Below are 55784 nucleotides of genomic sequence, written 5' to 3'. Positions count from 1 at the left end.
CAACGGCACGGGCTCCAGGCCTGCGCCGCGCTACCGCCTGCAGCTCAGCACCGCCGAGCGCGTGCAGACGGCGCTGGTCGACATCACGACGCAGCGCGCCCAGGACGCGACCGTGGTGACGGACGTGACCTGGACGCTGCTGCCGATCGAGGGCGGCCCGCCGGTCGCCAAGGGCACGACCACGAGCTTCGCCACCTACGACCGCTCGTCCCAGCGCTTCGCCAACATCCGCGCGGCGCGCGACGCCGAGATCCGCGACGCCAAGGTCCTGGCCGACCAGCTCACGACGCAGATCGCCGCGAAGATCGGGGGCCTGCGGGCCGCGCCCTGACGTCGCAGCCCCGGCGGCCTCCGCCGGCGCGCGTTGTGCTCCCGACGCCGCCGGGAGCCGAGCCATGTCCGAGACCGCCAAGAAGACCGACCCGAAGCTCTGGGAGAAGGTGAAGGAGGAGGTCACCGAGGGCGACAAGGGCGGCAAGCCCGGCCAATGGTCCGCCCGCAAGGCCCAGATGGCCGTGCAGGAATACAAGCACGAGGGCGGCGGCTACGAGGGGAAGAAGTCGGAGGACAACCACCTCGTCCAGTGGGGCGAGGAGGACTGGGGCACGAAGTCCGGCAAGAAGAGCGGCGACACGGGCGAGCGCTACCTGCCCCAGGAGGCGCGCGACAAGCTCACGGACGCCGAATACGAGCGCACCTCCGACAAGAAGCGCCGCGACACGAAGAAGGGCCGGCAGCACTCGGCCCAGCCGAAGGACGTCGCCGAGAAGACCGCCGAAGCGCGCCACCACGACAGCCATCACGGCGGTGGCGGCGAGGACAGCAAGGCCGACCTCTACAGGCGCGCTCAGGAGCGGGACATCCCCGGCCGCTCCAAGATGAACAAGGAGCAGCTCAAGGAAGCGCTGGAGGATCGATGATCCTTTCCGCGCGCTGACCGGGACTCTACGGCTTCCGGGACAGGCACGGTCGCACCCGGTCTGCTCCCTCCACCACGTCCCCCTTCTCCCGCGAGGGGAGAAGGGGGGACACCTGCCGGCCGTCGAGACGCGTGGATACGGTCGGGCGAAGCGGGGAAGAGGGACCGTGCAGGTCGAACCCCCCGCTCGAAGAGTGCGTGACCGCCCCGGCGGTGCGGCTCAGACGAGCCGCCCCGCCGCGTGGGCCAGGAGCACGTAGACCTTGCCCGTCGCCGAGTCGACGATGCCGCGCACCCGCGCCGCGCCCGCGTCGCCCTCGCCGGCACCCCGCAGCAGCCGCTCGAACTCGCCGAGGTAGCGGTCCACGGTCTCGCGGAAGGCCGCATCCGCGTCGTAGCGGCGGCGGATCTCGGCGAAGCTCGCCTGGCCGGCCGGCGTGTAGAGCCGCTCCGTGAAGGCGCCGCGCTCGCCCCGCGCGTGGCGGTCCCAGGCGTCCATCAGGGCGCCGTCGGACATCAGCCGCCCGATGTCGCTCGCCACGCTGTCGAGCGCCGCGAGCGCGCCCGCGGTGCCGCCGCTCCCGCCGGCCAGCACCGGGGGAGCCGCCGGGACCGTCCCGGGCAGCGCCGCCTCCGCCCGCGTGGCCGCGTCGGCCGCGTCGTCGCGGTCGACCTTGGCGAGGAGGTCGGACAGCCAGCCGCCGCGCTTGCCGCCCTTCGGCGCCGGGGCGGGCGCCGCGGGGGCCGGCAGCGCCGGGGCGGGCGCGGGCAGGGCCGGCGCCGCGGGCCGCTCGCGCGGCACTTCGGCGACCGCCTCGCCGTCGCCCACGTGGGCGATCAGCGCCGTGAGGGCTTCCAGCGCCTCGACCTGCTGGCCGATGACGCGGCGGACCTCCGCGGCCTGCTCGGCCGTCTCGCGCGGCAGCTCGATCGTGGCGCGCTGGAGGTCGTCGCGGGCTTCCTCGAAGCGGCGGGCGATGTCGGCCGCCATGGCCTGCACCTCGCCGGCCGAGCCGCGGAACCGCTCGACCGCCTCCGAGAACAGGCGCTCCATGTCGCGCACCGCGCCGGCATAGGCCTCCTCCAGGGCGGCGGCGGCCTTGTCGCCCTCGCGGCCCGCGGCGGAGCGCACCTCGTCGAAGTGGTCGCCCACCGCGCCCGCGGCCGCCTGGGCGGCCTCGGCCAGGTAGGCGCCGAGGTCGCGCGCGCGGCTTTCCGCGGCGCCCAGCGTCTCGTCGATCACGGCGGTGAAGTGGCCCATGGCGGCGTCGAGGTCGCCCGTGCGGTCGCCGATGCTCGACGCCAGAGCGTCGAGCGCGATGCGGCGGCGCTCGATCTCGGACTCCACCGCGTCGTGGGTGGCGCGCAGCTCGTCGGCCGAGGCCGCCAGGGCGCGGTGGTGCTCCTCCAGCGCGCCCGCGACCGAGCCCGCGTCGTCGAGCGTCGTGCCGGCGGTGGAGCGCAGCGCCTCGACCTGCCGGCCGACGCCCTCCAGCATGGCGCCGAAGGCCGCCAGCCGCTCCGCGAGCGCGCCCTCGACCGCGCCGAGGCCGGAGTTCGCCCGCTCGACCAGCCCCGACAGGGCGCTGTTGGCGGCGTCGAGCCGGGTGACCAGCCCCATGAGGCCGCGCCGCAGGTCGTCGCCCGTGCCGGCCACCGCCGCGAGCGAGCGGTCGGCGGCCTCGTCCAGCGCGCCGCGCAGCCCGTCGCCGGCCCGCGCCACCGCGGCCGCGACCTCCGCGCCCTTCTCGTCGAAGCCGGCCACGCGCCCGTCGAGGTCGACGAGGCGCGCGTCGAGGCCCGCCAGGAGGTGGGACGCGCGCTCGTCGATGGTGGCCGCCACCGTTTCGCCGGCGCCGGCCATCGCCTGGGCGACGTCGCCGCCGCGCGCCGACAGGAGGTCGACCAGCAGCGCGCCTTCCCGGTCGAACAGCTCGCGCAGCTCGCCCGAGCGCTCGGCCAGGGACGCCGTGAGGCCGCGGCCCCGCGCGTCGAGCGCCGCCGCCGCGTCGTCCATGCGGGCCGCGACCGAGGCCAGCACGGCCTCGATGCGGGACTGCAGCGCCGTGCCGGCCTCGGTGCCGCGCGCCGCGACAGCGCCGTCGAGGTCGCGCAGGGCCGTGTCGAGCGCGCCCTTCAGCGCGTCGAGGTTCGACGTCAGCGCCGCCTCGATGCCGTGGCGGCGGCCGTCGAGCGCTTCGGCGATCTCCCCGGCCCGCGCGCCCAGCATGCCGTCGAGCCGCTCCAGCGACGCCTCGACGTCGCGGCCGAAGCCGTCCGCGTGGGCCTGCACGGCCGTCTCGACCGCGGCGGCGCGCTCGGCGAGCGCCCGGTCGAGCTCGCCCGTGCGGGCGCCGAGGCTGCCGTCGATGCGCCGCGCGGCGCCGTCGAGCAGCATCTGCAGGCCGGCCGCGTGGGTCTTCAGCGTGGCGTTGAGGTCCTCCGAGCCGGCCGCCAGGGCGTCCTTGACGGCGTCGGCGCGGGTGCCCAGCGCGCCGTCGATGTCGCGCTGCGCCGCGTCGAGCATGCGCTGCAGCGCGGCCGCCTGCGAGGCGATGCCGGCGTCCATGTCGCCGACGCGGTCGGCCAGCACGCCGTGGATCTCGTTGGCGCGGGCCGCCAGCGCCCCGTCGACCGCGTGGACGGCGCCGTCGAGCAGGTCGCGCAGGGCCGACATCTGCCCCCGCACCGCCGCGTCGATGTCCCGGCCGGTGCCGGCCAGCGCCTCGTTGACGCCGGTGGCGTGGGTGCCGAGCGCGGCGTCGAGCCCGCCCACGGCCTCCTCCAGCGTGCGGCGCAGGGCGGCGAGGTGCACGGCGAAGTGCCGCGACAGCTCGCGCGCGCCGCCCGTCACGGCGTCGCCGATCTCGGTCGCGCGGCCGCCGAGCGTGGCCCCGATCTCGCCGAGTGCCGCGTCGAGCGCCCCGCGCAGGGCCGCCACCTGGGCGCCGAGCGCGGCGTCGAGCGCCGCCGAGCCGTGCGCGAGGTGGTCGCCGATCTCGGCCGTGCGGGCGTCGAGCGCCGCGGTCAGGCCGTCGACGCGGCGGCCCACCGTGGCGGCGTGGTCCGCCAAGGCGCCGTCGAGGGTCTCGACGGAGCGGTCGAGCGTCGAGCGCAGCGCGCCGATCTGGCCCGTCAGCGCGGCGCCGGCCGCGCCGACCTCCGCGCCGAGCCCGTCCTGGGCCTCGCGCAGCGCGGCGGCGCCGGCGTCGGCCGCCGCGCGCACGGCCTCGACGTGCTCCGCCACGGCGCCTTCGGCGCGCCGGGCGCCCTCGCCCAGCGCCGTGCCGAGGCGGTCGTTGGCGGAGTCGAACGCGGTCTCGACCTCGTCGAGGCGGCCACCCAGCGCGTCGCGCATCCAGGCGGTGCGGTCTTCCAGCGCCGCGGCCGTGGCGGCCGTGGCATCGGCGAAGGCGCGGCGGACGCTCTCCACGCGGTGGTCGAGCAGCTCCGTCACGCGAGCCGCCGAGCCGTCGAGCGCATGGCCGAAGCCCTGCGTGCCCTCGGCGGCGACGCGCTGGATCTCGCCCACGCGGGCGGCCAGGCGATCGTCGACGCGGTTCGCGCCGGCGTCGAGCTCCGCCGCCAGCGCGCCGAGGCGCTCGGCCGCGGCCGCGACCTCGCCCTGCCGCTCGGCCAACGCCGCCTGGAGGGCGGCGGTGCGCTCGGCCAGGAGGTCCGCGAGGCCGCGCGTGCGGGCCGCGAAGGCCTCGTCGATCTCGCCGGTGCGGCCCTCGAGCGCGCCGGTCAGGGCGCGGCTGCCCGCGTCGAGCACCTGCGTGAGTTCGAGGGCGCGCAGCGCCAGCGCCTCGTCCAGCGCGCGGCGGCGGCCGTCGAGCCCGGCCTCGACCTGCCCGAAGAGCTGCTCCACGGCCTGCCGCAGCCCGTCCGCGCGGGTCTCGACCCGCTCGCCGAAGGTCGCGACCTGGCGGTCGAAGGTGTCGCCCGCGCCGCGGACGTGGTCGCCGAGGCGGTCCGCCAGCGCGCCGCCCTTGTCGCCGATCACGGCGTCGAGCGCGCCGAGGTGGCGGTCGATCGACAGCGTCAGCTCGTCGACGTGGCGGGCCACGCCGTCGTTGTAGGCTGTCGCGTGGTCGGCGAAGGCCGCCTCGATGCGGGTGCCGCCCGCGTCGAGCTCGGCGGCCAGGCGGTCGGCCTGCGCCGCGATGGCCTCGGCCAGGGCGCCGCCGGGCTCGATCACGGCGCGCTCGAACTGCGCGATGCGGTCCGCCACGCTGGCGTTGAGGCGGTCGCCGTGGGTTCCGAAGGCCGCGATGGCCTCGCCGGCCGTCTCGCCGAAGCGGCGGTGCAGCGTGCCGGCCGTGCGGCCGAGGCCCGACAGGGCCGTCTCGGTGGCGTCGACGAAGCTGTCGCGCAAGGTGTCGACGTGCTGGGCCAGCACGCCGCGCACCGTCTCCTCGCGGCCCTCGAAGACGCGGCGGAGGTCGACCACGGTCCCGTCGAGGGCCTCGCGGGCCGCGGCGACGCGGACCTCGATGGCGGCGGCGATGCCGTCGCCCGTGGCGGCCAGGGCGTCGCGGTGGCCGCTCAACGTGCGGTCGAGCGCGCCGCCGGAGGCCTCGATCAGCCGGCCGGCCTCCTCGGTGCGCGCGGCGATCAGGGCGGCCAGGCGCTCGGCGTCCTCGTTCAGGCGCCCTTCGCGCTCCGCCAGGATGCGGCGCAGGCCGTCGCCCGAGGCCGCGAGCGCGTCGCGGGCCGCGGCGGTGCGCTCCTCGACCAGGATCGCGGCCTCGGCGGCGGCGGCGCCGAGCGCGGCGCGGCGGTCGGCGAACAGCCGCTCGAAGGCGCCCTCGGCCTCGCCGATGACGCCGCGGGTGGCCGCCACGTGGTCGTCGAGGCGGCGCGACAGGGTCTCGTTGAAGCCGCCGAGGTCGGCGCCGCGGCCGGCCGCCATCTCGGCCAGCGCGTCGCCGGACTGGGCCAGGGCGGCGCGCGCCGCCTCGGTCCGCTCGTCGAGCGTGGCGAGCAGGTGGTCGCCGGCGGCGAGCAGGCGCGCCTCGCCCTCGTCGAGGTTGCGGCCGAGGGCCTCGCCGGCGTCGTTCAGCGACGCGTGGAGCTGCCCGGTGCGGGCCTCGACGGCATGGAGCAGCTCGTCGCCCGCGGCGACGAGCCGGAGGCGGTGCGCGTCGAGCGCGGCGTCGAGCGCCTCGCCCGAGGCCGCGAGGGCGTCGCGGGCCGCGGCGGTGCGGTCGTCCACGAGGGCGGCGAAGTGGTCGCCGAGGCCGACGATCTCGTCGTGCCGGACCCCCACGGTGTCGCGCAGCGCGTCGGCCGAGGCTTCGAGCGCGTCGCGGGCGGAGGCGGTGCGGGCCTCGATGTCGGCCAGCATGCGGTCGCCCGCCGCGGCGATGCGGCTCTCGCCCTCGGCGAGGGCGCGCTCGACGGAGGCGGACAGGCCCGACAGGCCGTCGCGGGCCGCGGCGGTGCGCTCGGCCACGAGCGCCGCGAAGCCGTCGCCGGCCTCCCGCAGCCGCGCGTGGTGGGCGTCGAACGTGTGAGCCACGGCGTCGCCGGAGCCAGCCAGGGCCTCGTGGGCCTCGGCGGCGCCGGCCGCGATGGCGGCGGCCAGCGCTTCGCCGGCCTCGACGAAGCGGGCGCGATGGGCGTCGAGCGCGCGCTCCAGCGCCTCGGCGGCCTCGGCCGTGGCGGCCCCGGCCGCGGCGGCGCGCTCGGCCACCAGGGCGGCGACGCGGTCGCCGGCGCCGACGATCTCGTCGTGGCGCATCCCCACGGCGTCGCGCATCGCCTCGGCCGAGGCTTCGAGCGCGTCGCGGGCCGCCGCGGTGCGGCTCTCGATGTCGGCCACGAGGCGGTCGCCCACGGCGGCGATGCGGCTCTCGCCCTCGGTCAGGACGCGCTCGACGGAGGCGGACAGGCCCGACAGGGCGTCGCCGGCCTCCCGCAGCCGCGCGTGGTGGGCGTCGAACGTGTGGGCCACGGCGTCGCCGGAGCCGGCCAGGGCCTCGTGGGCCTCGGCGGCGCCGGCCGCGATGGCGGCGGCCAGCGCTTCGCCGGCCTCGACGAAGCGGGCGCGGTGCGCGTCGAGCGCCCGCTCCAACGCGTCCGCGGCCTCGGCCGCGGCGGCCTCGGCGGTGGCGGACCGGTCCGCCACCAGGGCGGCGTGCCGCTCGACGGCGGCGACGATGCCGGCGCGGTCCTGGTCCATGGCGCGGCGGGCGCCGTCGACCGCGTCGCGCGTGGCGGCGAGGCGCGCGTCGAGCCCGGCCGCGAGGCCGTCGCCGGACGCGCCCAGGCCGTCGATGGCCGCGGTCGCGGTCTCGACCGTGGCGGCGAGCGCCGCCTGACGCGCCAGCAGGGCGGCGTCGAGCGCCTCGGCGGCGCCGTCCACCGCGGCGCAGATCTGGGCCGCGTGGCCGTCGAGCAGCGTTTCCAGCCGGTCGGTCGAGCCGCCGATGTCGCCGCCGCGGGCGTCGAGCAGGGAGGCCAGCCGGTCGCCGGTGGCGTCGAGCTCGGCGTGCAGCGCCACGGCACGGGTGTCGACGGCGGCGAGCAGGCGGTCGCCGGCCTCCGCCACGGCGGCGGCGAAGCGGTCGCCGGACTCGGCGACGTCGCGCCCGCGCTCGGCCAGCAGCCCGTCGAAGGAGGTGCCGGCGTCCTCGATGAGGCCGCGGGCGGTGCCGAGGTGGTGCTCGACGAGCTCGCCGAGGCGGTCCGTGGCGAGCTGCAGCTCGGCGCGTCGCGCGTCGAGCGCGGCGTCCAGCGCCGCGCCGGAGCCGTCGACGACCTCGCGGGTGGCGGCGACGTGGCCGTCGAGCAGGGCCGCGACGTTGTCCGACACGGCGCCGAGGTCGTCGCGGTGCGCGTCGATGGCGGCGTGGAGGTGGCCCAGCGCGTCTTGGACAGCGGCGAGGCGCTCGCCCAGCGTCGCGGCGAGGCCGTCGGCCAGCGCGGTCGTGCGGGTCTGGCCGTCGGCGAACAGCCGGTCGAGGTCGGCGTTGGCGGCTTCCGACACCTCGCGGGTGCCGACGAGGTGGCTTTCGAGCAGGCCCGACAGGCGGTCGCCGGTGGCGGCGAGGTCGGCCCGGTGGGCGTCGATGGCCTGGGCCAGGGTCGCGGTCGAGCGGTCGAGGTCGTCGCGGTAGTCGGCGCCGCCGACCAGGGCTGCGAGGCGGTCGCCCGCGGCGGCGATCTGGGCTTCGCGCTCCGCGAAGGCCCGGTCCATGTTGTCGTTCGACGCGTCGAGGGCGGCGCGCAGCTCGGCCGCGTGGTCGCCGAGGCGGCCGGCCAGGTGCTCGCGGGCGGCGTCGAGGTCGGAATGGTGGCGCGTCAGGATGGCGTCGAGCTCCGCCGCGGCGGCCTCGATGCCGTCGCGCGCCTCGGCGGTGCGGGCCGCGATGGCGGCGGCGGCGCGCTCGGCCGTCGCGGCGATCTGCGCTTCGCGGTCCTCGATGGTGATCTGCAGGTCGGCGGCGGCCGACTGGAAGGCCGCGCGGGACGCGGCGGCGCGCTCGTCGATCGAGCGGATCACGCCCTTGCCGAAGCCCGACAGGTCCTCGAGGCGCGTTTCGAAGATCGCGGCGAGGTCGCCCTGCGCGGCGTCGAAGGCGGCCTGCGCGGCGGCAGTGCGGTCGTGGAACAGGGCGGCGAGCTGCTCGGCCGAGGCGGCGAGCTCGGCGCGGCGGATGTCGAACAGCGAGGCGATGTTCTCGCTGGCGGTCTCGAACTCCGCCGCCACGCCCTCGGCGCGCTCGCCGATGCGGGCCGCGATGCGCTCGCCGGTCGCGGCGAGCGTGCCGTCGAGCGCGGTGCCGTAGGTGGTGACCACCTCGCGCAGCTCGCCCTGGATGCGGGTCAGGCGCTCGGCCAGCGCGTCGCCGCGGGCCGACACGTCGTCGCCGATGCGGGTGGCGAGCAGGTCCACGCGCTCCGCCACGGCGTCGCCGCGGGTGGCGAGGTGGGCCGCGAGGTCGTCGCCGGTCTGGCGCAGGCGCTCGTCCACGGCGGCCACCTGGTCGGCCACGTCGCGCGACACGCGGCCCGTGGCCTCGTCGAGCCGCTGCGACACGTCGTCGGCCGCGGCGTGCAGCCGTTCGGCGATGTCGGCGCCGTGCTGGCCGATGGCGGCCGCCGTGGCGTCGCCGACGAGCGCCATGGACTCGGTGATCTCGCGGCCCTTGCCTTCGAGCGCGTCCGTGACGCGGGCGCCGGCCTCGGCGACGCTGGCGGACAGCTGGTCCGACACGGAATCGAGGTCGCGCGCCAGCCCCTCGTGCGCGCCCGCGATGGCGCCGCGCACGCGGTCGGCGTTGGCCACGATGGCTTCGCGCTCCACCGTCAGCTCGTCGATCATCGAGCGGATGCGGCGCTCGTTGTCGGTGTAGGAGCGCTCGAGGTTGGCGACCTCGTTGCGCACGATGGTTTCGAGCTCGCCGGCGCGGGCGAGAGCGCGCTCCAGCCCGTCGCCCATGGAGGCGACCTCGCGGCGGATGGCCTGCGACAGGCTCATCACCTGCTCGGTCGCGATGGTTTCGGGCTCGGCCAGCCGCACCGCGATGGCCGCCATGGAGCGCGTGGTGAGGCGCATCTCCTCCGTGCGGCGCGCGAGCCCGGCCAGGATGAAGAAGAACAGGATCGGGCCGACGACCGCGCCGATGCCCGCGACCGCGTCCGGCCGGGCGAGGCCGGCCACCGACAGGCCGCCGCCGAACGTGCCCGCGGCGTAGAGCACGTAGCCGCAGGCGAGCGCCCAGGCGACCGACCCCGCGAGCGCCAGCGCGAAGGGCGCGCCGCTCGGGCGCGTCTGCAGGGCGGCGAGGAGCTGGCCCACCGAGCGCCGGTCGTCGTTGGCGTGGAGGCTCGCGGTCGACAGGCCGCCGCTCGCCGGCAGGGTCCCGGCCGCCGGCAGGCCGTTCGGCGCGCGCGCCGCCGCGCGGCTGCCGCCCTGGGCGGGGCCGATCGCGGGGGCGTCGGGGCCGCTCGGCGCGGCCCGCTCGGCCGTCACCCGCGGCGAGGGGCCGTTGGGCGTCCGCTCGATCCCCCCGAGCGGCGGGGCCGGCGGGGGCGCTTCCGCGGCGGCCGGCTCTGCGGGGTCCGCCTTGACGAGGTTGAGGGCTTCCTCGATGGCCAGGAGCGCGGCGGCGGCCGGATCCTTGGCTTCGTTCTGTGCGGCCATACTCGCCTCGCCCACCCTGGGAACTCACGCGGTCAAGAACAACGCATCGACATTCAACCCGCGCCGGCGGAAGCGGGACAATCCATCGAATGCGAAACATTAACCAAATGCCAGTCTACTCGGGACGTCCGGGGATTGAAACCACCCCCAAACGGCATCGGGCAACGTCGTTAACGGCTTGTTCACCTCCGAAACCTCATGCCCCGCGCCCCCGACTGGGCCCTGCCGACAGGCGGGATTGGGGCCAGGACGAACCAGGAGTCGCGCATGAGATCCGCCCTTTCCCCCGAGGCTCCCGCCGCCGAGCGTTCCAGCGGCGAGCGGCCGGTCGACCTCGTGCACCTCACCCGCCAGTGCTTCGGCGACAAGCGGCTCGAAACCGAGCTGCTGCGCCTGTTCATGCGCCAGGCGCGGCAGATCCAGGGCGGGCTCGACGCCGAGGTGGGCGACGACTCGGTGGCGAGCCTGCCGGCCGGCGACCTCCTGCACACGCTGGTCGGCTCGGCGCGCGTGGTGGGCGCGCACCGCGTCGCGAGCCTCGCCGAAGCCTACGAGGCGTCGCTGCGCGGGCGCGACCGCGCCGCGCTGAGCGCCCAGGACCGCGCCGACATGCGGGCCGCCGTGGACGAGGCCTGCGGCTACATCGGCGGCCTGCTCGACGCGGCCTGAGCCGGCCGGCCGCAGGGGCGCGCCCGATCGAGCCGCGCGGGCCGCGCGGCCTCGCCAAGGCGCCGGTTCTGCCCTAGAACCGCGCCAGCGGTCGAGCACCGCGGCGCGGAGCGGGTCAGTCGAAGCTATGGTCAAGATCACCTTCATCGATTCCGCCGGCCAGTCCCGAACGATCGACGCCGAGGTCGGCGCCACGGTGATGGAGACGGCCGTCCGCAACGGCGTGCCCGAGATCGAGGCCGAATGCGGCGGCGCCTGCGCCTGCGCGACCTGCCACGTCTACGTCGACCCCGCCTGGGTCGAGGCCACGGGCAAGCCCGAGCCGATGGAGGAGGACATGCTGGACTTCGCCTTCGAGGTTCAGCCCACCTCGCGCCTGTCCTGCCAGATCAAGGTCAAGGCGCCGCTCGACGGCCTCGTGGTCCGCACGCCGTCCCGCCAGGGCTGAGGCCCGGTCGCGGGGCCGTTCGCCGCACGAAGGCCGCGCCGCGTCGATTGTGGCGCGGCGCCGACCGCCTTACCATGTCCCGAGGCGATGTCCCGGGCGCCGATGAAGCCGCCGGCCCCGGGCGCGCGGGCGTGGGTTGGGGGCGGACCGGGATGGGTGAGATCATCAAGACCGACGTGCTGATCGTCGGGGCGGGGCCGGTGGGGCTCTTCGCGATCTTCGAGCTCGGGCTGCTCGACCTGCGCGCCCACCTCGTCGACATCCTGTCCATGCCGGGCGGCCAATGCGCCGAACTCTACCCGGAGAAGCCCATCTACGACATCCCCGGCTTCCCCATCGTCACGGGCCAGGCGCTCGTCGACAACCTGCTCGAACAGGCGAAGCCCTTCTCGCCGCAGTTCCACTTCGGCGAGATGGTGGCGGCGCTGGAGCCGGTCGGCACGCCCGAGGCCCCGCTGTTCCGCGTGGCGACGGACGCCGGCACGCAGTTCGAGGCGAAGACGGTGGTGATCGCGGCCGGCGGCGGCTCGTTCCAGCCGAAGAAGCCGCCCATCGCCGGCATCGAGGCCTACGAGAACGCCTCCGTGTTCTACGCGGTCCGCCGGATCGACCAGTTCGCCGGCCGCCGCGTGCTGATCGTGGGGGGCGGCGATTCCGCGCTCGACTGGGCCCTGAACCTCCAGCCCGTGGCGAGCCGCGTCACCGTGCTCCACCGCCGCGACGCGTTCCGGGCCGCCCCCCACTCAGTCAACGCCATGCGGGCCCACGTCGCGGAAGGGCGGATGGACCTGCAGATCGGGCAGGTGACGGCGCTGCACGGCGGCGACGGCACCCTGTCGGGCGTGACGGTGCGCCACGAGGACGGCTCGACCACGGAGGTCGCCTGCGACGCCATGCTGCCCTTCTTCGGCCTGACCATGAAGCTCGGGCCGGTGGCGGACTGGGGCCTGAACCTCCACGAGAACCTGATCCCGGTCGACACCGAGAAGTTCGAGACCAGCGTGCCGGGCATCTTCGCCATCGGCGACATCAACACCTATCCGGGCAAGCTGAAGCTCATCCTGTCCGGCTTCCACGAGGCCGCGTTGGCGGCCCAGAAGGTCCACCGCTACGTGTTCCCCGACAAGCGCCTGACCTTCCAGTACACAACTTCCTCGACCAACCTGCAGAAGAAGCTCGGCGTGGCCTGAAGCCGGGCCGAGGTTCGGGGGCCGCCGACGAGCGGGTGAGGGCCGACGGGACCTCGCCGGAGCCCGGCGCGCGGCCGGGCCGCCGGAATGCGGCGGGCGCGTCGCCGGACCTCGACCGGTCTCCGAACTGCGTGTGCCATGCGTCCGTCGCTCGCGGGCGTGAGGCGGTGGGCGCACGCCGGCCGGTGCCGCGCCGCGACCCCTCCGCCGCCGAGCTTGGCCAGCGATCGCAAGATCAGCCTTCCGATTTAAGCGATCGTTCACCCTGAATGATCGGCCATGGCCGCATCTGTGCGGTGAGAACACTGTATCGCTATGGCGAATAGGCTTGATGAACGAAGTGTAAACGGCTGCATTTGAGTCGATACGACTGACGACGACTTTGCCAGATTGCGGACATATTTGCTCGAACGCCCCACGTTAGGGTAAACACTGGACATCGGGACGAGGCGGAGTGGATCAGGACTCCACGTCCTCGGCGAGTTCAGCGTGGTTCGGAGTTCAGTGATGAAGCATCTGTTGTCGGCCGTCGTGGCGATGTCGGCCGTGCTGGGCGGTTCGGCCCTGTCCGGCGCGTCCGCCGCCGATCTGCCGCGCCGCGCCCCGGCCTACGTGCCGCCGGCCTACACGCCCATCTTCACCTGGACGGGCGCCTATGCGGGCTTCAACGCCGGCTACGGCGGCGGCGACTCGAAGGGCACCGGCAACGGCCTCGCCGGCAGCCTCGGCGGCGCGCTCGCGGGCGGCACGGTCGGCTACAACTACCAGTACCAGCAGCTCGTGGTCGGCCTGGAGGCCGACGCCGACTTCGCCAGCATCGGCAACAGCCAGACCGGCGCAGGCCCGCTGACGACCAAGAGCAACCTCAACTTCGCCACCACGGTGCGGGCCCGCGCCGGCTACGCGGTCAACCGCTTCCTCGTGTATGTGACCGGCGGCTACGCGGGCGGCAACCTGCACTCGACGATCTACGACACGCCGCGCAACGTGTACCTGTCGAACACCAACTTCCTCAACGGCTACGCGGTCGGCGCCGGCGTGGAATATGCCTTCATGCCGAACCTGTCGGCCAAGGCCGAGTACCTCTACACGGACCTCGGCCAAGCCTACAACTACGCCTACACGCCCGACGTGACGCGCATCGGCCTCGGCACCTCCGCGGTCAAGGTCGGCGTGAACTACCACTTCTAGGATCCGGCGCGCCGGATCGACGGGAAGCCCGGCGCGCGCCGGGCCTTCTCGCGTTCAGGCGGGCTTGACGCGAGTGGCCTCGAAGGCCGGCACCGCCGCGGCGAAGCCGTCGAGCCAAGCCACGAGCCGCGGGTGCCCGCCGCGCCAGCGGCCGTCGAAGCGCAGGTCGAGGTAGCCCAGCGCGCAGGCCAGCGCGATCGACCCGACCGTGATCGCCCCCGCCGGCGGCTCCGCCTCCAGCGCGGCGAGCGCGCGCTCGACCTTGCCGGCCTGATGCTCGACCCAGGCGGCCTCGCGCTTCTCGGCCGCGCGCCAGCGCCCCTCGTAGACCTGCAGCAGCGCGGCGTCGCCGAGCCCGTCGGCCAGGGATTCGAGCCGCAGCGCCGCGAAGCGTGGGCCGAGCTCGGCGGGGATCAGGCGGTTGCCGCCCGCCACGGCGTCGAGGTAGGCGACGATCACCGCAGAATCGAAGAGCGTGGTGCCGTCCTCGAGGATCAGCGTCGGGATCTTGCCGAGCGGGTTCTCGCGGCGGAGCGAGTCGGTCGGGGACGCCGTGTCGGCCTCCACCACCGACACGGACAGGCCGAGCAGGGCCGCGGCGATCTTGACCTTGCGGCCGAACGGCGAGGCGGGGGCGGAGCGGAGGATCATGGGCGGCTTCCTGTGCGGGGACGCCGCGGCTTAACAGCTCGGACCGGGGCGGGCCAGCGCCGGCCCGCCCCGGCCCCACGCTCACCACTGGTCGGACAGCGAGGCGATGATGCGGCAGCCGTCGCGGTATGGCTTCGGCGGCGACCGGCGCCTCAGCGGACGCGACCGCGGCGCTGCAGCGGCTCCTCCGAACGCCGCGAGGCCAGGGGCACCGGCGGAGACGCTTCGGACGCGGGGCGGGCGACGGCCCGAGCCTTTCACGGCCGGGGCGCGCCCCGCGCCCGAGTGTCGCCGGGTCGCCGGCGGCACACATTCGCGTTCCGCCCCGTTTCTCCCTAGACTGATGGCGGGTGCGCTGAAACGGGAGTGCGGCCGTGGCGGACGCAGGTGAGAAACGTCGGGCGCTGGACCGGCCCCTCGCGCGGGCGCGGGCCGTGCTCGTCTTCGAACGGCTGTGGCCCGCCGCCGTGGCGGTGCTGGCGCTCGCCGGGCTGTTCCTGGCCGTGTCGTGGTTCGGCCTGTGGGTGGCGCTGCCGCGCGCGCTGCGCGCCGTGGGCGTGCTCGCCTTCGCGGCCGCCCTGGCGGCCGTGCTCTGGACGGCGGCCCGCGGCCGTCTGCCCGGCCGGCGGGACGCGCTGGCGCGCCTCGACCGCGACTCCGGCCTGCCGCATCGCCCGATCTCCTCCGCCGAGGACGCCCTCGCGGACCCGGACGCCGACGCCACCACGCGCGCGCTCTGGGCGCTGCACCAGCGCCGGCTCGAGGCCGCGCTCACGGCCCTGCGGGTCCGCGCGCCCTCGCCGCGCCTCGTGGACCGCGACCGCTACGCCCTGCGGGCCGGCGCGCTGCTGCTCGCCGCGGCCGGCGCCTTCGCGGCCGGCCCCGACCGGGACGGGCGCCTCGCCGCCGCCTTCGACTGGTTCGGCGCCGGCGCGCCCGCGGCGGGCTTCCGGCTCGACAGCTGGATCGATCCGCCCGCCTATACGGGCCGGCCGCCGGTGGTCCTGTCCGGGGCCGGCGCGCCCCCGGCGTCGGCGGACGGCGCCCCCGCCGTTGTCGCGGCCCCGGTGGGATCCACCGTGGTGGTCCGGGCGGCGGGCGCGGGGAAGGTCGAGGTCGCGGCCGAGGGGGGCGTCACCGCCGCGCCCGGCCCCGACGCCGCCCCCGACAAGCCGGCCCCGCAGGCGGGCGCCGACGCCGCGACCGAGCGGCGCTTCAAGCTCGGCGGCGACGGGCGGGTCACGGTGAAACGCGACGGCGCGGCCCTGGCCTCCTACGACCTCCGCGCCATCCCGGACCTGCCGCCCACGATCGCGCTCGACGGCCGGCCGGTCCGCAACGCCCGGGGTTCGATGACGCTGCGCTACACGGTGGGCGACGACTACGGCGTCGTGTCCGCCGAGGCGCTGCTGTCCGACCCGATCGTGAACGGCACGCCCGTGACCGGCCGCACGCTGGTGCCGCCGCCGAAGCTGCCGTTGGCGCTGCCGGCGGCGGCCCGCGGGCTCGGCAAGGGCGAGACCACCGCCGACCTCGCCGACAGCCCCTGGGCGGGCGCGACGGTGACCATGGTGCTCGCCGCCCACGACGAGGGCGGCAACACCGGCCGCAGCGCGCCGACCAGCGTGGTGCTGCCGGCGCGCGGCTTCAGCCAGCCGCTGGCGCGCGCCCTGGTCGAGCAGCGGCGGAACCTCGTGCTCGACCCCGACCACCGCGACGGCCTCGACACCGCGCTCGACGCGCTGACGCTGGCGCCGGACGTGTTCGACATCCCCCCGCCGGTGTTCCTCGGCCTGCGCACCGCCAAGACGCGGCTCGACGAGGCCCGGACCGACGAGGACCTGATCGGCGTCGCCGACCTCCTGTGGGCCATGGCGCTGCAGATCGAGGACGGCGACCTGTCGAAGACCGAGGCGGACCTGAAGGCGCTCCAGGCGGAGCTGAAGGACGCGCTCGCCCGCAACGCGCCGCCCGAGGAGATCAAGCGCCTGACCGACGCGCTCCGCAAGCAGCTCGACAAATACCTGGCCGAGATGGCCCGGAAGGCGGAGTCGCAGCAGCGCGCGGACCGCCAGGATCCCAACGCGCGCACCCGCACGGTCACGCCCGACCAGCTCCAGCGCATGATCGACCGCATGGAGCAGGCGATGAAGGACGGCGACGTCGCGGAAGCGCAGCGCATGCTCGACCAGCTCCGCGGCGTGCTCGACAACCTGAAGACCGCGAAGCGGCGCTCGAATGCCCAGCAGCAGGCGCAGCGCCAGATGGACCAGTCGATGCGCGACCTCGACCGGATGACGCGCGACCAGCAGGCCCTGCGCGACGACACCTTCAAGAAGGGGCGCGAGGACCGCAAGGCGCAGGGCGACGGCGACGACGGGGACGCGCAGGACAACGGCGACCAGCCCGATGCGGGCCAGCAGGGCGACGGCAAGCAGGCGGACGGGCAGGGGGGCGCCGACGGCGCGCCGCAGGACGGGGCCGGGCAGCAGGGTGGCCAGATGCCGGGCGGCCAGGGCCAGAAGGGCGGCGCCGGCTCGGGCGGGCAGGGCGGCGACCTCGGAGGCCGCCAGAACGCGCTGCGCCAGAGGCTCGGACAGCTTCAGAAGCAGATGCGGGACCTCGGGCTCGAAGGCGAGAAGGGCTTCGACGCCGCCGGCAAGGCCATGAAGGAGGCCGAGAGCGCGCTCGGCGAGGGGCAGGGCGGCACCGACCGCGCGGTGGAAGCGCAGGGCCGCGCGCTGCGCGGCCTGCAGCAGGGCGCGCAGGGCCTGCAGAAGCAGATGGCGCAGCAGGGCCAGGGCCAGCAGAACGCGCAGGACGGCGAGGGCGACGACGACGGCACCGGCGGCCCGAACGGCCAGCGGACGGACCCGCTCGGCCGCCCCCGCCGCGGGCAGGCCGACATGGGCGGAAACTCCAACGACCCCGACGGCCGGACGGTCGGCGCCAGCCCCGGCGCCCGCGCCCAGCAGGTGCTGGAGGAGCTGCGCCGCCGCCTCGGCGACCCGTCGCGCCCGCAGGCCGAGCAGGACTACCTGGAGCGGCTGCTGCGCCGGTATTGAGCGGGGCGCGGGGCCGGCGCGGGCCCCCCGCCCGAATTTCCGGACCCCGTGCCGATCCCGCACACCTTTCCGCGCGTTGTGCGGTGCGGTCGGCCGCGGGACGCTGTAGTGGCGTCGGCTCGACGCTTCGAGCCGAGGACGCGCGCATGACGGCCCACTTCCACCAGTTCCCCTGCCGATCCGACAATTACGGCGTGCTGGTGCACGATTCCGCGACGGGCGCCACGGCCGCCATCGACGCGCCGGAGGCCGGCGCGGTGCTCAAGGCGCTGGCCGAGACGGGCTGGACCCTGACCGACATCCTGGTGACGCATCACCACGCCGACCACACCGACGGCATCCCGGCCCTGAAGGCGAAGTTCCCCAAGCTGCGGGTGGTCGGCCCCGCCGCCGAGGCGGCCAAGATCGGCGGCGTCGACCTCGGCGTGAAGGAGGGCGACGAGGTGCTGGTGGGGCACCTCGAGGCCGCGGTGCTGGCGACGCCGGGCCACACGGCCGGTCACGTCGTCTACTGGTTCGAGGAGGCGGGCGCGCTCTTCGCCGGCGACACGCTGTTCTCGCTCGGCTGCGGCCGGGTGATGGAGACCCCCATGGCGACCATGTGGGACTCGCTGCTCAAGCTGTCGCAGCTCCCCGGCGAAACGCAGGTCTACGCGGGCCACGAATACACGGTGTCGAACGCGAAGTTCGCCCTGTCGGTGGAGCCCGACAACGCCGTGCTGAAGGAGCGCGCCGGCGAGGTCGAGCGGCTGCGCGCCGCCGGTCACCCGACCCTGCCCACCACCCTGTCGCTGGAGCTCGCCGCGAACCTCTTCCTGCGCTGCGCCGTGCCGGCCGTGCAGGCCGCGGCGGGGCTGCCGGGCGGCGATCCGGCCGAGGTCTTCGCCGTTCTGCGCGAGCGGAAGAACCGCGCGTGAGCGGCCTCGCCGCCCTGTCGGCCCGCGAGGTCGTCCGCCTGCTCGACCTCGCGCCGCACCCGGAGGGGGGGCACTACCGCGAAACCTTCCGCGACCCGGCCTCGGGCGCCGACGGTCGGCCGCGCTCGACCGCCATCCTGTTCCTGCTGGCCGGGGACGAGGTGTCGGAATGGCACCGCGTGGACGCCGCCGAGGTGTGGCACTGGCACGCCGGCGCGCCGCTGGTCATCACCCTGTCGCCGAACGGCCACGACGCCGCGGCGCACCGGCTCGGGCCGGACCTCCGCGCCGCGCAGAGCCTCCAGCTCGCCGTGCCGGCGCACTGCTGGCAGACGGCGGCGAGCCTCGGGGCCTGGACCCTGGTGGGCTGCACGGTGGCGCCGGGCTTCCGCTTCGAGGGGTTCGAGCTGGCGCCGCCGAACTGGCGGCCGATGCCCCGTCCATAGCGTCGCGAGGGGAAACATCATGGTGGACCTCTACGGGCGGCCGTCGTCGCGCCTCGACCTCGCGCGCCGCACCGGCAGCCTCGCGGCCTTCGCGGGCGTGCGTCTGGTGACGCTCGGCGACGGCGTCGAGCGCGGCGTCAGGGTGCTGGAGTTCCGCACCGGCACCGGCCTCGCCTTCGACGTGCTGGTGGACCGCGGGCTCGACATCGGCGCCTGCGAGCACAGCGGCCGCGCGGTCGGCTGGCAGTCGCCGACCGGCTTCCGCCACCCCGGCCTCCACGAGACCGAGGGCGAGGGCGGGCTCGGCTTCCTCCGGAGCTTCTCGGGCCTGCTCGTCACCTGCGGGCTCGACCACGTCGGCTTCAACGCCGAGGAGCCCGCGCCGCAGTACCACTACGGCCCGCGCTCCACCGTGAGGCACACGATCCACGGGCGCGTCGGCACCGTGCCGGCGCGGCTCGGCGGCTACGGCGAGCGCTGGGACGGGGACCGCTGCACGCTCTGGTGCGAAGGGCTCGTGCGCCAGTCCGCGGTGTTCGGCGAGGACCTGCACCTCCACCGCCGCATCGAGGCCGAGGTCGGCTCGGACGAGATCCGGATCCGCGACCGCGTGGTCAACCACGGCTTCTATCGCACGCCGCACATGCTGCTCTACCACCTCAACGTGGGCTACCCGGTGCTCGACGAGGGCGCGCGCTTCCTTGCTCCCGTGGCGGACGTCGTGATGGCGTCCCACGCCGGGGACGCCTACCGCCGGCAGGGCGTCGGCTACCGGACCATGCCGGCGCCGCGGGACGGGGTCTCGGAGCAGGTGTGGGAGCACGACCTCCGCGCCGACGCGGCCGGCCGCGTGCCCTACGCGGTCGTCAACGACGCGCTGGGGATCGGCCTCGCCGTCGAGGTCGTCAAGGCGCAGCTGCCCTGCTTCACCGAGTGGCAGCACTTCCAGGCCGGCGCCTACGCGCTCGGGATCGAGCCGGGGACCAACCACGTTCCGGGCCACGCCTTCGCGCGCGAGCGGGGCGAGCTCGCCATGCTCGAACACGGCGAGGAGCGGCGCTACGACCTGACGCTGCGCGTGCTCGACGGCGCCGGGGCGATCGCGGCGGCCGAGGCGCGGATCAGGGCGGTGGGCGGGCAGCCGGAGGAGGATTATCCGGAGCCGTCGGGGGTGTTCGCCGCGCTGCGGTGAGGGGTGCCTTCGCGGAGCGACAGTCGATCTGCATCTCAGCCACGGAGTCAAAGTCTCGCCCACCTGAAAGCCGCAGCGGCGATCGCGACGACCAGAATGATTGTCGACAGCCAGAAGATCGGCATTCACCAGAGCTCGATGCCCGGATGAACATGCCCCGTGGCGACGAACTCCGTATGCATCCGGCTGGCATCGTCCAGGTATATCAGCACCGGGACCAAGAGCACGATCCTGAGGGCGAGGAGAGTCGGATTCAGCGCCGCGAGAGCAGCAAGGACGACGAGCCCGCCGTTGACGACGTCGAAGCGGCCCACGTCGGATGGGTGGCAGGCCCCCACCAGCAGGGCCCATCTGACCGCGTCCCACAGGCCCCCGCATGCCTTGCCTGCCGTCTCTCCGACGAGGTAGTCGGCCCGCGCGATGGCCAGGATGATCGCGAGGCCGACGGCTGCGGATGCTACGGTGTAGCCGCGCCCTCGACGGACAGTCGCACCGGGGCGCGGTCCTGGACGGCTCGCTCGGCCTCGACCAGTCATTCTCGGGACGCCCCGCACCCGGCCAGCCCCTCGATGATCGGGCAGTCCGGCCGCCCGTCCCCGGCGCAGCCGTCGGCGAGCCGGTGCAGCGTCGCCACCATGTCGCGCAGACCGGCGATCCGCTCCTCCAGCTCGGCGACGTGGTCGAGCGCGATGCGCTTCACCTCGGCGCTCGTGCGGCCGCGGTCGCCCCACAGGGCCAGGAGGTCGCGGATGCGGTCGATCGAGAAGCCGAGGTCGCGGGCGCGGCGCACGAACTTCAGCCGCTCGACGTCGTCGGCCGAATAGTCGCGGTAGTTGCTGTCCCGCCGCTCCGCCGGCGCGACGAGGCCGATCGCCTCGTAGTGGCGGATCATCTTAGCCGAAGCGCCCGAGGCCCGCGCGGCCTGCCCGATCTGCATCCCCGCATCCCCGCGAAAGCCCCTTGACCCTCCCATGATGGGAAGGTCCAGGCTCCGCGGCAAGGATGACATCCATGACTCACGAGCATCACCACGACCACGGGGCGGGCTGCGGCTGCGGTTCCGCACCGGCCGCGCCGACGGCCGCCAAGGACCCGGTCTGCGGCATGACGGTGGACCCTTTGACGACGCCCCACCACGCCGAGCACGCGGGCGCGACCTACCACTCCTGCTGCGCCGGCTGCCGGACCAAGTTCGAGGCCGACCCGGACAAGTATCTCGCCCCGAAGGCGAAGGACCCCGTCTGCGGCATGACGGTGGACCCTTCGACGACGCCCCACCATGCCGAGCACGCCGGCGTGACCTATCACTTCTGCTGTGCCGGCTGCCGGACCAAGTTCGAGGCTGACCCGGACAAATATCTCGCCCCGAAGGCGAAGGACCCCGTCTGCGGCATGGTGGTGGACCCTTTGACGACGCCCCACCACGCCGAGCACGCGGGCACAGCCTACCACTTCTGCTCGGCCGGCTGCCGCACCAGGTTCGAGGCCGACCCGGACAAATATCTGTCGCCGGCGCCGCGCGCGGAGGCGCCGGCGCGCCCCGGCACAGTCTACATCTGCCCGATGGACCCCGAGGTGCGCCAGGACCATCCCGGCGCCTGCCCGATCTGCGGCATGGCGCTGGAGCCCGAGGAGGTGTCCGCCGAGGCCGGCCCCAACCCCGAGCTCCTCGACATGCGCCGCCGCGCCTGGCTCGCCGCCGCGGGCGCGGCGCCCGTCGTGGCCCTCGCCATGGGCGAGGACCTCCTCGGCGCCCGTTTCCCGGTCGGCGGCCAGCTGTCGAGCGCGATCCAGCTCGTGCTGGCGAGCCTCGTCGTGTTCGGGGCCGGCTGGCCCTTCCTCCAGCGCGGGTGGGCGTCGCTGCGTACGCGCCGCCTCAACATGTTCACGCTGGTGATGATCGGCACGCTCGGGGCCTGGGCCTACAGCGCGGTCGCGACGCTGGCGCCCGGCCTGTTCCCGCCCGCCTTCCGCGGGCCCGACGGCGCCGTGGGCGTTTATTTCGAGGCGGCGGCCGTCATCACCCTGCTGGTGCTGGTCGGGCAGGTGCTGGAGCTGAAGGCGCGCGACAGCACCTCGACGGCCATCCGCGGGCTCCTCGACCTCGCGCCGAAGACCGCCCGCCGCATCGCGCCGGGCGGCGCCGAGGCCGACGTCGCGCTCGACGCGGTCCGGGTCGGCGACCGCCTGCGCGTCCGCCCCGGCGAGGCCGTGCCGGTCGACGGCACGGTCGAGAGCGGCGAGGCGAGCCTCGACCGGTCGAGCGTCACCGGCGAATCGATGCCCGTGACGGTGCGGGCCGGCGACGCGGTGATCGGCGGCACGCTGTGCCGGGGCGGCGGCCTCGTGATCCGCGCCGACAGGGTCGGGCGCGACACGCTGCTCAGCCGTGTCGTGCAACTCGTCGCCCAGGCGCAGCGCTCCCGCGCGCCGATCCAGCGCCTAGCCGATCGGGTGTCGGGCTGGTTCGTGCCGGCCGTGCTGCTGGCCGCCGCGGCGGCCTTCGCGGCCTGGATGGCGCTCGGTCCCGAGCCGCGCTTCGCCCACGCCGTGGTGGCGGCCGTGTCGGTGCTCATCATCGCCTGCCCGTGCGCGCTGGGCCTCGCCACCCCCATGTCGGTCACCGTGGGGATGGGGCGTGGCGCCCGCGCCGGCGTGCTGATCCGCGACGCGGAAGCGCTGGAGCGGCTGGAGAAGGTCGACACGGTGGTGCTCGACAAGACCGGCACGCTGACCACGGGCGCGCCCGTGGTGTCCGGCATCGCCGCGGCGGACGGCGTTTCGGAGGACGAGGTGCTGCGGCTCGCCGCCGCGGCGGAGCGCGCGAGCGAGCATCCCCTGGCGCGGGCGATCGTCGACGCCGCCGCGGAGCGCGGGCTCGACGGGCCGGCGGCCGAGGGCTTCGAGGCGCCGGCCGGCCGCGGCGTCGCGGCGCGCGTCGCCGGCCGGGCCGTGGTGGTCGGCTCGGAGCGCTTCCTCGCCGAGCGCGGCGTTGAGGTGCGGGACCTGGCCGCGGCGGCCGAGGCCTTCCGGGCGCGCGGCGCCACCGCCGTGCTGGTGGCGGTCGACGGGCGGCTCGCGGGCGCGCTCGGCGTCGCCGACGCGGTCCGGCCCGACAGCGCCGCCGTGGTGGCCGCGCTCAAGGCCGAGGGCCTGCGCGTGGTGATGCTGACGGGCGACAGCCTCGCCACAGCGCGGGCCGTCGCGGGGCCGCTCGGCATCGACGAGGTCCGGGCCGACGTGCTGCCCGACGCCAAGGCGGCCGTCGTGGAGGCCCTGAAGCGCGAGGGACGCTCGGTCGCCATGGTGGGCGACGGCGTCAACGACGCCCCGGCCCTGGCGCTGGCGGACGTCGGCGTCGCCATGGGCACGGGCGCCGACATCGCGATCGAGAGCGCGGGCGTGACGCTGCTCGGCGGCGACCTCGCGGGGATCCTGCGCGCGCGGCGCCTGTCGCGCGCCACGCTCGGCAACGTCCGCCAGAACCTCGCCTTCGCGTTCCTCTACAACGGCATCGGCGTGCCGGTGGCGGCCGGGGTGCTGTACCCCGCCTTCGGCCTGCTGCTGTCCCCCATGATCGCCGCCGCCGCCATGGCGCTGTCTTCCGTCAGCGTCATCGGCAACGCGCTGCGCCTCCGCTCCGCCGACCTCGGCTGAGCCCACACCCAGGAAAGCCCTCACCCATGACCAGGACGACCGTCCTCGCCGTCGCCATCCTGTGCGGATCCGCCGGCGCCGCCCGCGCCGCCGAGCCGATGGCGATGGACCACGGCGCCATGAAGCCAGCCGCCGCGGCCCCGCCCGCGGGGGCGCAGACCCCGGCCGGCAAGGCCTACGCGGCCGCCAACGACGCCATGATGAGGAACATGGACGTGAAGCCCTCGGGCGACGCCGACCGCGACTTCGCGGCCATGATGCTGCCCCACCACCAGGGCGCGATCGACATGGCGAAGGTGGAGCTGCGCTACGGCCGCGACCCCGTGCTGCGCAGGCTCGCCGCCGACATCGTCGCCGCGCAGGAGAAGGAGATCGCCGAGATGCGCGGCTGGCAGGAGAAGCACGCCGGGTCGCGTTGACGGGGCCTCGGGCGGAGCGCCGCGGCGGTCAGGCTCCGGGATCGACGCTCGGCGCCGCGCCGCGCCCCCGCTCGCGCCCGAGCAGGTAGAGCCCCGAGCCCGTCACGATCGCGGCGCCCGCCGCGGTCCAGCCGTCCGGCAGGGCGCCGAAGACGAGCCAGCCCAGCGCCGCCGCGCCGAGCAGCTGGGCGTAGAAGAAGGGCGCCAGCGTCGAAGCCGGCGCGCGGCGGTGGGCGAGGATCATCAGCCAGTGGCCGAGCGCGCCGAACAGGCCGAGGCCGAGCAGCACCGGCCACACCCGCGCGTCAGCCGGCGCGCGCCACACGAGGGGCAGGGCGGGCGCCGTGGCGGTGGCGCCGACCGCCCCCGTCCAGAACAGCGTCGTCAGCGGGGGATCGCGCGGCGCCAGCATGCGGGTCGCCAGCGCGTAGCCGCTGTTGAACAGCGCCGTGAGCCCGGCGAGCAGCATGGCGGCGTCGAGCGCGCCCGACCACGGCCGCGTGATCACCAGAACGCCGGCGAAGCCCACCGCCACCGCCGCGAGCCTGTGGCGGCCCGGCCATTCGCCGAGCAGCGGGCCGGCCAGCAGGGCGGTGAACAGCGGGGCCGCGAAGGTGATGGCGGTCGCCTGGGTGAGCGGCAGGCGCCGCAGCGCGAAGAAGGAGGTGAGGGTCGCGGCCACGACCAGGAGCCCGCGCGCGACCTGCAGCGCCGGGCTGCGGCTCCTCCCCACGCGGCGCGGCGAGCCCGCCGGCTTCCAGGGCCCGCAGGCGGCCGCCACGAAGGCGAAGGACACGAGGTAGCGCATCGCCGCGGTCTGCACGGGATCGCCGCCGGTCCCGTTCACCCACTTGGCCGAGGCGTCGAGGCAGGCGAAGCAGCCGACGGCGCCGAGCAGCAGCAGGATGCCCGTGCCGACCTCCTCGCCTCCCGCCGAGGGAGCTGCCGCCGGCCTGTTCAACGGGTCGCGATCGGCGTAATCACGGCTCGAGCCCACCCCACCCCCCATCGCGTTTGGTGCCATGAACCGCTACGAGCGCCGCCCCGTCGCCGCCACCGAGGCCGAGCTGGAATACGGCGACGGCGAGTTCCGCGTCATCCGGCCCGGCTCCTTCGTGCGCTGCGGCGTCACCGGCGTGCCGATCCCCCTCGACGACCTGCGCTACTGGAACGTCGCCGCCCAGGAGGCCTACGCGTCGCCGCAGGCCAAGCTGGCGCGGCTGGGGATCAAGCTCGGGGGCTGAAGCGCCCCTCACGCGCCCACGAGCCGGCCCAGCATGTCGGCCAGCGTTTCGGGGTCGTCGAAGGCGAGGCGGATCGGCAGCGCCGCGGCGGGGAAGTCGGCGGGCAGGCGCACGCGGTCCTTCTCGGTCGTGACGAGCGCGGCGCCCGCCGCCGCGGCGGCCGCGAGGAGCGCGTCCCGCTCCGCCGCCGTGAAGGCGTGGTGGTCCGGGAAGGCCCGCGTCCCCGCGACCTCGAGCCCCGCCTCGGCCAGCGTGTCGAAGAACTTCTCCGGCCGGCCGATCCCCGCGAAGGCGAACAGGCGCCGGCCGGCGAGCGCGCCGAGCGCCCGCGCGTCGGGCTCGACCGCGGCGCGCAGCACCGGCAGGCGCCGCAGGCCCGCCTCGGCCGCGACCGCCCGGCCCGGCTCGCCCGCGCCCACCACGACCACGAGGTCGACCGTGCCCCATTGCCGGGCCATCGGGGCCCGGAGCGGCCCCGCCGGCAGGCAGAGCCCGTTGCCGGTCCCCACCGCGCCATCCACGACCGCGATCCGCAGGTCCTTGGCGAGCGACGGGTTCTGCAGCCCGTCGTCCATCACCAGCACCGTGGCGCCGGCCGCGAGTGCGGCGCGGGCCGCGGCGGGGCGGTCCGCGCCGACGTAGCAGGGCGCGACGCGCGCGAGCAGCAGCGGCTCGTCGCCGACCGCGCCCGCGCCGTGCCGGGCCGGGTCGACGCGCACCGGCGCCGCGGCGCCCGCGCCGCCGTAGCCGCGCGACAGCACGGCGGGCTCGTGGCCGGCGGCGACGAGCTGGCGCAGGATCTCGGCCGCGACCGGCGTCTTGCCGGCGCCGCCGGCCGTGAAGTTGCCGACGCAGACCACGGGCACGCCGGCCCGCTCCCCGGCCCGCGCCATGCGCCGGGCCGCCACGGCGCCGAGGATCGCGCCGACCGGGGCGAGCGCCCGCGCCGCGAGGCCGGGCCGCGCCCGCCACCAGAAGCCCGGCGCCCTCATGCCCGCACGCCCGCGGGCACGGCCGGCAGGTAGGGCGACAGCGCCGCCATCGTGCGCGCCGTGGCGCCGCAGCGCGCTTCCACGGTCTCGGCGGCGGCGCGCGCCATCAGGCGGAGCTGAGCGGGGTCGCCGAGCAGGGTCGCGACCGCCTCGGCGAGGTGCGCGGCGTCGCCGACTTCGGCCGCGCCGCCGGCCGCGTCGAGCGCCGGATAGACGTCGGAGAAGTTCGCCGTGCGGGGCCCGTGCAGCAGCGCGCAGCCGAGCCGCGCCGGCTCGATCGGGTTCTGGCCGCCGCCGGGGAGGCACAGCGAGTTGCCGACGAAGACCAGCCCGGCGGCGCGGTACCACAGGCCGAGCTCGCCCAGCGTGTCGGCCACGTAGAGCGCGGTGGCGGCGCCCGGCGCCTGCCCTCGCGAGCGCGCCGCGCAGGCGATGCCGCGCCGCTGCGCGTCCGCCAGCAGCGCCGGTCCGCGGCGCGGCTGGCGCGGCGCGATCACGGTCAGGGCCTCCGGCACGTCGCGGCGGAGCAGCGCGTGGGCGTCGAGCAGGGCCGCCTCCTCGCCCTCGTGGGTCGAGGCCGCGACCCAGAGCGGGCGCGGGCCCACCGCCGCCGCGAAGGCCGCGAGCGCCTCGGCGTCGGCGGCCGGCGGCGGCACGTCGTATTTGAGGAGGCCCGTCACGGCGACGCGGCCGGCCCCGAGCGCGCGGAAGCGTTCGGCGTCCGCCTCGGTCTGGCACAGGCAGAGCGCGGTGCGCTCCAGCAGAGCGCCGATGAAGCCCGGCGCCCTCGTCCAGCGCCGCGCCGAGCGCTCCGACATGCGGGCGTTGACGAGGGCGAGCGGCACGGCCGCGCGGTGCAGCGCTTCGACGAGGTTCGGCCAAAGCTCGGATTCGGCCAGCACGGCGAGGTCCGGGCGCCAATGGGCGACGAAGCGCCGGACCGCGCCCGGCAGGTCGAGCGGCACGAACTGGTGCAGGGCGCCCGCCGGCAGGCGCGGCGCCAGCACCCGCGCGGAATTCACGGTGCCGGTGGTCACCAGCACGCCGAAGCCCCGCGCCAGCAGCGCGTCGACGAGCGGCAGCAGCGACACGCCCTCGCCGACGCTGGCGCCGTGCAGCCACACGAGCGGCCCCGCGGGCCGGGGGCGCGAGGCGCGGCCGAGCCGCTCGCCGATCCGCGCCGCGTCCTCCTTGCCGGCGCGGAGGCGCCAGCCGAGGAAGGGCCGGCCCGCGGGCTCGACGGCCGCCGTGAGGCCGCGGTAGGCGGCGAAGAGGGCCGAGGCCGTCACGCGGCGATCCGAGGGGCGCCCGGGTCCCGCGAGCCGACGAGCGCGTAGGCGCGGGCGTGGACGGCGTCGAGGCCGCGCTCGACGGCGAGGCGTGCCGCTTCGAGCGCGCCCTCGTCGGCGTCGCGCGCGACGCGCACCGGCTCGCCCAACACCATGGCGCCGCGGCCGAAGGGTTTGCCCATGCTGGCGCGGTCCCAGGAGCGGAAGTCGAATCTGCGGCTCGTCACCACCGCGATGGGGTAGATGGGGCGGCCCGTCATGCGGGCCAGCGCCACGATGCCGGGGCCGCAGCGGCGCGACACCTTGGGCACGTCCGCCGTCATGCAGACCGTGCTGCCGGCGTGGAGCGCCCGCGCCATGGCGCGCAGCGCCGCAGCGCCGCCATGGCTGCGAATCTTGTGCGCCGCGTGGCCGCCCGAGCCGCGGATCGGCTCGACGCCGAGGCGCCGCAGGATCGTGGCGTTGATCTCGCCGTCCTCGTGGCGCGAGATCAGCGCCGCGATCCGGGCCCCCTTCGGCCAGGCGTAGTGCACCATGAAGTGCTGGCCGTGCCACATGGCCACGATGGCGGGCAGCTCGGGCGCGATGCGGGCGACGAAGTCCTCCGGCTCCTGCACGAAGCCGACCGTGCGCCGCACGAGGCCGAGATAGGCGCTGCCGACCGCGCCCGCGGCCGCGATGAGGGGCCTCGCGCGGCCGATCCGCTTGACGGCGAGCGGCGTCCTCAGGGCTGCGCCGCCGGGGCGGCGCCGGCGGGCGCGGCCGGGTCGAGGAAGCGGTGCAGGTGCACCACGAAGTAGCGCATGTTGGCGTTGTCGACGCTCCCCTGCGCCTTGGCCCGCCAGGCCGAGACCGCGGAAGCGTAGTTCGGGAAGATGCCGACGATGTCGAGCTTCGCGGGGTCGCGGAACTCGGTGCCGCCGATGTCGACGAGCTCGCCGCCGAACACGAGGTGGAGCAGCTGCTTGTTCTGCGGTTCCATGTCTTCAGCTCCTCGGCCCTTCGGGCCGTCTTGCGCCTTGGTCGGCGTGGGTTGAACGGCGTCAGCCGCCGGCGCCGAGCGTGCGCCGCCCGGCCGCGAGGAGGGCGCCGTGGAGGTTCGGCCCGGCGGCGTAGAGCGTGCGGTGGCGCGGCACCCGCGCGTTGTAGGTGATCGGCCGCCCGTCGACGGCGGTGAGGCGCGCGCCGGCCTCGTGCAGCACGATGTCGACGCCGGCGAGGTCCCAGTCGTGCGCGTCGGGCGAGGCGATCGCGGCGTCGAGCGCGCCCGACGCCACCGCGGCGAAGCGGCAGGCGAGCGACGGGATGCGGGGCACGAGCGCGACCGGCACGGCGCGGGCGAGCGGCTTGATGAAGCCCGCCGGCGCGGACAGGCGCGCCCCGTCGAGCTCCGCGCGGGACGTGACGGCGGCCGGGCGGCCGTTGAGCCGCGCGCCGGAGCCCAGCGCCGCCGCGTAGGTCTGTTCCAGCGCCGGGGCGTGGACCACGCCCGCGACGGGCCGGCCGTAGCTCACCAGCGCCACCGACACGGCCCAGTGCGGGTCGCCGGCCGCGAAGGAGCGGGTGCCGTCGATCGGGTCGACCACGAGGACGTGGTCGTTGAGCAGCCGGTCGAGGTCGTCGGCGGTCTCCTCGCTGAGCCAGGACGCTTCCGGCACGGCCGCGCGCAGGCGGTCGTGGAGGTAGCGGTCCACCGCGAGGTCGGCTTCCGTGACGGGCGAGCCGCCGGCCTTGAACTCGACGCGCGCCGCCGTCTCGGCGCCGGGGCGGAAGAACCGCATCGCCGTGTCGCCGGCGACCTCGGCCGCGTCGAGGAGGAGGGCGAGCACCGCGCGCGTGTCGGAGGGGGAGATGGGAGCCACGGCGCCGATCGCGTGCGGGGAGGGGAGGGGCCGATCGGCCGTGTCCGACGCTTAAACGCGCGGGGCGGGGCGCGCAAGCGCGGGGGACGCCGGGCCGCGATGGCGCGGATGCGAACCGTCGCGGCGACGGTTTCGACACCATGCGCGGCGACAGATCGGTATCGGCGCCGTTTCATCGAAGCTTAAGCACGCCCGTTAGCGCTTTCGGCCCGAACATGAACCTAAGTTGACTGCAACGGAGGGCGATGACCCACCCAAGAGCCAGTAAGGCGACAACAACGGTCCGGTAACGCTGTCGCGGAACCTCGGATCGGAGCGTCAGGGCCGTGCAGCCGGCCGGAACAGTTCAGAGGCGTCACCCCATGTCCAATGCTCTCGCCGCCGGCCTCTTCGACCGCATCGCCGACCGGGTCGGCGCCGCCCCCATCCAGGCCGCGGACGGCCGCGCCGACGACCGCCGCCGCTCCGTGCTGCTGTCCCGCGAGCGGGTCACCATCGACCGCAGCTACCGCGGCATCGCGATGCGGCTGTCCGTGCCGGTGTCGGCCTACCGGGGCGTCTGCGTGGCCGTGCGGGCGGGCGAGAACGGCGGCTTCGTCTACGAGCTCAGCCTGTCGCACCGCGACCCCGACCTGTCGGTGCTGCTCAGCGAGAACCGGGACGAGAGCCGCATCTGGGCGGACTGGCGCGCCTCGGCGGGCTTCTTCGGCCTGCCGGCCCTGGTCGAGCGCAACGACGGGCCGGAGGTGTGGGGCGCGCTGCCGGGCGCGGGGCAGGCCCCCGGCGGCGCCTGCGACCGCCGCGTCAAGCGCCGCCGCCGCCCCGGCATCGTGGCGCGCCGCGCCGTGCGGCCCGAAGCGCTCGGCACCGTGCACCGCGAGGACGAGATCATCGCGCGGGACTGAGGGCGCTCACCGCCGCCCGAACAGCCGCTCGACGTCCGCGAGCTTGAGCTCGATCCAGGTCGGGCGGCCGTGGTTGCACTGGCCGGAGCCCGGCGTGCGCTCCATCTCGCGCAAGAGCGCGTTCATCTCGTCCGGCTGCAGCCGCCGCCCGGCCCGCACCGAATGGTGGCAGGCCATGGTCGCGAGGTAGTGGTCGAGCCGCCGCTCCAGCGGCACCGTGCCCCCCTCGGCCTTGATGACCTCGGCGAGGTCGCGCACGAGCCGGGCCGTGTCGCCGTTGCCGAGCGCGGCGGGCACCTCCGTCACCGCCACGGCGCCGCGCCCGAAGGCCTCGACGCCGAGCCCGAGCCCCGACAGAGCCTCCGCCTCGTCGAGCAGCGCCGCCGCGTCGTCGGGCGGCATCTCCACCACCGCGGGGATCAGCATCATCTGCCGGCCGATGCCGCCCGAAGCGCGCGCTTGCTTCAGGCGCTCGTAGACGAGGCGCTCGTGGGCGGCGTGCTGGTCGACGATGATGACCCCGTCGCGCGTCTGCGCCAGGATGTAGGTCTCGTGGAACTGGGCGCGGGCGGCGCCGAGCGGCGCGTCCTCGTCGGCCACGGCCACCTCGGCCTCCGGATCCGCTGCGCGAACCGGGGCGGCGGGGGGCGCCGAGGGCTCCACCGCGAAGCTCGCCTGCGGGCCCTCTTCGAGGCCCCGCGAGGGCGCGAAGCCGCGCGGCGCGCCGTAGCCCCGCGGGTCCGCCGGCGCGCCGAAGGTGCGGCGCGGCTCGGCGGGTGCGCCGGGGGAGCGGCTCGCGTCCCAGCCGCCCGCGGGCCGCGCCGGCGCCTCGTGGCTCATCGCGGACGCGCGCGCTGCCAGCGCCTCGACGGTGCGGGCGCCGCCCGTGGTCGAGGCGCGGTGGAGCGCGCCCGACAGCGCGTCGCGCACCGCGGACACGACGAGGCCGCGCACGAGGTTCGAATCGCGGAACCGCACCTCGGCCTTGGCGGGATGGACGTTGACGTCGACGGCGCGGGGCCCGCAGCGGAGGTCGAGCGCCACCACGGGGAAGCGGTCGCGCGGCACGTAGTCCATGTAGCCGGCGTAGAGCGCCGAGGTGAGCAGCTTGTCGCGCACCGGGCGGCCGTTGACGAAGAGGTACTGGCCGTCGCGCGTGCCGCGGTGGAAGGTCGGCAGGCCGACGAAGCCCGAAAGCTCCACGCCCTCGCCGTCCGGCGAAGCGCGGGAGGCCCGCACCGGCAGGGCGTTCAGCGCGAAGTCGTCGCCGACGATCTGGCAGATGCGGGTGAGCCGCCCCTCGTCGTCGTCGGCGCAGGCGAGGTAGTCGAAGCCGACCGTGGGGGTGCCCTCGAGGCTGAGGTGCACGGCGGGGTTCGCCATGGCGAGGCGGCGCAGCGCGTCGGACACCGCGGTGGCCTCCGCGCGGTCGCTCTTCAGGAACTTCAGCCGCGCCGGCGTGGCGCCGAACAGGTCGCGCACCTCGACCGTCGTGCCGGGGGAGCGCGAGGCCGGCCGGACCTGCGACACCGCGCCGGCGTCCACCGTCACGGCGTGGGCGAGGCTCGAAGCCGCGGTGCGGCTCACGATGTCGAGTCGCGCCACGGATCCGATGGAGGGCAGGGCCTCGCCGCGGAAGCCCAAGGTGGAGATGTCGAGGAGGTCGCCGTCCGGCAGCTTCGAAGTGGCGTGGCGCTCGATCGCGAGGGCGAGGTCGGCGGCGTCCATGCCGGAGCCGTCGTCGGTGACGCGGATCAGGGCGCGGCCGGCCGATTCGATCCGGACCGCGATGCGGCGTGCGCCGGCGTCGAGCGCGTTCTCGACGAGCTCCTTGATGGCCGAGGCCGGCCGCTCCACCACCTCGCCGGCGGCGATGCGGTCGATCAGGATCGGGTCGAGGCGGCGCACCGGCATGGGCGAGATGTCGGACGGCGCCGGAGAGGCGTCAAGGCTCGAGAGACCCTTCTCCCGTGGAACGGGAGAAGGGAGCCGCGCATCACCCGAGCTTCGCCAGCATCTCCTTCACGATGCCGCTGGCCTGGCCGAAGTCGATCCGCCCGGCATGCTTGGTCTTCACGGCGGCGATCACCTTGCCCATGTCCTTCGGACCGGCGGCGCCGACCTCGGCGATGGCTTCGGCGATGGCGGCGCGCGTGCCCGCCTCGTCCATCATCTGCGGCAGGAACTCGCTCAGCACCGCCACCTCGTCGCGCTCCTGCGCGGCGAGCTCGTCGCGGCCCGCCGCCTCGTAGGCCACGATGGAGTCCTGGCGCTGCTTCACCATCTTGCGCAGCACGGCCTGCTCGTCCTCCTCGGTCATCTCGCGCCCCGCGCCGCGCGCCTCGATCTCGCGGTCCTTCATGGCGGCCCCGATCAGGCGGATCGCGCCGAGGCGCTTCTTGTCGCCGGCCTTCATGGCCTCCTTCATGAGGGTGGGGAGCTGTTCGCGCATGGGAGCCTCCTTCGGGGCGCCGCCGCCGGCCGCGCGCGATTGACCCTCGGGAGGGCTGCCTCTAACGATGCGGCGCATAGCGACATTGTGACGAGGGCGGGAGCGAGGACGGCGCCGGCGGATCGAACCGCCGGACGCCGGCGTCGACCGCCGGAACGCGGGGTGTGACACGGCGATGAGCGACGGACAAGACGCGTTGACCGGCTGGGCCGACCCCGTGCCGACCGCCCTGCTGGTGCTGGCCGACGGCACGGTGCTGGAAGGCTCAGGCTTCGGGGCCACGGGCGCGGCCGAGGCCGAGGTCTGCTTCAACACCGCCATGACGGGCTACGAGGAGATCCTCACCGACCCGTCCTATTCGGGCCAGATCGTCACCTTCACCTTCCCCCACATCGGCAACGTCGGGGTGAACGACCAGGACGAGGAGACGCTGGGCGCGACCGAGAACGGCGTGCGCGGCGTGGTGCTCCACGCCGCCATCACGGCGCCCTCGAACCACCGCGCCAAGGCGGCGCTCGGCGACTGGCTCGCGGCGCGGGGCATCATCGGCATCGGCGGGATCGACACCCGCGCGCTCACCGCGGTGATCCGCGAGTCCGGCATGCCCAACGCCGTGATCGCCCACGACCCGCAGGGGCGCTTCGACCGCGAGGCGCTGAAGGCGCGGGCGGCGGCGTTCCGGGGCATGCAGGGCACCGACCTCGTGCCCGACGTGACCTCGGCCGAGCGCTCCGACTGGGACGAGACGGTGTGGAGCCTCGCGTCCGGCTTCGGCCGCCAGGACGCGCCGAAGCACCGCGTCGTCGCCATCGACTACGGGATCAAGCGCAACATCCTGCGCCTGCTCGCCGACGCGGGCTGCGCCGTCACGGTCGTGCCGGCCTCGGCCTCGGCCGAAGACATCATGGCGCTGGAGCCCGACGGCGTGTTCCTGTCGAACGGCCCCGGCGACCCCGCCGAGACGGCGCGCTACGCCGGCACGGTGATCCGGGAGATCGTCGACCGCCGCGTCCCGACCTTCGGCATCTGCCTCGGCCACCAGCTCCTGGCGCTGTCGCTCGGCGCCAAGACCGTGAAGATGCACCAGGGCCACCACGGGGCGAACCACCCGGTGAAGGACCAGGAGACGGGCCGCGTCGAGATCGTGTCGATGAACCACGGCTTCGCGGTCGACCCCGGCACGCTGCCGCCCGAGGCGGTGGAGACCCACGTGTCGCTGTTCGACGGCACCAACTGCGGGATCAGCCTGTCGGACCGCCCGGCCTTCTCGGTGCAGTACCATCCCGAGGCCTCGCCCGGCCCGCACGACAGCCACGGGCTGTTCCGGCGCTTCGTCGGGATGATCGAGGCCGACAAGGCGAGCGGCAAGCTGCGCGGCGCCCGCTGAGGGGGCGAATCGCCGCCGCCTCCGGGCGGCGGGCGAGGCGCTGAAGCGCGGCTGAACGGCGCGCTCAGGGCGGGTTCAAGGTGGGGCGCGCAGCCTTCCCGGGTCCGAAAGGATACAGGGAAGAAGGTTGAGAAGATGTCAAAGCACATCGCGTTTCTGAGTGCCGCCCTCCTGGCGGGCTCCGTCCTGCCCGCCGCCGCCGCCGACTATTACGGCGGCTACGACGGTGGCGACCGCCCGCTGAGCTACCACAGCCGGGACGACGTCTACCTCGACGGCGGCCGCGCCCGCATCGAGCACCGGCAGGACCTGGGCCCCGCCGAGGGCTACCGCCGCGCCCCCGGCCCGGTCGTCTTCGACGAGCGCGGGCCCGAGCGGCGCTTCGACGGCTACGGCTACGGCGGGCCGGGGTTCCGCCGGCCGGTCGCGGCCGAGGGCTTCGGCTACGGCCGCCCTCCCGCGTTCATCCCCCGCGCCGACCGGCCCATCGGCGGCGCCTTCGGCTACGGCGGCGGCTACCGCCCCGCCGCGGTGGCGGTCGGGCCCGTCGAGGGGGAGGGCTACGGCGCGGGCTACGGCGGCCCCGACGAGGGCTGCACGGTCGAGCGGGCGCGCTCGATCACCCCGGCCGGCTGGGAGAAGACCGTCACCCACCGCACCTGCTACCGGCGCTGAGGCGCGCCAAAGCTCGCACAAAGGTTTGAACGGCCATACCGGCCGCGGAATGCGGGCTCGACGCTGAACGTCCCCCTTCCCCTGCAGGGGGAAGGTGTCTCGGCCGCAGGCCGAGACGGATGGGGGTAGGCGGCGCGCACCGCCTCCCGCGCGACGCCGTCCACCCCACCCGGCGCCCTTCGGGCTCCACCCTCCCCTTGCAGGGGAGGGACTCGGGCAGGGTCAGGCCGAGCGCCGGCTCACAGCCGGCTCAAAAATCCCCCGAAGGTCATCAGCCCCTCGGGCCAGGGGCCGTGGCCCGACTCCACGTTGATGTGGCCGGCGTTGCCGGCGTCGACGAAGGCCGAGCCCCAGGCGGCCGACAGCGTCGCGGTCTCCTCGATGGTGGAATAAGGGTCGTCGTGGCTGCCGACGAGGAGGCTGCGGCAGGTCAGCGGGTCGGTCGGGTAGGGGCGGAAGGCGGGGTCCACCTCCGCGATGCCGATCAGCGTGGTCTCGCTCGGCGGGGCCACCAGGAAGGCGCCGGCGATCCGCTCGCCGCCGGTGAGCGCCAGGGCGCGCACGAAGGCGATCACGCCGAGGCTGTGGGCGACCGCCACCACGGGCCGCTCGCAGCGCGCGACCGCCTCGGCGATGCGCGCCTCCCAGTCGGCCGCGACGGGCCGGTCCCAGTCGGCCTGCTCAACCCGCACGGCGTTGGGCAGCTTCGCCCCCCAACGGCTCTGCCAGTGGTCGGGGCCGGAGCCGCCGAGGCCCGGGATGATGAGGAGGTCGGCGTCGCGGCTGCGCATGGAGGGCCTTGGGGTCCGTTGTGATCGGGTGGAGCGGCACGACCTTGCCGCGCCGTGCCCCCGCGTGTCGAGGCGCGACGCTCGCGCCCGCCCCTGCGGAAACAGGGATGGAACCCGGGCGTTCCACCGATCCGGAGCCGCCCGAAGGATCCCGCCCATGAGACCCGTCGCCCTCGCCCTGGCCTGCCTGGCGCTGCCCGCCGCCCCCGCGATCTCGCTGGCCCAGACCGCCAACGTCAGCCCGACCTCGCCCGGCGGCGCCAGCCCCGGCGCCACGATCCGCACCCCGCCCTCGGGCTCGACGGCTCGGCCGAACCCCGGCCAGCCGCAGATCGGCGCACCGACGCCGACCGAGCAGCATTATGAGCACAAAGCGGAGAAGGCCGCGACCTCGGTCTGCAAGGGCTGCTGAGCGGGAAACGCGGGTGGGTGGAACCGTGCCGCGTGCCGCGCACGTGGCCTGCGCCGGTTTGGCCCTCGCCCGGAACGCTGGTAGCCTCACGCCCGGTCCCGATCCGCGAAGCCGGAGGTGACGCCGTGCAGCAGCCCGAGCCGAGCATGACCGTCGAGGATTTCCTCCTCTGGGCCGAGGCGCGGCCGGGCCGTCATGAGCTGGTCGACGGGCAGCCCCACGCGATGGCGCCGGAGCGCGTCGGCCACGCCGAGGCGAAGTTCGCGGCCCAGACCGCGCTTCGGCAGGCCATCGTCCGGGCCGGCGTGCCGTGCCACATGCTTCCCGACGGCGTGACGGTCCGCATCGACGCGCGGACCGCCTACGAGCCTGACGCGCTCGTCTACTGCGGGGCACGGCTGTCACGGAACGCGACCGTGGTGGCAGCACCCGTGATCGTCGTCGAGGCGCTGTCGCCGAGCGCGGGCTTCTTCGACCGCCACGGCAAGCTCGCCGGCTATTTCACGCTGCCGAGCGTCCAACACTATCTGATCGTCGACATCGATCGGCGCATGGTGATCCACCACGAGCGCGACGGCGACGCGCTCCGCACGCGCCTCTTGCCGTCCGGCCCGCTGCGCCTCGATCCGCCCGGCCTCGAGCTGACGGTGGAGGACCTGCTCGGGCCGCTCTGACGCCGGCGGGGAACTGCCTGGAGCGCCGCCTCCGCGTCATCGCATTGTCACCCCGATCCAACATGCGATAGGGAGCCTCAGCGCCCTCTAAGGCGCGCCCTCCCACACGGTTCCCCGCATGGCGTCAAAGTTCGTGGCCTTCACGTCCCTCGGCCGGCGCGCCCTGCCGAACCAGTGGGACCTGATCGCGCTGTCGCTGATCTTCGGCCTGTTCGTGCTGATCGTGCACGGATCGCGCGGCATGGTCGTGCCGCTGCCGCCCGCCGACGCCCCCGCCATCACGCTCGACTACGCCGACCTCCCCTATTACGCGCTGCGCACCACGCTGCGCATGTTCCTGGCGCTCGCCGCCAGCCTCGCCTTCACGCTGACCTACGCGACGCTCGCGGCCAAGAGCCGGCGCGCCGAGACCGTGCTGATCCCGCTGCTCGACGTGCTGCAGTCGGTGCCGATCCTCGGCTTCCTGTCCTTCACGGTGACATTCTTCCTCGGCCTGTTCCCGGGCTCGACGCTGGGGGCGGAGCTCGCCTGCATCTTCGCGATCTTCACGAGCCAGGCCTGGAACATGGCCTTCTCGTTCTACCAGTCGCTGCGCACCGTGCCGGGCGACCTCCAGGAGGTCAGCGAGGGCTTCCGCCTGTCGCCCTGGCAGGCGTTCTGGCAGCTCGAGACGCCCTTCGCCATGCCGGGGCTGATCTACAACACGATGATGTCCATGTCGGGCGGCTGGTTCTTCGTGGTGGCGGCCGAGGCCATCACGGTGGGCGACACGACCATCAAGCTGCCGGGCATCGGCTCCTACCTCGCCACCGCCATCGACCAGAAGGACATCGCCGCCGTGCTGGTGGCCGTGGCCGTGGTGCTGGTGGTGATCCTGCTCTACGACCAGCTCGTGTTCCGGCCCATCGTGGCCTTCTCGGATAAGTTCAAGGTCGAGCTGTCCGCGTCCCAGACCGTGTCGAAGTCCTGGGTGCTCGACCTGCTCGCCCGCACGGTCTGGGTGCGCCGCGCCGCCGAGCCCGTGACCCGCGCCTTCGACTGGTTCACCAGCCTCCGGCTCGACCTGCCGGGCCTGCGCCTGCGCCGCGCGGAGCCGTCGCGCGCCGCGACCCTCGCCGTGGACCTGCTGTGGTTCGCGGCCATCGGCGTCATCGCGGCCTACGGCGCCTGGCAGGCCGTGCAGTTCATCGCCACCACGCTCAACTGGGGCGACGTGCTCCAGACGGTGGGGCTGACGCTGATCACCATGGTACGGGTGATCGTGCTGCTGATCATCGCCAGCCTCGTGTGGGTGCCGATCGCGGTGTGGATCGGGCTCCGGCCCCGCATCGCCGAGCGCGTGCAGCCCGCGGCCCAGTTCCTCGCCGCATTCCCGGCCAACGTGGTCTTCCCCCTCGCGGTGGTGGGCATCCTGACCTTCCACCTCGACCCCGACATCTGGCTGTCGTTCCTGATCATCTTCGGGACGCAGTGGTACATCGTGTTCAACGTCATCGCGGGCGCCGCGGCCTTCCCCAACGACCTGCGCGAGGCGGCCACCAACTTCCGCATCTCGGGCCTCGCCTGGTGGTTCAAGGTGATGATCCCCGGCATCTTCCCCTACTACGTCACGGGGGCGCTGACGGCCTCGGGCGGCTCGTGGAACGCCGCCATCGTGGCCGAATACGTGAAATGGGGGAACGACAAGGTGTCGGCCTCCGGCATCGGCGCCTATATCGCCCAGGCCACGGAGGCGGGCGACTTCCCCAAGATCGTGCTCGGCGTGGCGATGATGTCGATCTTCGTGATCCTCTACAATCGCCTGCTGTGGCGCCCGCTGTTCAGCTACGCCGAGCGCCGCCTGCGCCTGAGCTGACCCGCCCCGGCCCCGCCCCAGAACGCCCTCCCGAACAGGACACCCACCATGCTCGAAGAAGCCAAGGGCGGCCCGCTGCTCGAAGTCCGCGACGTGTCGCAGCGCTACAAGGGGGGCGCCGAGGACGAGGCCCCGGCCGTGCTCGACGGCGTGTCCACCACCCTGTCGCGCGGCGAGATCGTCGGCCTGCTCGGCCGGTCGGGCTGCGGGAAGTCGACGCTGCTGCGCATCGTGTCGGGGCTGATCCGCCCGTCCTCGGGCGAGGTCGTGTACCAGGGCCACAGGGTCGAGGGGCCGGCCGACGGCGTCGCCATGGTGTTCCAGAGCTTCGCGCTCTTCCCCTGGCTGTCCGTTCTGGAGAACGTCGAGATCGGCCTCAAGGCGCTGAAGATCGCGCCCGACGAGGCCCGCCGCCGCGCGCTGGCCGCCATCGACCTCATCGGCCTCGACGGCTACGAGTCGGCCTATCCGAAGGAGCTGTCGGGCGGCATGCGCCAGCGCGTCGGCTTCGCCCGCGCGGTGGTGACCCACCCCAACATCCTGCTCATGGACGAGCCCTTCTCGGCGCTCGACGTGCTCACCGCCGAAACGCTGCGCTCGGACCTCATCGACCTGTGGAGCGAGGGCCGGCTGCCCATCAAGTCGATCCTCATGGTGACGCACAACATCGAGGAGGCCGTGCTGATGTGCGACCGCATCCTGGTGCTGTCGTCGCATCCCGGGCGCATCGCCTCCGAGATCCGGGTCACGCTGCCCCACCCGCGCAACCGGCTCGACCCCGTGTTCCGCCAGCTCGTCGACAACATCTACGCGCTGATGACGCGCCGCCAGACGTCCAAGCAGCCCGGCAAGGACGGGCTGTTCCCCGGCACCGGCATCGGCATGGTGCTGCCGCGCGTGTCCACCAACTCGCTGGCCGGCCTCATCGAGGAGGTCGCGGCCGAGCCCTACAACGGCCGGGCCGACCTCCCCCACCTCGCCGACTCGCTGCAGATGGAGATCGACGACCTGTTCCCCATCGCGGAAACGCTGCAACTCATGCGCTTCGCCGAGCTGGAGGATGGCGACATCAAGCTCACCACCGCCGGGCGGCGCTTCGCCGACGCCGAGACCGACGCCCGCAAGAAGCAGTTCGGCGACCACCTCATCGCCTACGTGCCGCTGGCGGCGCGCATCAAGCGCGTGCTCGACGAGCGCCCCTCCCACGTCGCCAACGCGACGCGCTTCCGCGAGGAGCTGGAGGACCACATGAGCGAGGACTACGCCGAGAAGACGCTGCGCTCCGCGATCAACTGGGGCCGCTACGGCGAAGTCTTCGCCTACGACGAGGACAACCGCTCCTTCTCCCTCGAAAACCCGACCTGACGCGCCCTCCGGACCCCCTTGGCGCGCGGCGCGTTGTCCCCACATGAGGCGCGCCGGCCGACGGCCCGCCATCCAGGGAGACGCAACGTGAACTCCGACGAACGCCAGCTCATCACCGGTCTCTTCGACCGCATGAGGTCGGTGGGCAGCCAGGGGCGCGACCGCGACGCCGAGCAGCTCATCAACGATCAGGTGCGCACGCAACCCTACGCGCCCTACCTCCTGACCCAGACCGTGCTGGTGCAGGACCAGGCGTTGCGCGCCGCCAACGAGCGGCTGCAGCAGCTCGAGGAGCAGGTCCGCCAGCACCAGCAGGGCTCGTCGCAGGGCGGCGAGAGCGGCGGCTTCCTCGGCGGCCTCGGGCGCATGTTCGGCGGCGGCGCCGCGGCCTCCTCGGTGCCGGCGACGAGCCAGCATCCCGACCCCTATCGCGGCGGGCAGCCCGGCTACGGCGGCCAGCAGGGCTACGGCCAGGGCCAGGGCGGCCCGTGGGGCAACCAGGGCTACGGGCAGCAGCAGGGCTACGGCCAGCCGCAGCAGCCCCAGGGCGGCGGCATGTTCGGCGGCGGCGGCGGTGGCGGCGGCTTCATGAAGGGCGCGCTCGGCGCGGCGGCCGGCGTCGCCGGCGGCGTGCTGATGGCCGACGGCATCAAGAACCTGTTCTCGGGCGGCCACGACCCGATGGGCATGGCGTCGGGCTTCGGCGGCGGCGAGGGCGGCGCCTTCGGACAGCCCGGCGGCGAGACCATCATCAACAACTACTACGACAGCCCGCAGGACGGGGGTCAGGGCGGTGGCGGCGGCTACCAGGCCGGCGACTACGGCAGCGGCGGGGACCAGGGCGGCGGCGATCCCGGCGGCTACAGCCAGGACGTCTGACGCGGCGGGCGGGCCTTCAGGCCCGCTCCTCACCGCGCCATGAAGGTTGCGCGGTCGCGCGTCGCGGCCTCCACCAGCGCGTCGTGGACCGCGCGGATCCGCCCGATGCCGCGCGTGTCCTCGTGCTCCACGATCCAGTAGGAGCGCTCGGCGCGCCGCGCCGGCAGCACGCGGACGAGGTCCGGGTGCCGCCGCGCGATGAAGTCGTGCAGCACGCCGATGCCGATGCCGGCCCGCACGGCTTCGAGCTGGCCCACCGCCCCCGCGCATTGGAAGGCGACCGGCGCGTCGCCGCACAGCTCCGCCACGTAGCCCAGCGCGGGCGAATAGTTGAACTCCTCGACGTAGCCGACGAGCCGGTGCGCCCTGAGCCCGGCCGCGTCCGCCGGCGCCGGGTGGCGGGCGAGGTAGCCCGCCGAGGCGAAGAGCCCGAGCGAATAGTCGGTGAGCTTGCGCGACACGAAGCGCCCGGCCTCCGGCTTCTCCAGCACCACCGCGATGTCGACGTCGCGCCGCCCGACCGGCCCGGCCTGCGGGGTCGGCACGAGCTGGATCGCGATGGCGGGGTGGCGCTCGGCCAGGGCGGCGAAGAGCGCGGCGAGGTAGTAGGTCGACAGCCCGTCCGGCGCGCCGATCCGCACGGTGCCGGACAGCTCGACGTCGCGGTCGCCGAGTTCCGCCTGCGCCTGCAGGCAGGCCGTCTCCATGCGCTCCGCCGCGGCGAGGAAGCGCGCCCCGGCCTCGGTCAGCAGCACGCCCGTGGTGCGCCGCTCGACGAGCCGCGCGTTGAGGGCCCGCTCCAGGGCCGAGACGCGCCGCGCCGCGGTGGCGTGGTCGATCTTGAGGGCTCGCGCGGCGGCGACGAACTGCCCGGCGCGCGCGACCGCGAGGAACACCCGCACGTCGTCCCAGTCCACGCCGCCTCCGCTCTGCGCACCGCCGCACAGCGGTTGCGCGAACTCCGCGATTGCTGTGCAGAATTATCGGGGCAGAATGGCCCCAGTCAACATCGGGGAAGGGAAGCGCCATGCCGGACTACGGCCATTTCATCGGCGGCCAGCACGTCGCCGGCACGTCGGGCCGCCACGTCGACCTGTTCTGGCCCATGACGGGCGAGGTGGCGGGCTCGGTGGCGCTGGCCTCGGCCGAGGAGGTCCGGGCCGCGGTCGAGAACGCCAAGGCCGCGCAGGTCGGCTGGGCGCAGGTGAACCCGCAGCGCCGCGCGCGCGTGTTCATGAAGTTCCTGGAACTGATCCACCGCGACATGGACGCGCTCGCGACCCTGCTGGCCCACGAGCACGGCAAGACGGTCGCCGACGCCCGCGGCGACATCCAGCGCGGCTACGAGGTGGTCGAGTTCGTGATGGGCGTGCCGCACCTGATGAAGGGCGAGTTCACCGACGGCGCGGGGCCGGGCATCGACGCCTATTCGATCCGCCAGCCGCTCGGCGTCACGGCCGGCATTACGCCGTTCAACTTCCCCGCCATGATCCCGATGTGGAAGTTCGCGCCCGCCATCGCCTGCGGCAACAGCTTCGTCCTCAAGCCCTCCGAGCGCGACCCGGGCGTGCCGATGCGCCTGGCCGAGCTGATGATCGAGGCGGGCCTGCCGGCCGGCGTGCTCAACGTCGTCAACGGCGACAAGGTGGCGGTCGACGCCCTGCTGGACGACCCGGACGTCAAAGCCATCGGCTTCGTGGGCTCGACGCCCATCGCCGAATACATCTACGGGCGCGGCGCCGCGCGCGGCAAGCGCGTGCACGCCTTCGGCGGCGCCAAGAACCACATGGTCATCATGCCGGACGCCGACATGGACCAGACCGTGGACGCGCTGGTGGGCGCCGGTTACGGCTCGGCCGGCCAGCGCTGCATGGCGATCTCGGTGGCGGTGCCGGTCGGCAAAGGCACGGCGGACCGGCTGATGGAGAAGCTCGTCCCCCGCGTCGAGGCCCTCAAGATCGGCCCCTCGACCGACGCTTCCGCCGACTACGGCCCGATGATCACCCAGGCCGCGGTCGACAAGGCCCGCATGTATATCGAGAGCGGGATCGCCGAGGGCGCCAAGCTTGCGGTCGACGGGCGCGGCTTCAGGATGCAGGGTTACGAGAAGGGCTTCTACCTCGGCTCCTGCCTGTTCGACGACGTGACCGAGGACATGCGGATCTACAAGGAGGAGATCTTCGCGCCCGTGCTGTCGGTGCTGCGCGCCAAGAGCTACGACGAGGCGCTGCGCCTGTGCAACGACCACGAATACGGCAACGGCGTCGCCATCTTCACCCGCGACGGGGACGCCGCGCGCGACTTCGTGTCCAAGGTGCAGGTCGGCATGGTCGGGGTGAACGTGCCGATCCCGACGCCGCTGGCCTATTACTCCTTCGGCGGCTGGAAGCGCTCGGTGTTCGGCGACCTCAACCAGCACGGGCCGGACGCGATCCGCTTCTACACCAAGAGCAAGAACGTGACCGCGCGCTGGCCGTCGGGCGTGAAGGAGGGCGCCGAGTTCTCCATGCCGACGATGTGAGGCCACGGGGTCTGCCTCGCTCCGCTCGCGATGACGAGACACACCGTCATCGCGAGCGGAGCGAAGCGATCCAGCCGCGGTGAGCCGCGAGCGGGCAGGACGAGGCGTCGATGCGCGAGCCGGCCGTCTACATCATGGCGAGCAAGCGCAACGGCACGCTCTACGTCGGCGTGACGTCGAACCTGCCGCGCCGCGCCCACGAGCATCGAACCTCGGCGCTGCCGGGCTTCACCGCGCGCTACGCCTGCAAGCTGCTCGTCTTCTACGAATGGTACGCCGACATGCCGACCGCGATCGCGCGCGAGAAGCAGATCAAGGCGGGTTCTCGCAAGGCCAAGCTCGCTTTGATCGAGGCCATGAACCCGGACTGGGACGACCTCTACGACGGCTTCGCGTGACCCCGGGCGCCGCGCCCTGTCGCACCGCTCGCCTGGATCGCTTCGCTCCGCTCGCGATGACGGTGGGACGGGCTGCGCCATGCCTCCCCGTTCCCCGACCGGACTCCACGTCATCGCGAGCGGAGCGACGCGATCCAGCCGCCGTGAGCCTCGACCGCGCCGCGTCCGGCCGCACCCGAAATCGCTTCGCCGCGCTCGCGACGGGCGGGGAGGGCGGTCACCCCGTGTTGCGCAGCCCCGCCGCCACCCCGTTGATCGAGATCAGGATGCCGCGCTGCACCTTGTCCTCCGTCTGCCCGGCGCGGAAGCGGCGGATGAGGTCGACCTGGAGGTGGTTCAGGGGCGTGATGTAGGGGAAGCGGTGCTCGATCGAGCGCGCCAGGGACGGATTGTCGGCGAGGCGCTCCTCCGTCTCCAGGATGCCGTTCAGCGCCGCGGTGGTGAGGTCCCACTCGGCCTCGATGGCGGCGAACACGCGCTCCGCCAGCGCGCGGTCGGGCACGAGCTCGCTGTAGCGCTGCGCCACCGACGGGTCGGCCTTGGCCAGCACCATGTCGAGGTTCGACAGCACCGTGCGGAAGAACGGCCACTCGGCGTTCATGCGGCGCAGCAGCGCCATCCCGTCCTCCTCGCCGCGCTCGGCCAGGAGCCCGCGCACCGCCGAGCCGAAGCCGAACCATCCCGGCAGGCTCACGCGCGACTGGCCCCAGGAGAAGCTCCACGGGATGGCGCGCAGGTCCTCGATCACCCGGTTGGCCTTTCGCGACGCAGGGCGCGAGCCGATGTTGAGGTCCGCGATCTCGGCGATGGGCGTCGCGGCGAAGAAATAGTCGGTGAAGCCCGGCATCTCGTAGACCACCGCCCGATAGGCCGCCATGCTGAGCCGCGACAGCTCCGCCGCGGCGTCGAGGAACGCCTCCGGCGCCGCGTCGTGCGAGGCCAGCAGCGTCGCTTCCAGGCTGGCCGACACCAGCGTCTCGAGGTTGCGCCGGCCGATGTCGGGGTTGGAATATTTCGACGAGATGATCTCGCCCTGCTCGGTCAGGCGGATCTGCCCCTTCACGGTGCCGGGCGGCTGAGCCAGGATCGCCTGGTAGCTCGGGCCGCCGCCGCGCCCCACCGTGCCGCCGCGCCCGTGGAACAGGCGCATGGTGATGCCGGGCTTCGCGTCGAACAGCCGCGCGAGCTGCGTCGAGGAGCGGTACAGCTCCCAGTTCGAGGTGAAGAAGCCGCCGTCCTTGTTGGAGTCCGAATAGCCCAGCATGATGTCCTGCTCGGCGCCGGAGGCCACGACCAGGGCCTCGACGCCCGGCAGCGCGTAGAAGGCGCGCATGATCGGCTCGGCGTCGCGCAGGTCCGCGATGGTCTCGAACAGCGGCGACACGATCAGCTCGGCCGTGGTGCCCGGCTGCCCGAAGGTGCCGTGCATCAACCCGAACTCCTTCTGCAGCAGCAGCACCTCCAGGAGGTCGCTCACCGTCTCGGTGTGGCTGATGATGTAGTGGCGGATGCTTTCCCGCCCGAAGGCGGCGCGCAGGCGCCGCGCCGCCTCGAACACGCCGAACTCGCTGCTGGTCCGCTCCGAATAGCTCGCGAAGGGCAGGCGCAGCGGCCGCGGCTCGGCGAGCAGGCGCAGCAGCAGGGCGCGCTTGGCCCCCTCGTCGAGCGACGGGTAGGCGGGCTCGACGCCGGCCTTGGCCATGAGTTCCGCCAGCGTCTCCTCGTGACGGTCCGAGGACTGGCGCAGGTCCACGGTCGCGAGGTGGAAGCCGAACACCTCGACGGCGCGCACCAGCGGCCCGAGCCGGAGGTCGACGATCGCGGCGCCGTGGTGGCCGCGCAGCGAGTCGGCGACCGTGGCGAGGTCGGCGAGGAGCTCCTCCGGCGCGCCGTAGGGTGGCAGCGCCACGCGCGGCGGGTAGGCGCCGGCCCCGCCCGTGAGGGCGAGGCGCGTGGCCGCGGTGCGGGCCGCGATCGCCAGCGCGGCGCGGCGGTAGGGCTCGTCCTCGCGGTGCGGGCTGTCGTCCTTGGCGGAGGCGGCCAGCGCGGTCAGGGCCTCGGAGCAGCCGACGAGCCGGTCCGACACGGACAGCTCGGCGCCGAGCTGGTGCAGTTCGGTGAGGTAGAAGTCGAGCGCCGTCTCGCACTGGCGGCGCATGGCGAGCTCCAGCGTGGACGCGTCGACGTTGGGGTTGCCGTCGCGGTCGCCACCGATCCAGTTGCCCATGCGGAAGAACGGCGCCGGCGCCTCGCCGAGGTGGTGCTCGACCTCGGCGTAGAGGCGCGGGATCTCGCGCAGAAAGGTCGTGCGGTAGTAGGACAGCGCGTTCTCGATCTCGTCGCGCACGGTGAGCTTGCGGTCGCGCAGCAGCCGCGTCTGCCAGAGCTGGGTGATGCGGGTGCGGAGCAGGGCGGTGTTGCGCTCCAGCTCGCGCCGGTCGTGCAGGCCGTCGCGCGCGGCGAGCAGCTCGGCGATGGCCAGCATGGCGTCGAGCAGGCTCTTGCGCTGCACCTCGGTGGGGTGGGCGGTCAGCACCGGCGACACCCAGGCGCGGCGCAGCGTTTCGGCGATCCGGCCCCGGTCGACGCCGGCCCCGGCGAGCCGCTCGAAGGCGCGGGCGAGGCTGCCCTCCTGGTGGACCACGGGGCCGGGATCGTGGGCGTGCTCGGCGCGGCGGCGCAGGCGGTGGCGGTCCTCGGCGATGTTGGCGAGGTGGGAGAAGTACGAGAAAGCCCGCATCACCGCGACGGCCTGCGACGGGGTCAACCCGCGCAGGATCAGCTCCAGCGCGTGCTCGTCCTTGGGGGAGCGGTCGCGCTGGTGCGACACGCTGAGGCGCCGGACGTTCTCCACGATGGCGAAGCAGGCCTCGCCCTCGTGCTCGCGCACCACCTCGCCCAGCATGGAGCCGAGCAGGCGGATGTCGTCGATCAGCGGCTGATCCTTCGCCGGGTCGCGGCTGGGGGCGGGACGGACGGTCGCGTGCATGGGCACCCTCGGCAGGAAACGCGCCCGCGGCTGATTCGCGGGCGGCGCGATGAAGCAGGACTCCATCGCGGGGTGCAAGCCGCGTGCCCACGAGGCCCATCCAGCAAATTCGGAGAGGATGCTTAGGGGGGAAGCTCGTCGGCTCGGATGCGCGGACGCTCGCGTGAGGCGGGCAGGCCCGACGCTCTTCGTCTGGAGTGGATGCACATCGTCGGTTTGTGCTACTATCTCTTGTGTGGATCGTCGCTCTGAGCGCTGTCCTTTTCGGAGTCGGATTCCATTTGGGGAGACTTTTCGTGGCTGCCGTCTATATCGAGCCGCGTCCGAAAGGACGGTCTGAAGGAACGCGTATCGACGACTACGTGATCGAGGATGGTGCCGATCACGTCCTCGGCATCACGAAGACCCAGCATGAGGCGGTCCATTGGGCCAACGAGAACGGGCATCTGCCTCATGTGGCGCGAGTTAGACACCTCAACGATAAGAGCAGGCCGGAGCACTGGCGTGCAATTTAACTGCACGCTCTTGATCTCCTGATCCGGCGGGCGGCCATGCTGGTATACGATGCATATCGGTTTGGTCGAGCTGTTTCAGATCTCTGGCGGCTCGAAGACATATGTGACAGGGCGGCAGAGCAAAATTTTGAGCAAGACCAGATTGCAGACACTAAAAGCCAAGTTCGCGCGGCTTTGGACAAAATTATGCGCCTTTGTGTGGATGTTGGGCTCGACCAGCGTGTTGGGCCCGAAATCAAACGATTCGGAGACGAGATCGATGCCGACACATTCAGGCAGCTCGCGAGTCGGATAGACCATCTGCGAGAGCGCATGTTGGATGAGTTGATGGAAAGATCTTACTTTCCCGTTCCTCAAGTTGATAGCCATTTTTACGGACAGGTCCAGCCTTTCGGTGCCGAAGTGGCGACGACATTCGCTGTTTCGTCCTCCGAATTTCAAAAGGCTGCCCAATGCCTCTCCCTCCAGCAATCGACGGCCTGCGTTTTCCATCTCATGCGCGGAATGGGTATGCCTCCGGCGAGGGCCGCCTTGTGAGAGGGGCCGTCGACGATCGAGACTGCGCGTATGGACAGCCATACGCACAGTCTCCTGCCTGAACGCCTCGAAGTCATCGAGGTCGGGCGCCGCCGTCGCTGGTCGGAGGAGGAAAAGCTCCGCATCGTGACGGAGTGCCTGGAGGCGCCGCGGCTGGTGTCGGCGACGGCGCGTCGTCACGGCATCACGCGGTCGCAGTTGATGGCATGGCGCCGGGCGTTGAAGGTCAAGCGTGTCACTCCCGAGCCGGCTCCAGTCTTCGTGCCCGCCGTCCTGCTGCCCGAGCCGGCGGCAAAGAGCGAGCCAGCGCCACGCCGGAGGAGGCCGCGGCAGGCCGTGCAGGGCCGCATGGTGATCGAGGTGGGGCGGGGCCGTCGCGTGGTGGTGGACGGCGCCGTGGACGCCGAGGCGCTCGCTCGCGTGCTCGACGTGCTGGACCGGCGATGATCCCGGTCCCGTCCGGCGTCCGGGTGTGGATCGCGGCCGGCCACACCGACATGCGCCGCGGCATGAACGGGCTGTCGCTGCTGGTCCAGCAGGGCCTCGGGCGCGATCCGTTCGCGGGCGACCTGTATGTGTTCCGGGGCCGGCGCGGCGACCTGATCAAGTGCCTGTGGCACGACGGGCTCGGCCTGTCGCTCTACGCCAAGCGCCTGGAACGGGGCCGGTTCGTGTGGCCCGCGACGGCGGGCGAGAGCGTGGCCATCACGCCGGCCCAACTCGGCTACCTGCTCGAAGGCATAGACTGGCGTCATCCGCAGCAGACCTGGCGGCCGAGCCGGGCAGGATGAGCCTTGGACTGTTATCAACACTATCGACGCTCGCCACTCTGGCGTTATCTGAAGATCTATGATCGGCTCTGCTCATGGCGAAGCGGCTCAAGCCCGAGAAGATCGACGTCGAAGCGCTGCGCGCAGCCCTGGCGGCCGCCGAACTCCGAGCCGACCAGGCCACAGAGCGCGCCGATGAGGCCCGGGCCGCAGCCGATCGCGCCGAGGCCGAGGCGGCCGCCGTGAAGGCGCAGCTGTCGGGCGACGCCGCGCTGATCGCCCACCTGCGGCTGGAGATCGCCAGGCTCACCCGCACGCTCTACGGGCAGCGCTCGGAGCGCACGCAGCGCCTCATCGACCAGTACGAGCTGCAACTCGAGGAACTCGAAGCCTCGGCGGCCGCCGACGCCCTCGCGGCCGAGAGAGCCGCCGCCAAGGCCGCGGTGCCGGCGCCGACGGAACGACGCCAGCCCTCGCGCCAGCCCTTCCCGGCCCACCTGCCGCGCGTGCGCGTCGTGGTGCCGGCCCCGGCCGCCTGCCCGTGCTGCGGGAACACGCGTCTGTCGAAGCTGGGCGAGGACGTCACCGAGACGCTGGAGGCGGTGCCGCGCAGCTGGACTGTGATCCAGACCGTGCGCGAGCGCTTCTCCTGTCGCGCCTGCGAGGGCGTCACGCAGCCGCCCGCGCCCTTCCACGCCGTGCCGCGCGGCTGGGCGGGGCCGAGCCTGCTCGCCATGGTGCTGTTCGAGAAATACGGCCAGCACCAGCCGTTGAACCGGCAGGCCGAGCGCTATGCCCGCGAAGGCGTGCCGCTCAGCCTGTCGACGCTGGCCGACCAGGTGGGCACCTGCGCGGGTGTGCTGGAGCCGCTGTTCCGGCTCATCGCAGCGCATGTGATGGCAGCGGGGCGGCTGCACGGAGACGACACCACCGTTCCGGTGCTGGCCAAAGGCAAGACCAGCGCGGGGCGCGTGTGGGTCTACGTGCGCGACGATCGGCCGTTCGGCGGTCCCGATCCCCCGGCGGCCCTGTTCCGCTATTCGCCCGACCGGCGGGGCGAGCACCCGCAGGCGCACCTCGCGGGCTGGACCGGGGTGCTGCAGGCCGACGCCTACGGGGGCTATGGCAGGCTCTACGAGGGCGGGCGCAAGCCGGCGCCGATCATCGAGGCCGCGTGCTGGGCCCACGCGCGCAGGAAATTCTTCGAGCTGGCCGACATTAAGGCCGCGGCGCGCCAGAGGGCGCGCAAGAAGGTGGCGGTGATCGCGCCCCTGGCGCTCGAAGCCGTGCGGCGCATGGACGAGCTGTTCGCCATCGAGCGCGAGGTGAACGGCCGGCCGACGGCCGAGCGCCTGGCGGTGCGGCACGAGCGCTCCGCCCCGATCGTGGCGGCTTTGGAAGGCTGGATGCGCACCGAGCGCGCCCGCCTGCCGCGCGGCTCCGAGGTGGCCCGGGCCATGGACTACATGCTGGACCGCTGGCCGTCCTTTGCCCGCTTCCTCGACGACGGGCGCGTGTGCCTCAGCAACAACGCGGCCGAGAGGGCGTTGCGCGGCTTGGCCCTGGGACGCAAGGCGTGGCTGTTCGCCGGCTCGGACCGCGGCGGACAGAGGGCGGCCTTCTTCAACAGCCTGATCGTGACGGCGAAGCTGAACGACGTCGACCCGCAGGCCTGGCTGGCCGACGTGCTCGGCCGCATCGCATCTCACCCGGCCCAGCGCCTCGCCGAGCTGCTGCCGTGGAATTGGAAGCCGACCTCAGCCGTCTTGCCGAGCCTCGACGCCGCAGCCTGAACTCGACGCTCAGCCCCGGGCCTTCCCGACCCGCGATCACGCCGCGACGAAACCCGAAAGCACCGTTTCCGCGGCCCTCGCCGTAGGCGTACCGGAATGGAGGCTGCCGTTCAGCAACTCGCAGGCGTTCTGGGCATGGCTATCCCGCCGGGAACAACATGGCGGCAGATCACCACACGGATGGATGCCTTAATCCAGCCCATGCGCAGTCAGACTAACGCAGAGAGGGAGAAGAAGAACGATTGGGAAGATGCACGGGTCAATCTGCACCACCTCGGTTCTGTGTTGCGCAACAACACGATGCATCCTAACGCGAGCCATACCCAAGACGAAGCTCGACATATATTCAACGCCTCGGGGGTCGTGATGCGGGCCCTTTGTAAACTGTGAGGCAGGGCCGCGGCCGGTCGCCGACGGAACGGACCGGCGCACCGAATGCTCGATTTTAGAATTGTTGATCCTGCTCGGCCCCCACGAAGGCCGGGCTCGCCGGGGGCGGCACGTTCTCGGGCACCGGCGCGTAGGGCGCCATCTCGGGCTGCTCCGGGCGGGTCACCCCGACGTAGCCGTGGACGAGGTCGTGGATGAAGCCGAGCTTCTCGATGATGGCCGGCGTCAGCACGAAGGGATAGAGGTCGCCCATCCCCATCGAGCGGTTGAGGCTGTTCAGCGCGAAGGTCAGCGGCAGCCAGGCCTTCATCAGCGGCCGGATGCTCTTCGCCTTGTCGGGCGCGAAGTCGACCTCGGCGGACAGCTCCTCGGCCTCGCGGATGCCGTGCGGATGCGTCGCCACCCCGAAGGCCTCCGCGGTCTCCAGCGTGTCGAGGATGTGGAGGTAGTGGGCGAAGGTTTCGGCGAAGTCCTCCCACGGGTGGGTGGTGGCGTAGGCGCTGACGTAACGCTCCTTCCAGTTCGCCGGGGCGCCCTCGCGGTAGTGGCGCTTCAAGGCCTCGCCGTAGTCCTGCCGGTCGTCGCCGAACGTATCGCGGCAGTGCTTCAGCGCCGGCTGGCCGTCGACGAGCCGGTCCCAGTAATAGTGGCCGATCTCGTGGCGGAAGTGGCCGAGCAGCGTGCGGTAGGGCTCGTGCATCGCCTTGCGCCGCCGCTCGCGCTCGGCGTCGTCGGCTTCCGCGATCGCGATGGTGATGCGCCCGTCCTCGTGGCCGGTCATCACCCGCTTGCCGCCGCCGGGGTCCTCCAGGAACTCGAAGACCAGCCCCTCCTTGGGATCGACGCTGCGCGGCACCGTGGGCAGCTTCAGCTCGATCAGCGTGTAGAACAGGCGGTGCTTGGCGATCTCCATCAGCCGCCACAGCTCGTCGTTGCCGGGCTTCGACAGGTTGGGGACGGTGTGGTTGTGGCGGCAGGCCGTGCAGTAGCCGAGCGGGTCGTCGCTCGACACGAGCCAGTTGCACACGTCGTGCTGCGCGTTGTTGCAGAACTGGAAGGTGCGGGACGTGTCGCCCTTGATCTGCCAGTGGTGCTCCGCGATGTCGCCGACCCGCACCACGGCGTAGAGGTCCTGGTCCTCGGGGACGTAGCCGAGCCGGTGCCCGCACCGCTCGCAGGTCGTGTTCTCGAAATACAGCGTCTGCGAACAGTTCTGGCAGTCGAACAGCTTCATGGACGGCGCTCGCGTGACCCCGGATCGAAGCGGCGCTGCGGCCGATCCCCGAAACAGGGTTTAACGCCCCGCGCCGTGCCGGGATCCCGCATGGCATCCCTGTGGTGAACGCCGCCTTCCGCCCCGCTCGCCCCCGCGTCGCCGGGATGAGCGGCCGGGTTCAGCCCCCGCCTTGCGGACGCTCGCGGTAGAAGCGCGACATGCGCTCGAACCAGGCGTGGCGCGCCGCGAGGTGGGACACGCCCGCCATCCGCACCGGCAGGCGCAGCGTCTCGATCAGCTCGGCGATCTCCTGGCGCGCCGCGAGCTGCGAGTTGGTCAGCACGCCGCCCTTGGCGGCCTCCTCGATGTTGTCGAGCGCGGTCAGGCCGATGGGGAACAGCTCGCGGAAGATCACGCGGTCGTGCAGCCCTTCCGCGGTGCGGAACTGCAACTCGCTGGCGAGCTTGCCGATCGACACCGCGATCTGCTTGGCGTTGTTGGACTGGATCGAGGCCACGCGGTTGCGCAGCAGCACCCAGTCGATCATGCCGGCGTCCACCTGCCGGCGCCGGCGGCGCGCTTCCAGCACGAGGTCGGCGTAATGCGCCACCGCGCCGCGCTTGGAACGGTCGTGGTGCACGCGCGAGAACACGTCCACGTCGATGAAGCTGTCGTTGATCGGCGACACCAGCGTGTCGGCCAGCGAATGGGCGAGCCGCATCAGGTAGCTGTCGGAGGCCGGGGTGTCGATCACCACGAACTCGTAGTCGTGCTCGATCTGCTCGATGGCGTCGGCGAAGCGCGCGAACTCGCGCGTCTCGTTGTCGCCGACGTCGGTCGAGTCGCCGCGGTCGAGCGCGTGGTGGAACGGCATCTCCAGCGGCACGCCCGACTGGTCCGCCCAGGACAGGCGGTTCTCGAGGAAGCGCGTCAAGGTGCGCTGGCGCACGTCGAGGTCGACCGTCGCCACGCGGTAGCCGGCCTTGAGTAGGCCCACCGTGGTGTGGATCGACACGGTGGATTTTCCGGTGCCGCCCTTCTCGTTGGCCACCACGATGACGTGGGCCGAGCGCAGGTCCGGTTTCTGGGGGTCGGTCGGCATGGGTCCGATCGGTTCTGGCGCGCCCGCGCCCGGTTACGGTCCGGCGAACCGCCTCACCTCGGCCGGCGCGTCGTAGAGCCAGTCGACCCGCGCCGCCAGCCGGGCTGGCCCGAGGGTCGACAGCACGAAGTCGCGCGCGAGGGAGAGCGGCGGGCCGAGGTGGTAGATGCTGCCCTGTCTGGCGGATTGTGCCTGAACGCGAGATGTCCGGGGGCGCCTCAGGGCCTCGTAGGTTGAAAATGCCGCAGGGAAATCACCACCGCTGCGCGACACGCTGTCGGCCAGCACGGCGGCGTCCTCGATCGACTGGGCCGCGCCCTGCGCCAGGAAGGGCAGCATCGGGTGGGCGGCGTCGCCGAGCAGCGTCACCGGCCCCGCCGACCAGCGGGGCAGGGGCGGGCGGTCGAACAGCGGCCAGCGGCGCCAGCCGGGCGCCGCCGCGATCAGCCGGCGCGCCGGCGCGGCCCAGCCGGCGAAGCGTCGCTCGACCGCCGCGGCCTCGGCGGGCTGCGACCACGGGTCCGCGCCGTCCGCGGCGATGCCCTCGTCGACGATGGCCACGACGTTGATGCGGGCGCCCCCGTCGACGGGATAGTGGACGAGGTGGGCGCTCGGCCCGAGCCACAGGTTTGAGCGCGGCTCCCGCGCGTCGGCGTCGGCGGCCTCGCGCGGCACGGAGGCGCGGTAGGCCGAGCGGCCGGAGGCGCGGGGCGCGTCCCCGCCCGTCCCCTGCCGCCGCACCGCCGAGCGGATGCCGTCGGCGCCGACCAGCGCGTCGGCGTTCGCGGTCCCGCCCGCGAAGCGGAGCGCGACGCCCGATGCCCGCAGATCGTAGCCCTCGATCCCGCGGCCGAGGTGGAGCGCTATCGCGGGGCGCCGCGCCGCGCAGGCGAGCAGCGCCGCCTGGAGGTCGGCCCGCAGCGCCGACAGGAAGGGCGCGCCGTAGCGGGCCTCGGCGGCGGGCCCGAGCGGCACGCGGGCCAGCACGGCGCCGTCGCGCGCCCGGCGCATCCGCACCTCGGAGGAGGGGACGGCGGCGGCGCCCAGCGCGTCGAGCACGCCGAGGCGCCGGAGCACGATCGCGGCGTTGGGCGACAGCTGCACGCCGGCGCCGACCGCTTCCAGCGCCTCCGCCCGCTCGTAGACGTCGACCGCGCAGCCGACCTCGGCCAGCGCCAGAGCCGCCGCGAGCCCGCCGATGCCGGCGCCGGCGACGGCGATCCTCGGCACGGGCTGGGTCAGGGCGCGGTTTCGGGCGTGTATTCGCAGGCCGACGGGTCGGCATGGTGGCCGAGCGCCCCGTTGAAGACGTAGTGGGTCGAGCAGTAGGGGCAGATCGCGTCGTCGCTGTCGCCCATGTCGATGAAGGTGTGGGGGTGGTCGAGCGGCGGCAGCGCGCCGGTGCACATGAACTCCTTGACCCCGATCCGGATGGTGGGCACGCCGGGCTGGTTGTGGAAATGCGGGGTCTGGTGGCCGGCCATGGGGGTCCTCGACGGGTGAACGGTCGCGGCGCACCATAGGGGGAACGGTGCCGGAAGGGTAGGGCGCCCATGCCGCCCCCGCGCTTGCGGCCGTCCGGCGCGTTGGGCAAGACGCGCCGGACGGCACGACAGGGGACCCGCGGGCATGAACTTCTCTTCGAACGGCGTCGGCATCGCCTTCCGCGACGAGGCCCCCTCCGCGGCCGACCGCGGCGAGCCCGCGCTGCTGGTGCACGGCTTCGCCTCCTCGGCCCGCGTCAACTGGGCCGACACGGGCTGGCTGCGCACCCTGTCGGGCGACGGGCGCCGCGCGGTCGCCTTCGATCACCGCGGCCACGGCGCGAGCGACAAGCCGCACGACCCCGCCGACTACGCCACGCCGCTGATGGCCGAGGACGCGCTCCGCCTGCTCGACCACCTCGGGATCGATCGGGCCGACGTGATCGGCTATTCCATGGGGGCGCGGGTCGCGGCCTTCCTGGCGCTCCGCGCGCCGGACCGCGTCCGCTCGATCGTGTTCGGCGGGCTCGGCGTCCACCTTGTACGCGGCGTCGGCCTGCCGTCCGGCATCGGCGACGCCATGGAGGCCCCCTCGCTCGACGTGCTCACGGACCCGATGCAGCGCATGTTCCGCCGCTTCGCGGAAGCCGGCGGCAACGACCTCAAGGCGCTCGCCGCCTGCATCCGCGGCTCGCGACAGACCCTCACGCCGGCGGACGTCGGCCGCATCGCGGCGCCGAGCCTCGTGGCGGTGGGCACCAAGGACGCCGTGGCGGGCGACCCGCGCGGCCTCGCCGAGCTCCTGCCGCGCGGCGAGGTGCTCGACATCCCGGACCGCGACCACAACCCCGCGGTCGGCGACCGGACCTTCAAGGCGGGCACGCTGGACTTCCTGTCGCGGCGGCCGTGACGGCCCCGCCGGGCTTCCCCGGACAAAGGCGCCGCGGGATCCCGGGCGCCCGGCGAAGGCCGGGGTTCGACAGGGTCGCACCCGTTTCCGGGGGATCCCGTCGCATTCACGTCGCGTTCATCCTGCAGCGTGGCGCCGACGGCCGGGCCTTGTTCCGGACCCGAGAGCCCGTATCTGTTAGGGTGGCGTCCGGTCCCGGGAGCCTCCGGCACTTGGAGAGTTCGACTCATGTGGCACGGCCAGACCGCCAAGGTCATCGAGATGGGGAGCGTCGATCCCCTCTTCGCCCGCATGCGGACCGAGGCTGACGAGATCCTGCGGCACGAGCCGGTGCTGTCGAAGCTGATCCTGACGACGGTGCTGAACCACGACACGCTCGAAGCGGCCGTGATCTACCGCATCGCCGCGCGCCTCGACCACGGCGATGTGCCCGCCATCCTGCTCAGCCAGGCCTTCACC

Annotated in this window: 50 protein-coding genes (2 of these 50 cut by a window edge); 30 read left to right on the top strand and 20 right to left on the bottom strand. The window is 73.9% G+C overall.

Features of this window, described 5'->3' with window-relative positions; genetic code table 11:
• Positions 1–331, top strand: the 3' portion of a protein-coding gene (locus L7N97_RS07830) for an LPS assembly lipoprotein LptE (RefSeq protein ID WP_237477759.1). Its footprint begins 200 nt before the window's first position; the window shows 331 of its 531 coding nt (coding positions 201–531); its start codon lies off the left edge, out of view; it ends in the stop codon at positions 329–331.
• A gap of 64 nt (positions 332–395) precedes the next feature.
• Positions 396–920 (top strand): hypothetical protein, encoded by a 525-nt coding sequence (locus L7N97_RS07825; RefSeq protein WP_237477758.1) that lies wholly within the window; start codon positions 396–398, stop codon positions 918–920.
• 219 nt (positions 921–1139) lie between these two features.
• On the opposite strand, the gene L7N97_RS07820 is transcribed toward L7N97_RS07825, so the two are convergent.
• A complete protein-coding gene (locus L7N97_RS07820) occupies positions 1140–10073 on the bottom strand; it encodes an apolipoprotein A-IV repeat region-like domain-containing protein (protein WP_237477757.1) in 8934 nt (2977 codons plus the stop codon).
• Between the two features lie 267 nt (positions 10074–10340).
• Here L7N97_RS07820 and L7N97_RS07815 point away from each other — a divergent pair, with 267 nt between their 5' ends.
• The 4 genes from L7N97_RS07815 (at position 10341) to L7N97_RS07800 (ending at position 13571) form a co-directional block, all read left to right on the top strand.
• On the top strand, positions 10341–10742 hold the full coding sequence (locus L7N97_RS07815) for an Hpt domain-containing protein (RefSeq protein ID WP_237477756.1): 402 nt from the start codon (positions 10341–10343) through the stop codon (positions 10740–10742).
• Positions 10743–10869: 127 nt separating this feature from the next.
• Complete coding sequence (locus tag L7N97_RS07810; RefSeq protein ID WP_237477755.1) at positions 10870–11190, top strand: 2Fe-2S iron-sulfur cluster-binding protein; 321 nt, start codon at positions 10870–10872, stop codon at positions 11188–11190.
• A gap of 152 nt (positions 11191–11342) precedes the next feature.
• A complete protein-coding gene (locus L7N97_RS07805; RefSeq protein WP_237477754.1) occupies positions 11343–12380 on the top strand; it encodes an NAD(P)/FAD-dependent oxidoreductase in 1038 nt (345 codons plus the stop codon).
• Between the two features lie 507 nt (positions 12381–12887).
• Complete coding sequence (locus tag L7N97_RS07800) at positions 12888–13571, top strand: outer membrane protein (RefSeq protein WP_237477753.1); 684 nt, start codon at positions 12888–12890, stop codon at positions 13569–13571.
• Between the two features lie 54 nt (positions 13572–13625).
• On the opposite strand, the gene L7N97_RS07795 is transcribed toward L7N97_RS07800, so the two are convergent.
• A complete protein-coding gene (locus L7N97_RS07795; RefSeq protein WP_237477752.1) occupies positions 13626–14222 on the bottom strand; it encodes a glutathione S-transferase family protein in 597 nt (198 codons plus the stop codon).
• Positions 14223–14596: 374 nt separating this feature from the next.
• On the opposite strand from L7N97_RS07795, the gene L7N97_RS07790 reads away from it, so the two are divergent.
• The 4 genes from L7N97_RS07790 (at position 14597) to L7N97_RS07775 (ending at position 19842) form a co-directional block, all read left to right on the top strand.
• Positions 14597–17287, top strand: a complete 2691-nt coding sequence (locus tag L7N97_RS07790) for a TIGR02302 family protein (protein ID WP_237477751.1) — start codon at positions 14597–14599, stop codon at positions 17285–17287.
• A gap of 146 nt (positions 17288–17433) precedes the next feature.
• Complete coding sequence (gloB, locus tag L7N97_RS07785) at positions 17434–18204, top strand: hydroxyacylglutathione hydrolase (RefSeq protein WP_237477750.1); 771 nt, start codon at positions 17434–17436, stop codon at positions 18202–18204.
• 14 nt (positions 18205–18218) lie between these two features.
• A complete protein-coding gene (locus L7N97_RS07780; protein ID WP_237482104.1) occupies positions 18219–18650 on the top strand; it encodes a cupin domain-containing protein in 432 nt (143 codons plus the stop codon).
• 19 nt (positions 18651–18669) lie between these two features.
• The gene (locus L7N97_RS07775; protein ID WP_237477749.1) at positions 18670–19842 is read left to right on the top strand and encodes an aldose 1-epimerase family protein; all 1173 of its coding nucleotides are present in this window, start codon (positions 18670–18672) and stop codon (positions 19840–19842) included.
• A 125-nt stretch (positions 19843–19967) separates the two neighbouring features.
• On the opposite strand, the gene L7N97_RS07770 is transcribed toward L7N97_RS07775, so the two are convergent.
• Entirely contained in the window at positions 19968–20156 is a 189-nt protein-coding gene (locus L7N97_RS07770) for a hypothetical protein (protein ID WP_237477748.1), read from the bottom strand.
• 218 nt (positions 20157–20374) lie between these two features.
• Positions 20375–20779, bottom strand: a complete 405-nt coding sequence (gene cueR / locus L7N97_RS07765) for a Cu(I)-responsive transcriptional regulator (RefSeq protein ID WP_237477747.1) — start codon at positions 20777–20779, stop codon at positions 20375–20377.
• 65 nt (positions 20780–20844) lie between these two features.
• Between cueR and L7N97_RS07760 the strand changes: the two genes are divergently transcribed.
• Entirely contained in the window at positions 20845–23499 is a 2655-nt protein-coding gene (locus L7N97_RS07760; RefSeq protein ID WP_428980967.1) for a heavy metal translocating P-type ATPase, read from the top strand.
• A 26-nt stretch (positions 23500–23525) separates the two neighbouring features.
• Positions 23526–23918, top strand: coding sequence for a CopM family metallochaperone (gene copM, locus L7N97_RS07755; RefSeq protein WP_237477746.1), 393 nt, complete (start codon positions 23526–23528; stop codon positions 23916–23918).
• A gap of 28 nt (positions 23919–23946) precedes the next feature.
• Here copM and L7N97_RS07750 read toward each other — a convergent pair whose 3' ends face one another.
• Positions 23947–24879, bottom strand: a complete 933-nt coding sequence (locus L7N97_RS07750) for a DMT family transporter (protein WP_237477745.1) — start codon at positions 24877–24879, stop codon at positions 23947–23949.
• Positions 24880–24940: 61 nt separating this feature from the next.
• Here L7N97_RS07750 and L7N97_RS07745 point away from each other — a divergent pair, with 61 nt between their 5' ends.
• On the top strand, positions 24941–25162 hold the full coding sequence (locus tag L7N97_RS07745) for a DUF2093 domain-containing protein (protein WP_237477744.1): 222 nt from the start codon (positions 24941–24943) through the stop codon (positions 25160–25162).
• Between the two features lie 8 nt (positions 25163–25170).
• Here L7N97_RS07745 and lpxK read toward each other — a convergent pair whose 3' ends face one another.
• The 5 genes from lpxK to L7N97_RS07720 all read right to left on the bottom strand — a co-directional run bounded on the left by lpxK (position 25171) and on the right by L7N97_RS07720 (position 29305).
• Entirely contained in the window at positions 25171–26154 is a 984-nt protein-coding gene (lpxK, locus tag L7N97_RS07740) for a tetraacyldisaccharide 4'-kinase (RefSeq protein ID WP_237477743.1), read from the bottom strand.
• Positions 26151–27443, bottom strand: coding sequence for a 3-deoxy-D-manno-octulosonic acid transferase (locus tag L7N97_RS07735; protein WP_237477742.1), 1293 nt, complete (start codon positions 27441–27443; stop codon positions 26151–26153). Before L7N97_RS07735 ends, lpxK begins: the two co-directional genes overlap by 4 nt.
• A complete protein-coding gene (locus L7N97_RS07730) occupies positions 27440–28081 on the bottom strand; it encodes a lysophospholipid acyltransferase family protein (protein ID WP_237477741.1) in 642 nt (213 codons plus the stop codon). The genes L7N97_RS07735 and L7N97_RS07730 overlap by 4 nt, the downstream gene beginning before the upstream one ends.
• 86 nt (positions 28082–28167) lie before the next feature.
• On the bottom strand, positions 28168–28425 hold the full coding sequence (locus L7N97_RS07725) for a DUF4170 domain-containing protein (protein ID WP_237477740.1): 258 nt from the start codon (positions 28423–28425) through the stop codon (positions 28168–28170).
• Positions 28426–28486: 61 nt separating this feature from the next.
• Positions 28487–29305, bottom strand: a complete 819-nt coding sequence (locus tag L7N97_RS07720; RefSeq protein WP_237477739.1) for an inositol monophosphatase family protein — start codon at positions 29303–29305, stop codon at positions 28487–28489.
• 362 nt (positions 29306–29667) lie between these two features.
• On the opposite strand from L7N97_RS07720, the gene L7N97_RS07715 reads away from it, so the two are divergent.
• The gene (locus tag L7N97_RS07715) at positions 29668–30210 is read left to right on the top strand and encodes a DUF6101 family protein (protein ID WP_237477738.1); all 543 of its coding nucleotides are present in this window, start codon (positions 29668–29670) and stop codon (positions 30208–30210) included.
• A gap of 6 nt (positions 30211–30216) precedes the next feature.
• Here the strand turns inward: L7N97_RS07715 and mutL are convergent, their stop codons facing one another.
• A complete protein-coding gene (gene mutL, locus L7N97_RS07710) occupies positions 30217–32124 on the bottom strand; it encodes a DNA mismatch repair endonuclease MutL (RefSeq protein WP_237477737.1) in 1908 nt (635 codons plus the stop codon).
• A gap of 82 nt (positions 32125–32206) precedes the next feature.
• Positions 32207–32662 (bottom strand): GatB/YqeY domain-containing protein, encoded by a 456-nt coding sequence (locus L7N97_RS07705; protein ID WP_237477736.1) that lies wholly within the window; start codon positions 32660–32662, stop codon positions 32207–32209.
• A gap of 175 nt (positions 32663–32837) precedes the next feature.
• Between L7N97_RS07705 and carA the strand changes: the two genes are divergently transcribed.
• Together carA and L7N97_RS07695 are read left to right on the top strand one after the other, a co-directional pair.
• Positions 32838–34049 (top strand): glutamine-hydrolyzing carbamoyl-phosphate synthase small subunit, encoded by a 1212-nt coding sequence (gene carA, locus L7N97_RS07700; RefSeq protein ID WP_237477735.1) that lies wholly within the window; start codon positions 32838–32840, stop codon positions 34047–34049.
• A gap of 135 nt (positions 34050–34184) precedes the next feature.
• Positions 34185–34724: a hypothetical protein gene (locus L7N97_RS07695; RefSeq protein WP_237477734.1), complete on the top strand. Its 540-nt coding sequence runs from the start codon at positions 34185–34187 to the stop codon at positions 34722–34724.
• Between the two features lie 239 nt (positions 34725–34963).
• On the opposite strand, the gene L7N97_RS07690 is transcribed toward L7N97_RS07695, so the two are convergent.
• Positions 34964–35515, bottom strand: a complete 552-nt coding sequence (locus L7N97_RS07690) for an RBBP9/YdeN family alpha/beta hydrolase (protein WP_237477733.1) — start codon at positions 35513–35515, stop codon at positions 34964–34966.
• Positions 35516–35672: 157 nt separating this feature from the next.
• Here L7N97_RS07690 and L7N97_RS07685 point away from each other — a divergent pair, with 157 nt between their 5' ends.
• The 5 genes from L7N97_RS07685 to L7N97_RS07665 all read left to right on the top strand — a co-directional run bounded on the left by L7N97_RS07685 (position 35673) and on the right by L7N97_RS07665 (position 40700).
• Positions 35673–35927: a hypothetical protein gene (locus L7N97_RS07685; protein WP_237477732.1), complete on the top strand. Its 255-nt coding sequence runs from the start codon at positions 35673–35675 to the stop codon at positions 35925–35927.
• Between the two features lie 146 nt (positions 35928–36073).
• Positions 36074–36601, top strand: coding sequence for a Uma2 family endonuclease (locus L7N97_RS07680; RefSeq protein WP_237482100.1), 528 nt, complete (start codon positions 36074–36076; stop codon positions 36599–36601).
• Between the two features lie 118 nt (positions 36602–36719).
• Complete coding sequence (locus L7N97_RS07675; protein WP_237477731.1) at positions 36720–38456, top strand: ABC transporter permease; 1737 nt, start codon at positions 36720–36722, stop codon at positions 38454–38456.
• A gap of 48 nt (positions 38457–38504) precedes the next feature.
• Positions 38505–39821, top strand: coding sequence for an ABC transporter ATP-binding protein (locus L7N97_RS07670; RefSeq protein ID WP_237477730.1), 1317 nt, complete (start codon positions 38505–38507; stop codon positions 39819–39821).
• A gap of 87 nt (positions 39822–39908) precedes the next feature.
• Positions 39909–40700 (top strand): DUF2076 domain-containing protein, encoded by a 792-nt coding sequence (locus tag L7N97_RS07665; protein WP_237477729.1) that lies wholly within the window; start codon positions 39909–39911, stop codon positions 40698–40700.
• A 29-nt stretch (positions 40701–40729) separates the two neighbouring features.
• Here L7N97_RS07665 and L7N97_RS07660 read toward each other — a convergent pair whose 3' ends face one another.
• Positions 40730–41617, bottom strand: coding sequence for a LysR family transcriptional regulator (locus L7N97_RS07660; protein WP_237477728.1), 888 nt, complete (start codon positions 41615–41617; stop codon positions 40730–40732).
• A gap of 110 nt (positions 41618–41727) precedes the next feature.
• On the opposite strand from L7N97_RS07660, the gene L7N97_RS07655 reads away from it, so the two are divergent.
• Together L7N97_RS07655 and L7N97_RS07650 are read left to right on the top strand one after the other, a co-directional pair.
• Positions 41728–43221: a CoA-acylating methylmalonate-semialdehyde dehydrogenase gene (locus tag L7N97_RS07655; RefSeq protein WP_237477727.1), complete on the top strand. Its 1494-nt coding sequence runs from the start codon at positions 41728–41730 to the stop codon at positions 43219–43221.
• A 110-nt stretch (positions 43222–43331) separates the two neighbouring features.
• Positions 43332–43619: a GIY-YIG nuclease family protein gene (locus L7N97_RS07650; RefSeq protein WP_237477726.1), complete on the top strand. Its 288-nt coding sequence runs from the start codon at positions 43332–43334 to the stop codon at positions 43617–43619.
• 217 nt (positions 43620–43836) lie between these two features.
• Here L7N97_RS07650 and ppc read toward each other — a convergent pair whose 3' ends face one another.
• On the bottom strand, positions 43837–46608 hold the full coding sequence (ppc, locus tag L7N97_RS07645; protein WP_237477725.1) for a phosphoenolpyruvate carboxylase: 2772 nt from the start codon (positions 46606–46608) through the stop codon (positions 43837–43839).
• A 296-nt stretch (positions 46609–46904) separates the two neighbouring features.
• Here ppc and L7N97_RS07640 point away from each other — a divergent pair, with 296 nt between their 5' ends.
• Positions 46905–47123: a hypothetical protein gene (locus tag L7N97_RS07640; protein WP_237477724.1), complete on the top strand. Its 219-nt coding sequence runs from the start codon at positions 46905–46907 to the stop codon at positions 47121–47123.
• A gap of 75 nt (positions 47124–47198) precedes the next feature.
• Here L7N97_RS07640 and L7N97_RS07635 read toward each other — a convergent pair whose 3' ends face one another.
• Positions 47199–47702, bottom strand: a complete 504-nt coding sequence (locus tag L7N97_RS07635; RefSeq protein ID WP_237477723.1) for a hypothetical protein — start codon at positions 47700–47702, stop codon at positions 47199–47201.
• Here L7N97_RS07635 and tnpA point away from each other — a divergent pair.
• The 4 genes from tnpA (at position 47691) to L7N97_RS07615 (ending at position 50613) form a co-directional block, all read left to right on the top strand.
• Positions 47691–48107, top strand: coding sequence for an IS66-like element accessory protein TnpA (gene tnpA, locus L7N97_RS07630; protein WP_237477722.1), 417 nt, complete (start codon positions 47691–47693; stop codon positions 48105–48107). The genes L7N97_RS07635 and tnpA overlap by 12 nt on opposite strands.
• On the top strand, positions 48104–48451 hold the full coding sequence (tnpB, locus tag L7N97_RS07625) for an IS66 family insertion sequence element accessory protein TnpB (RefSeq protein ID WP_237477721.1): 348 nt from the start codon (positions 48104–48106) through the stop codon (positions 48449–48451). The genes tnpA and tnpB overlap by 4 nt, the downstream gene beginning before the upstream one ends.
• Positions 48452–48525: 74 nt before the next feature.
• The gene (gene tnpC / locus L7N97_RS07620) at positions 48526–50223 is read left to right on the top strand and encodes an IS66 family transposase (protein ID WP_237477720.1); all 1698 of its coding nucleotides are present in this window, start codon (positions 48526–48528) and stop codon (positions 50221–50223) included.
• A 96-nt stretch (positions 50224–50319) separates the two neighbouring features.
• The gene (locus L7N97_RS07615; RefSeq protein ID WP_237477719.1) at positions 50320–50613 is read left to right on the top strand and encodes a hypothetical protein; all 294 of its coding nucleotides are present in this window, start codon (positions 50320–50322) and stop codon (positions 50611–50613) included.
• 55 nt (positions 50614–50668) lie between these two features.
• Here the strand turns inward: L7N97_RS07615 and L7N97_RS07610 are convergent, their stop codons facing one another.
• The 4 genes from L7N97_RS07610 to L7N97_RS07595 form a co-directional block, all read right to left on the bottom strand.
• Positions 50669–51847 carry a zinc-binding metallopeptidase family protein gene (locus L7N97_RS07610; protein WP_237477718.1) on the bottom strand — a complete coding sequence of 393 codons (1179 nt, stop codon included), beginning with the start codon at positions 51845–51847 and terminating at the stop codon, positions 50669–50671.
• 160 nt (positions 51848–52007) lie between these two features.
• Positions 52008–52931: a division plane positioning ATPase MipZ gene (locus L7N97_RS07605; protein WP_237477717.1), complete on the bottom strand. Its 924-nt coding sequence runs from the start codon at positions 52929–52931 to the stop codon at positions 52008–52010.
• 33 nt (positions 52932–52964) lie between these two features.
• Positions 52965–54161 carry an FAD-dependent monooxygenase gene (locus L7N97_RS07600; RefSeq protein WP_237477716.1) on the bottom strand — a complete coding sequence of 399 codons (1197 nt, stop codon included), beginning with the start codon at positions 54159–54161 and terminating at the stop codon, positions 52965–52967.
• 8 nt (positions 54162–54169) lie between these two features.
• On the bottom strand, positions 54170–54415 hold the full coding sequence (locus tag L7N97_RS07595) for a zinc-finger domain-containing protein (protein WP_237477715.1): 246 nt from the start codon (positions 54413–54415) through the stop codon (positions 54170–54172).
• Positions 54416–54560: 145 nt separating this feature from the next.
• Between L7N97_RS07595 and L7N97_RS07590 the strand changes: the two genes are divergently transcribed.
• Both L7N97_RS07590 and cysE read left to right on the top strand, forming a co-directional pair.
• A complete protein-coding gene (locus L7N97_RS07590) occupies positions 54561–55325 on the top strand; it encodes an alpha/beta fold hydrolase (protein ID WP_237477714.1) in 765 nt (254 codons plus the stop codon).
• Positions 55326–55553: 228 nt separating this feature from the next.
• Positions 55554–55784: the beginning of a serine O-acetyltransferase gene (cysE, locus tag L7N97_RS07585; RefSeq protein ID WP_237477713.1), read on the top strand. The gene runs 651 nt beyond the window's last position; 231 of the gene's 882 nt are visible here — the first part of the coding sequence; its start codon is at positions 55554–55556; its stop codon lies off the right edge, out of view.

The organism is Lichenibacterium dinghuense, from assembly GCF_021730615.1.
Classification (GTDB): domain Bacteria; phylum Pseudomonadota; class Alphaproteobacteria; order Rhizobiales; family Beijerinckiaceae; genus Lichenihabitans; species Lichenihabitans dinghuensis.
The sequence above is the reverse complement of the archived record's forward strand: the minus strand, read 5'-3'. Positions and strand labels throughout refer to the sequence as shown.

Bases quoted from the DNA above. Each gene is read 5' to 3' on its own strand.
- L7N97_RS07825 (WP_237477758.1), top strand. From the start codon at position 396: ATGTCCGAGACCGCCAAGAAGACCGACCCGAAGCTCTGGGAGAAGGTG.
- L7N97_RS07820 (WP_237477757.1), bottom strand. From the start codon at position 10,073: ATGGCCGCACAGAACGAAGCCAAGGATCCGGCCGCCGCCGCGCTCCTG.
- L7N97_RS07815 (WP_237477756.1), top strand. From the start codon at position 10,341: ATGAGATCCGCCCTTTCCCCCGAGGCTCCCGCCGCCGAGCGTTCCAGC.
- L7N97_RS07810 (WP_237477755.1), top strand. From the start codon at position 10,870: ATGGTCAAGATCACCTTCATCGATTCCGCCGGCCAGTCCCGAACGATC.
- L7N97_RS07805 (WP_237477754.1), top strand. From the start codon at position 11,343: ATGGGTGAGATCATCAAGACCGACGTGCTGATCGTCGGGGCGGGGCCG.
- L7N97_RS07800 (WP_237477753.1), top strand. From the start codon at position 12,888: ATGAAGCATCTGTTGTCGGCCGTCGTGGCGATGTCGGCCGTGCTGGGC.
- L7N97_RS07795 (WP_237477752.1), bottom strand. From the start codon at position 14,222: ATGATCCTCCGCTCCGCCCCCGCCTCGCCGTTCGGCCGCAAGGTCAAG.
- gloB (WP_237477750.1), top strand. From the start codon at position 17,434: ATGACGGCCCACTTCCACCAGTTCCCCTGCCGATCCGACAATTACGGC.
- L7N97_RS07775 (WP_237477749.1), top strand. From the start codon at position 18,670: ATGGTGGACCTCTACGGGCGGCCGTCGTCGCGCCTCGACCTCGCGCGC.
- cueR (WP_237477747.1), bottom strand. From the start codon at position 20,779: ATGCAGATCGGGCAGGCCGCGCGGGCCTCGGGCGCTTCGGCTAAGATG.
- L7N97_RS07760 (WP_428980967.1), top strand. From the start codon at position 20,845: ATGACATCCATGACTCACGAGCATCACCACGACCACGGGGCGGGCTGC.
- copM (WP_237477746.1), top strand. From the start codon at position 23,526: ATGACCAGGACGACCGTCCTCGCCGTCGCCATCCTGTGCGGATCCGCC.
- L7N97_RS07745 (WP_237477744.1), top strand. From the start codon at position 24,941: ATGAACCGCTACGAGCGCCGCCCCGTCGCCGCCACCGAGGCCGAGCTG.
- lpxK (WP_237477743.1), bottom strand. From the start codon at position 26,154: ATGAGGGCGCCGGGCTTCTGGTGGCGGGCGCGGCCCGGCCTCGCGGCG.
- L7N97_RS07725 (WP_237477740.1), bottom strand. From the start codon at position 28,425: ATGGAACCGCAGAACAAGCAGCTGCTCCACCTCGTGTTCGGCGGCGAG.
- L7N97_RS07715 (WP_237477738.1), top strand. From the start codon at position 29,668: ATGTCCAATGCTCTCGCCGCCGGCCTCTTCGACCGCATCGCCGACCGG.
- mutL (WP_237477737.1), bottom strand. From the start codon at position 32,124: ATGCCGGTGCGCCGCCTCGACCCGATCCTGATCGACCGCATCGCCGCC.
- L7N97_RS07705 (WP_237477736.1), bottom strand. From the start codon at position 32,662: ATGCGCGAACAGCTCCCCACCCTCATGAAGGAGGCCATGAAGGCCGGC.
- carA (WP_237477735.1), top strand. From the start codon at position 32,838: ATGAGCGACGGACAAGACGCGTTGACCGGCTGGGCCGACCCCGTGCCG.
- L7N97_RS07695 (WP_237477734.1), top strand. From the start codon at position 34,185: ATGTCAAAGCACATCGCGTTTCTGAGTGCCGCCCTCCTGGCGGGCTCC.
- L7N97_RS07690 (WP_237477733.1), bottom strand. From the start codon at position 35,515: ATGCGCAGCCGCGACGCCGACCTCCTCATCATCCCGGGCCTCGGCGGC.
- L7N97_RS07685 (WP_237477732.1), top strand. From the start codon at position 35,673: ATGAGACCCGTCGCCCTCGCCCTGGCCTGCCTGGCGCTGCCCGCCGCC.
- L7N97_RS07680 (WP_237482100.1), top strand. From the start codon at position 36,074: ATGACCGTCGAGGATTTCCTCCTCTGGGCCGAGGCGCGGCCGGGCCGT.
- L7N97_RS07675 (WP_237477731.1), top strand. From the start codon at position 36,720: ATGGCGTCAAAGTTCGTGGCCTTCACGTCCCTCGGCCGGCGCGCCCTG.
- L7N97_RS07670 (WP_237477730.1), top strand. From the start codon at position 38,505: ATGCTCGAAGAAGCCAAGGGCGGCCCGCTGCTCGAAGTCCGCGACGTG.
- L7N97_RS07655 (WP_237477727.1), top strand. From the start codon at position 41,728: ATGCCGGACTACGGCCATTTCATCGGCGGCCAGCACGTCGCCGGCACG.
- L7N97_RS07650 (WP_237477726.1), top strand. From the start codon at position 43,332: ATGCGCGAGCCGGCCGTCTACATCATGGCGAGCAAGCGCAACGGCACG.
- ppc (WP_237477725.1), bottom strand. From the start codon at position 46,608: ATGCACGCGACCGTCCGTCCCGCCCCCAGCCGCGACCCGGCGAAGGAT.
- tnpA (WP_237477722.1), top strand. From the start codon at position 47,691: ATGGACAGCCATACGCACAGTCTCCTGCCTGAACGCCTCGAAGTCATC.
- L7N97_RS07635 (WP_237477723.1), bottom strand. From the start codon at position 47,702: ATGGCTGTCCATACGCGCAGTCTCGATCGTCGACGGCCCCTCTCACAA.
- tnpB (WP_237477721.1), top strand. From the start codon at position 48,104: ATGATCCCGGTCCCGTCCGGCGTCCGGGTGTGGATCGCGGCCGGCCAC.
- tnpC (WP_237477720.1), top strand. From the start codon at position 48,526: ATGGCGAAGCGGCTCAAGCCCGAGAAGATCGACGTCGAAGCGCTGCGC.
- L7N97_RS07615 (WP_237477719.1), top strand. From the start codon at position 50,320: ATGGAGGCTGCCGTTCAGCAACTCGCAGGCGTTCTGGGCATGGCTATC.
- L7N97_RS07610 (WP_237477718.1), bottom strand. From the start codon at position 51,847: ATGAAGCTGTTCGACTGCCAGAACTGTTCGCAGACGCTGTATTTCGAG.
- L7N97_RS07605 (WP_237477717.1), bottom strand. From the start codon at position 52,931: ATGCCGACCGACCCCCAGAAACCGGACCTGCGCTCGGCCCACGTCATC.
- L7N97_RS07595 (WP_237477715.1), bottom strand. From the start codon at position 54,415: ATGGCCGGCCACCAGACCCCGCATTTCCACAACCAGCCCGGCGTGCCC.
- L7N97_RS07590 (WP_237477714.1), top strand. From the start codon at position 54,561: ATGAACTTCTCTTCGAACGGCGTCGGCATCGCCTTCCGCGACGAGGCC.